General features: G+C 58.5%; 39 protein-coding genes (1 of these 39 running past the window's edge). 21 read left to right on the forward strand and 18 right to left on the reverse strand.

The features are described from left to right. Positions 1-33 precede the first annotated feature (33 nt). Entirely contained in the window at positions 34-615 is a 582-nt protein-coding gene (gene msuE, locus AC07X6_RS15285; RefSeq protein ID WP_494791521.1) for an FMN reductase, read from the reverse strand. 128 nt (positions 616-743) lie between these two features. Between msuE and AC07X6_RS15290 the strand changes: the two genes are divergently transcribed. Further along, positions 744-1649 carry a LysR family transcriptional regulator gene (locus tag AC07X6_RS15290; RefSeq protein WP_230540087.1) on the forward strand — a complete coding sequence of 302 codons (906 nt, stop codon included), beginning with the start codon at positions 744-746 and terminating at the stop codon, positions 1647-1649. Between the two features lie 27 nt (positions 1650-1676). On the opposite strand, the gene AC07X6_RS15295 is transcribed toward AC07X6_RS15290, so the two are convergent. Beyond that, complete coding sequence (locus AC07X6_RS15295; protein WP_494791522.1) at positions 1677-2795, reverse strand: serine hydrolase domain-containing protein; 1119 nt, start codon at positions 2793-2795, stop codon at positions 1677-1679. 386 nt (positions 2796-3181) lie between these two features. On the opposite strand from AC07X6_RS15295, the gene AC07X6_RS15300 reads away from it, so the two are divergent. Continuing rightward, on the forward strand, positions 3182-5029 hold the full coding sequence (locus AC07X6_RS15300) for a TnsD family Tn7-like transposition protein (protein ID WP_494791523.1): 1848 nt from the start codon (positions 3182-3184) through the stop codon (positions 5027-5029). Here AC07X6_RS15300 and AC07X6_RS15305 read toward each other — a convergent pair. The 4 genes from AC07X6_RS15305 to AC07X6_RS15320 are packed head-to-tail and all read right to left on the reverse strand — an operon-like array spanning position 5026 to position 11441. Beyond that, positions 5026-6885: a TnsD family Tn7-like transposition protein gene (locus AC07X6_RS15305; RefSeq protein ID WP_494791524.1), complete on the reverse strand. Its 1860-nt coding sequence runs from the start codon at positions 6883-6885 to the stop codon at positions 5026-5028. The genes AC07X6_RS15300 and AC07X6_RS15305 overlap by 4 nt on opposite strands. Next, positions 6851-8368 (reverse strand): ATP-binding protein, encoded by a 1518-nt coding sequence (locus AC07X6_RS15310; RefSeq protein WP_494791525.1) that lies wholly within the window; start codon positions 8366-8368, stop codon positions 6851-6853. Before AC07X6_RS15310 ends, AC07X6_RS15305 begins: the two co-directional genes overlap by 35 nt. Before the next feature lie 51 nt (positions 8369-8419). Next, positions 8420-10588, reverse strand: a complete 2169-nt coding sequence (locus tag AC07X6_RS15315) for a TnsB C-terminal domain-containing protein (protein WP_494791526.1) — start codon at positions 10586-10588, stop codon at positions 8420-8422. Further along, positions 10563-11441, reverse strand: a complete 879-nt coding sequence (locus AC07X6_RS15320; protein WP_494791527.1) for a TnsA endonuclease N-terminal domain-containing protein — start codon at positions 11439-11441, stop codon at positions 10563-10565. Before AC07X6_RS15320 ends, AC07X6_RS15315 begins: the two co-directional genes overlap by 26 nt. Positions 11442-11959: 518 nt before the next feature. On the opposite strand from AC07X6_RS15320, the gene AC07X6_RS15325 reads away from it, so the two are divergent. Continuing rightward, on the forward strand, positions 11960-13636 hold the full coding sequence (locus tag AC07X6_RS15325; protein WP_494791528.1) for an anti-phage dCTP deaminase: 1677 nt from the start codon (positions 11960-11962) through the stop codon (positions 13634-13636). Positions 13637-14479: 843 nt separating this feature from the next. Here AC07X6_RS15325 and AC07X6_RS15330 read toward each other — a convergent pair. The 6 genes from AC07X6_RS15330 to glmS form a co-directional block, all read right to left on the reverse strand. Then, positions 14480-17083 carry a GAP1-N1 domain-containing protein gene (locus AC07X6_RS15330; RefSeq protein ID WP_494791529.1) on the reverse strand — a complete coding sequence of 868 codons (2604 nt, stop codon included), beginning with the start codon at positions 17081-17083 and terminating at the stop codon, positions 14480-14482. A 4-nt stretch (positions 17084-17087) separates the two neighbouring features. After that, positions 17088-17930, reverse strand: coding sequence for a TRAFAC clade GTPase domain-containing protein (locus AC07X6_RS15335; RefSeq protein WP_494791530.1), 843 nt, complete (start codon positions 17928-17930; stop codon positions 17088-17090). Beyond that, positions 17927-18703 (reverse strand): TRAFAC clade GTPase domain-containing protein, encoded by a 777-nt coding sequence (locus AC07X6_RS15340; protein ID WP_494791561.1) that lies wholly within the window; start codon positions 18701-18703, stop codon positions 17927-17929. The genes AC07X6_RS15335 and AC07X6_RS15340 overlap by 4 nt, the downstream gene beginning before the upstream one ends. Positions 18704-18945: 242 nt before the next feature. Continuing rightward, positions 18946-19974, reverse strand: a complete 1029-nt coding sequence (locus AC07X6_RS15345) for a GTPase-associated system all-helical protein GASH (RefSeq protein ID WP_494791531.1) — start codon at positions 19972-19974, stop codon at positions 18946-18948. Continuing rightward, a complete protein-coding gene (locus AC07X6_RS15350; protein WP_494791532.1) occupies positions 19974-21338 on the reverse strand; it encodes a metallophosphoesterase in 1365 nt (454 codons plus the stop codon). Before AC07X6_RS15350 ends, AC07X6_RS15345 begins: the two co-directional genes overlap by 1 nt. Positions 21339-21997: 659 nt before the next feature. Next, positions 21998-23827, reverse strand: coding sequence for a glutamine--fructose-6-phosphate transaminase (isomerizing) (gene glmS, locus AC07X6_RS15355; RefSeq protein ID WP_474293800.1), 1830 nt, complete (start codon positions 23825-23827; stop codon positions 21998-22000). A gap of 161 nt (positions 23828-23988) precedes the next feature. On the opposite strand from glmS, the gene AC07X6_RS15360 reads away from it, so the two are divergent. After that, positions 23989-24462, forward strand: coding sequence for an Lrp/AsnC family transcriptional regulator (locus tag AC07X6_RS15360; protein ID WP_230540090.1), 474 nt, complete (start codon positions 23989-23991; stop codon positions 24460-24462). Between the two features lie 315 nt (positions 24463-24777). Here AC07X6_RS15360 and AC07X6_RS15365 read toward each other — a convergent pair whose 3' ends face one another. Beyond that, positions 24778-25482: a response regulator transcription factor gene (locus AC07X6_RS15365; protein WP_494791533.1), complete on the reverse strand. Its 705-nt coding sequence runs from the start codon at positions 25480-25482 to the stop codon at positions 24778-24780. A gap of 80 nt (positions 25483-25562) precedes the next feature. On the opposite strand from AC07X6_RS15365, the gene AC07X6_RS15370 reads away from it, so the two are divergent. From AC07X6_RS15370 to AC07X6_RS15380, 3 genes are all read left to right on the forward strand, one after another. Then, positions 25563-27569 (forward strand): sensor histidine kinase, encoded by a 2007-nt coding sequence (locus AC07X6_RS15370; RefSeq protein WP_494791534.1) that lies wholly within the window; start codon positions 25563-25565, stop codon positions 27567-27569. Positions 27570-27916: 347 nt separating this feature from the next. Beyond that, positions 27917-33808, forward strand: a complete 5892-nt coding sequence (locus tag AC07X6_RS15375) for a YDG domain-containing protein (protein WP_494791535.1) — start codon at positions 27917-27919, stop codon at positions 33806-33808. Between the two features lie 34 nt (positions 33809-33842). Further along, positions 33843-35513, forward strand: a complete 1671-nt coding sequence (locus tag AC07X6_RS15380; RefSeq protein WP_494791536.1) for a ShlB/FhaC/HecB family hemolysin secretion/activation protein — start codon at positions 33843-33845, stop codon at positions 35511-35513. Between the two features lie 432 nt (positions 35514-35945). Here AC07X6_RS15380 and glmU read toward each other — a convergent pair whose 3' ends face one another. Next, entirely contained in the window at positions 35946-37322 is a 1377-nt protein-coding gene (glmU, locus tag AC07X6_RS15385) for a bifunctional UDP-N-acetylglucosamine diphosphorylase/glucosamine-1-phosphate N-acetyltransferase GlmU (RefSeq protein ID WP_494791537.1), read from the reverse strand. A gap of 27 nt (positions 37323-37349) precedes the next feature. Here glmU and AC07X6_RS15390 point away from each other — a divergent pair, with 27 nt between their 5' ends. The 5 genes from AC07X6_RS15390 (at position 37350) to AC07X6_RS15410 (ending at position 40582) form a co-directional block, all read left to right on the forward strand. Next, positions 37350-38255, forward strand: coding sequence for a DUF6279 family lipoprotein (locus tag AC07X6_RS15390; protein WP_494791538.1), 906 nt, complete (start codon positions 37350-37352; stop codon positions 38253-38255). 69 nt (positions 38256-38324) lie between these two features. After that, complete coding sequence (rsmD, locus tag AC07X6_RS15395) at positions 38325-38984, forward strand: 16S rRNA (guanine(966)-N(2))-methyltransferase RsmD (protein WP_494791539.1); 660 nt, start codon at positions 38325-38327, stop codon at positions 38982-38984. A gap of 112 nt (positions 38985-39096) precedes the next feature. Further along, entirely contained in the window at positions 39097-39594 is a 498-nt protein-coding gene (gene coaD, locus AC07X6_RS15400) for a pantetheine-phosphate adenylyltransferase (RefSeq protein ID WP_034752633.1), read from the forward strand. Positions 39595-39608: 14 nt separating this feature from the next. After that, a complete protein-coding gene (locus tag AC07X6_RS15405) occupies positions 39609-39872 on the forward strand; it encodes a YfhL family 4Fe-4S dicluster ferredoxin (protein WP_035823425.1) in 264 nt (87 codons plus the stop codon). Between the two features lie 113 nt (positions 39873-39985). After that, positions 39986-40582 (forward strand): chalcone isomerase family protein, encoded by a 597-nt coding sequence (locus AC07X6_RS15410; protein WP_494791540.1) that lies wholly within the window; start codon positions 39986-39988, stop codon positions 40580-40582. 66 nt (positions 40583-40648) lie between these two features. Here the strand turns inward: AC07X6_RS15410 and AC07X6_RS15415 are convergent, their stop codons facing one another. Continuing rightward, positions 40649-40954, reverse strand: coding sequence for a hypothetical protein (locus AC07X6_RS15415; RefSeq protein WP_070218913.1), 306 nt, complete (start codon positions 40952-40954; stop codon positions 40649-40651). A 197-nt stretch (positions 40955-41151) separates the two neighbouring features. On the opposite strand from AC07X6_RS15415, the gene AC07X6_RS15420 reads away from it, so the two are divergent. Further along, positions 41152-42132: a LysR family transcriptional regulator gene (locus AC07X6_RS15420; RefSeq protein WP_034752642.1), complete on the forward strand. Its 981-nt coding sequence runs from the start codon at positions 41152-41154 to the stop codon at positions 42130-42132. 138 nt (positions 42133-42270) lie between these two features. Here AC07X6_RS15420 and AC07X6_RS15425 read toward each other — a convergent pair whose 3' ends face one another. Together AC07X6_RS15425 and AC07X6_RS15430 are read right to left on the reverse strand one after the other, a co-directional pair. Beyond that, positions 42271-43830, reverse strand: a complete 1560-nt coding sequence (locus AC07X6_RS15425) for a methyl-accepting chemotaxis protein (RefSeq protein WP_494791541.1) — start codon at positions 43828-43830, stop codon at positions 42271-42273. A 205-nt stretch (positions 43831-44035) separates the two neighbouring features. Continuing rightward, complete coding sequence (locus tag AC07X6_RS15430; protein ID WP_010393827.1) at positions 44036-44491, reverse strand: Lrp/AsnC ligand binding domain-containing protein; 456 nt, start codon at positions 44489-44491, stop codon at positions 44036-44038. A gap of 207 nt (positions 44492-44698) precedes the next feature. Here AC07X6_RS15430 and putA point away from each other — a divergent pair, with 207 nt between their 5' ends. Then, on the forward strand, positions 44699-48352 hold the full coding sequence (gene putA / locus AC07X6_RS15435) for a trifunctional transcriptional regulator/proline dehydrogenase/L-glutamate gamma-semialdehyde dehydrogenase (RefSeq protein WP_494791542.1): 3654 nt from the start codon (positions 44699-44701) through the stop codon (positions 48350-48352). Between the two features lie 166 nt (positions 48353-48518). Here the strand turns inward: putA and AC07X6_RS15440 are convergent, their stop codons facing one another. After that, positions 48519-49295, reverse strand: coding sequence for a 5'-methylthioadenosine/adenosylhomocysteine nucleosidase (locus AC07X6_RS15440; RefSeq protein ID WP_230540101.1), 777 nt, complete (start codon positions 49293-49295; stop codon positions 48519-48521). 1468 nt (positions 49296-50763) lie between these two features. Between AC07X6_RS15440 and AC07X6_RS15445 the strand changes: the two genes are divergently transcribed. The 7 genes from AC07X6_RS15445 to AC07X6_RS15475 all read left to right on the forward strand — a co-directional run. Beyond that, on the forward strand, positions 50764-52389 hold the full coding sequence (locus AC07X6_RS15445) for a GMC family oxidoreductase (RefSeq protein WP_494791543.1): 1626 nt from the start codon (positions 50764-50766) through the stop codon (positions 52387-52389). 133 nt (positions 52390-52522) lie between these two features. Next, positions 52523-53293, forward strand: a complete 771-nt coding sequence (locus AC07X6_RS15450; RefSeq protein ID WP_035823437.1) for an ABC transporter ATP-binding protein — start codon at positions 52523-52525, stop codon at positions 53291-53293. Continuing rightward, the gene (locus AC07X6_RS15455; RefSeq protein WP_474293825.1) at positions 53293-54015 is read left to right on the forward strand and encodes an ABC transporter ATP-binding protein; all 723 of its coding nucleotides are present in this window, start codon (positions 53293-53295) and stop codon (positions 54013-54015) included. Before AC07X6_RS15450 ends, AC07X6_RS15455 begins: the two co-directional genes overlap by 1 nt. A gap of 70 nt (positions 54016-54085) precedes the next feature. After that, positions 54086-55294, forward strand: coding sequence for an ABC transporter substrate-binding protein (locus AC07X6_RS15460; protein WP_230540104.1), 1209 nt, complete (start codon positions 54086-54088; stop codon positions 55292-55294). Between the two features lie 159 nt (positions 55295-55453). Beyond that, a complete protein-coding gene (locus AC07X6_RS15465) occupies positions 55454-56338 on the forward strand; it encodes a branched-chain amino acid ABC transporter permease (RefSeq protein ID WP_230540105.1) in 885 nt (294 codons plus the stop codon). A 31-nt stretch (positions 56339-56369) separates the two neighbouring features. After that, positions 56370-57350, forward strand: coding sequence for a branched-chain amino acid ABC transporter permease (locus AC07X6_RS15470; protein WP_230540106.1), 981 nt, complete (start codon positions 56370-56372; stop codon positions 57348-57350). Positions 57351-57432: 82 nt separating this feature from the next. Next, on the forward strand, positions 57433-57671 hold the 5' portion of the coding sequence (locus AC07X6_RS15475; protein ID WP_494791562.1) for a 3-hydroxybutyrate oligomer hydrolase family protein. Its footprint extends 1822 nt past the window's final position; 239 of the gene's 2061 nt are visible here — the first part of the coding sequence; it begins with the start codon at positions 57433-57435; the stop codon falls past the right edge of the window.

The raw sequence follows: 57671 nt of genomic DNA on the forward strand, positions 1-57671 counted from the left end.
GGGTTGATTGCCTGGCGACTGTGGCCATGCGTCTCAGGCGGCGGCCAGCTCTTGCGTCGTGGCCGGTCTCGCATGGCGCGTCAATCCGATCAAGGGCAAGGCCCGTTGCACCGCCAGTGCGGCCCGCTGGAGCAGGGCCTCGTCCTGCAGGCGGTAGTCGAGGAAATCCTTGTCGGTCGCGTAGACGCCCAGCGGCAAGGTGCGTGCCTGGAAGAAACTGAACAGCGGCCGCAACTGGTGGTCGATCATCAGGGCATGGCGCTCGCTGCCGCCGGTGGCCGCCAGCAGGACGGGCTTGTCGATCAAGGCGTCCTGATGAATAAAGTCGAAGAAGTGCTTGAACAGCCCCGTGTACGAGCCGCGATAGACCGGTGTGGTCACCACCACGATGTCGGCTTGCTCGACCGCCGCAAGTTCGCGCTCCACCGTCTCGGGCAGCTGCGAGCGCCAGACGGCGCCAGCCAGCTGCGGGGCGAGCTGGCCCAGTTCGACCAGGCGTTGCTCGCACAGCACTTCATCCGCGATCAGGTCCATCAGGTGCTCGGCCAGGGCTGCCGCCTTGGACGGGCGTTGCAGGCCGCCGGAGACGGCGACTATACGCAGTGGACGTGTCATGTTTGCTTTCATAGGGAGTGATGCGCGAGGGGCGGTAAATGCCGGCAACAGGGAAGTGGATGATAGCGGGAGGAATCGATGAAGTATAATGGTCATATTTCATACATCCATGAATATGGCTCATTCCAATGCTTGAACGCATCCACCTCAGCATCGTCCAGCAAGTCGAAAAACAGGGGTCGTTGACGGCCGCCGCAGGCGTGCTGCACCTGACCCAGTCGGCCCTGAGCCACAGCATGAAGAAGCTGGAACAGCAGCTGGGCACCGACGTCTGGCTGCGCGAAGGGAGAAATTTGCGCCTGACGCAGGCCGGCCAGTACCTGCTGGCGGTGGCGAACCGGGTGCTGCCGCAGCTGGACCTGGCCGAAGAGCGCCTGGGCCAGTTTGCGCAGGGCGAGCGCGGCGCGCTGCGCATCGGCATGGAATGCCACCCTTGCTACCAGTGGCTGCTCAAGATCGTGTCCCCGTATCTGACCGCATGGCCCGACGTGGATGTGGACGTCAAGCAAAAGTTCCAGTTCGGCGGCATCGGCGCGCTGTTCGGCTACGAGATCGACCTGCTGGTCACGCCCGATCCGCTGTACAAGCCGGGGCTGACCTTCGAACCCGTGTTCGACTACGAGCAGGTGCTCGTCGTGGCCAAGGGCCACGCCCTGGCGTCGGCGGCCCATGTGCAGCCGCAGCAACTGACCCGGGAAGTGCTCATCAGCTACCCCGTGGACATCGAGCGCCTGGATATTTACAATCAATTCCTCTTGCCGGCCGGTGTCACGCCGAAGCGCCACAAAGCCATCGAAACGACCGACATCATGCTGCAGATGGTGGCCAGCGGCCGCGGCGTGGCCGCCCTGCCGCGCTGGCTGGTCGAGGAATACGCGGCCAAGATGGACGTGGTGCCGGTGCGCCTGGGCGCGCGCGGCATCGCCAAGCAGATTTTCCTGGGCGCACGCGAGACGGACACCGCCATCGACTACGTGCGCGCCTTCATCGCACTGGCGCGCCAGCCGGCCATTGCGATTGCGCAAGGAAGCTAAGCACGCACGCCTGTTCGCTGAGGCCGGCTACCGCGGGCCTTCCATGGCTTCCACGGTGTCGAAAATATGCGCCAGCGCGCTTTCCATGGCGCCGGCCGTAGTGTCGCCGCTCTGGTTGGTGATGATGAAGACCCCAAGCTGATATTTGGGAACGACGTAGGCGTAGCTTTGCGCACGCGGCACGCCGCCATGGTGGACATAATGCGTGCCCAGCTGGCGATTGCTGCCGATGTTCCAGAAATAGCCGATGCTGAAGTCGTCCTGAAAGCGGACCAGCGGCTGGTGCGATTCGACGACGGCGGGATGGGCGCCCAATTGCAGGCGCAGGTATTTCGCCATGTCCGGCATCGTCGACTTCAGGTTGCCCGCCGCCCCCCAGGGCAGTTGCGGCATCGGCGTGGTGACGACGGGATTGTCGCTGTGGTAGCCGGGCGCCAGCCGGCCGGCATCCTGGGCGGTGATGCTCAGCCTGGTATCCTGCATGCTCGCTTCGCGCGCGAGCCATTGCGTGAGCAGGACTTCATAGGGCATGCCATAGATTGTTTCGAGCGTGTGCGCAACGAGTTCCGTACCGGCGCTGGAATAGGCGTAGTCCTTGCCGAGCGGCCCCTTGATGCTAACTGTGTGCAAGTCCCGCCAGAATTGCCGTTGTCCGTAGCCGGCGTAGGCCGCATTGAGCTTTGCCGGCGTGGCGTGTGCCGTGAAATCCTGCAAGACGGCGTTCACCTGCAATGGCAGCATGCCCGGCATATTGCTCGTGTGCGTGATCAAATGGCGCAAGCGAATGGGCTCTCCCTGCGCCTGCAGGTTCGGGTAGGCGGCCGGCAGGTACTTTTGTATGGGATCGTCGAGCGCGGCCTTGCCATCGAGCACGGCGTTCGCCAGCAGCAGGCCAGCAAAAGTCTTGCTGACCGAACCGATTTCATACAGCGTTGTGTCGTCCGGCGGATTGGCTTTGCCGGTCTCCAGCTCGCCTTGATGCAGCATGAATTGCTTGCCCCGATACACGACGGCAATCGAGGTCGCGTGCAGCAATGGCGACTGCAGCAGGGTGGTCGCGGTCTGGCGCATGGCCGCAGGAATGTCGTGCGCAGGTGCCGTGGCTGCGGGCTTGCAAGCTGCCAGCACGAGTGTCATTCCAGTCATGATTGCGGCGAGTTTGGTCATCATGCGCACCATCGAAGGGGGACGGGCATTCTCGCACAATGGCTTCGGCGGCGGCAGAAAAAAGTCACGCGCATGGTTTTTCCAGACTAAAAGAAAACGCCACCCGGAGGTGGCGTTTTCTTTCTATTCCCGGCGGCCCTGAATAATCAATATTGAGTGTGTCACACGCAGCCTTGTAAAATCAAGTACTTACAACCTATAGCCGATAGGCAATGTTTGTCACATTGAGCTTATCTGACGCTCGCAAAAAACTTTGACGTAAATTGTGTTTGTCACACGGTTGCCGCGCTTGCTAGATCGAGCAAGACTTCCTAAAGTGTACTGATGTAGTCCATGCCACGGGTGGTTTGACTCGACTGTAAACTATGACACAAGCCTCTCACCGCGAGGTATTGCCCTCCACGACTGTCCGCAAACCGGCCAGCGAGGTAGCCGGCGAGTCCTACGGGCCTCCTTCCTCATCAATAAAGCACGCATGCCTGTGTGCCCCATATCTTCCAGACGAGGTTTTAATTTCAGAAATCGGCCGTTATCACATCACAAGCGCAAACCGAACTACGACGGAAATCTATCGAGAGCTATTTCAATGCATGCCGTTCAACCTTAATACTAGCATTCCTTCTCATATTTCCATCCTCGCCAACATGATCGAAGGGAATGTAGTAATCAATACTAAACACTTTCTTCAGACCAAGACGCTATTTCCGTTGTTTGAAACATTCACCGCTCTGGAATTCAAGCAATCTCCACGCAAGGGAAAAATGGCTGTTGCCAATCCGGATAATTTGCCGCAACGGCCGCGACAAGCTCAACGAGATCCAGTGTTGGCGCCAAAGCGAAACGTGGGTGACAAGACACGACTTTGCTTGCAATGCGTACATGAAGACATTCGACGCTTCGGGGTGCCGTTCATCCATCTGTCTCACCAAGTGCCGGGAGTGTGCGTTTGCGCAAAGCACGCGGCAGAGTTGATTTATAAATGCCCCTATTGCGAATGCCCGTTCAACCGACAAAAGGAACTGGTACTCAGCTTGTGGAAACCTTGCAGATGCAGTCGATATTTGATTGATTTCGCGTCCGCTGAAGAAAAAACGGATGATGCTGTTGCGCTGTCGTATGCCAGATTTACAGCTCGTCTTCTGGACTTAAGCATCGGTCCGCTTCAACCGATTATGCTCATCACATGCTATAAGAAGCGCGCACACGAACTGGGCTACACTCGGGGCGAGAATATTCATCGGGTGCGACTTTTCGAAGAAATTGAAAAATTCTACGGCGCGATTTTCCTCTCCAGCATCGACTCTGCTTATAAAAAGAAGCGCCTCACAGGTTGGTTTAATCTGATCAATGAAAGATATGTCACCGAAGTTCCGTTAAGCCGCCACCTTCTTGTTGCTCATTTCCTATTTCGTGATGCAGAGTCTTTTGCTCAGAACGCTATGCAAGTTCGTGCCGGGTTGTTGGGCGACAATGTCAGTCATGAGAAGATTCGCTCAAAAACAGGTCGGCGTGCAAACACATCCCAACCGCCCGAGCAAACGCATGCCAAACGAACGCAAGAATTGATGCGGGAAATGCTACGCGCAGCTCAAGGTACGCCAGAATGTTCACTCGAAATATTATGGCGCACCAATTATGGAAAAATGAAGCTGCTGACCAAGCTCAATCCAGATGCAATAGTTCAACTAAAAAGCCGTCTCGCAAAGCTTAAACCTCGTCAAACCGCTCCCAAAAAAACCGCATTGACCCCTCATCCAAAAGACGAAGAGCGCGCGAAAAGAGTCGACGAAGCAGCGCAACGGTTATATGCCTCAGTCGAGAAGCCAAGCCGAGTTAGCCGAAACCGGCTGGAACGGGCTATCGAATGGCGCCCAGGCGGCGAAGCTACGAACCATCCGTCAACCTGCCGAATGATGAAAGAGTGTCTTGAATCGAATTGGCATTTTTATGCACGCCGCATGGTGTGGGCTATCCTTCATCACAGACAAGCGTCGCCAAGTGTCATCAAGGCGGCATCTGGGGTGGAATACCATCGCTCAATAGAGCTCTACAATTTTTTTCAGACCCTCGACGCGTCCACGGTGCTTACTGAAGGAACGATCATGGCGACTTTAGCGAGGTATGGTATCGATCGAAACTGGCAAGGGCCGTGTCCTGAGCGACAATTTTTTTCCGCCGGGCGCGGTTTTTACAAACACCGTTCGCCATCCTAAAGGTGGCGCACACCAGCAGCGCGAGCAATTTTCCAATCTGCCACAGGCTCATACGGACTACGAGTTGCCAGTTCACGTGACCACCACCGAAGTCGTCGGTCCCGGAACGCCTCTGGCGATTCGATGACGGCGTGCAAAACAGCTTTCGTTGATGGTAGTTTAGTCAAGTGCTTATCGAGCCAAGAGGGTTGGGCTGTGCGCCGGCCAATTTCATTGCGCGTCACTCGTATAGGCTTGCCTGGCGCATGCAAAATTTCAGCAGCAGCCTCCTCAACCTGCCTGCTCGTGCGCAGATCGCGTTCCAGCCAATCAATGAGGTTTTTTTTATTGGGCCTAGCTCTTGCGTGTGGTTGCAAGCGATCCTCAAGCCATTCGTGGTCATTGCGATACAGCCAAGAGAAATCCGCTGAAACGCTTGCCCGTACCGCATTGAAGCCAGCAGCAGGGTTCTCCAGCAGCACCGCATTTACGCTTTCCCTTGCCTGCTGTTGTCGGCGTCTGCGCAATTGAACCACGCGTTCCTGGTGCGTTGCCCGATCACCACCCAACAGACGATGGACAGAGGCTGCCGAAAGATTCGCGGCATGCATGATTCCAGTAATCGACTCACCTGTTGCCAACATGCGTCGAACCTGTACGCGAAGACCGGCATCAATTTTCTTTGGTCTACGCTTTATCAGTGCACCTGCTTTTTCCGCTTTCACGAGTAGTGTATTCGTAGACCAGTTCAACACGCTGGCTACCTGCCTCACCGAGGTACCATGCTCAAGCAGTTCCACAATTTTACAATCGCTCAGCTCAGTTTTTTTCATACGCAAAGTACCGGCAAGAATAGGTAGCCGTCGCATAGATGTTCCGAAGAATGAGGCTGCGTCCTTGGCGAGGAAACCGATCAAAAGTATATGTTTCAAAGGATGATGAGTACACCTTGGTTTTCTGCAAAGCCCCACTAGCCAGGACTCGTCTTGGTCGCAGCCGGCCAGAAGGCTAGAAAACGGCGATATATCCTTCAAACTGCTCCAGAACGCAGCAAATTCCCTACTTAACTCCGCCCGGCGCATTCTCGACGGTGATGAGGCGAGGCCTCGATCAACCAACCGAGCAGCATATTCGTTTCGCAGCCCAATAGCATTGAAAGGCCTGTCGTCAAGTGAAAGAATTTGTGCACTGAGCCCTGCCACCAACTGAAGGCTACGGATCGCCGCAACACCTGCTGCGCCAATACAGCAACGGGCAAATCCTTGCCCACCCAGGGCCGGCAGAAATAATTGCTGACGCATGAGCCTCTGGGCCAAGCAGAAGCTCTCGTTCAGTAGCTCTCCATGGTAAGGACAAATGAGCACTCCGGGCAACTGGTGGACGCGGTACCATGTCGCTACGCCGATTGTTTCCAGGTCCGCCTCCACACACGCAGGGCAGTAACGAAGTATGTCCTGTGCACCAACCCGGCTGGCCAGAAGCCCCAATGAAATCTTGGCATTTCCGGCAAAACCATCAGCAACTTTCTGTGTAATTTGACGGTAATGCAGCGTCTGGGTGAATGACCGGAAATAGGGAAGAATCGTATGATGCTCGATGATATCCTGGATTGAATCGCCTGGGAGCGCAAGACGCCGGCACATCACCTGCAAGCCGCTTGGAAACGCAGTATTCAAGCTCACGTTTCGTTTACCCAATAGTTCAATCAATGTGGCTCCAGCGGCCTGGTGTCCGGTAAGCACGTGGTATCTGGAGGCGATCCCGAAAACGCTCTCCTCGGGTACGGCAGTCGCGCCGGGCACTCCTGGCAGTTTATGGAGCGCAATGAACGCTGGATCACAATTATCGCGCGCGGCTCTCAAAATTGAGCAGGTCATTGCTAATCACCTCCTTATCCACCAGTTCCTGATATGGGTCATCTGCGTTAGCAACCGACCGCATATCGACGTAATCAGGCGGCTGCACCGTAATAGCAGGTGCAACTGGCTGCCCATCATCGTGAGCATCTACTGTCACCGCATCACCAACGACGCCGTCAGGGGGCATTGTCTGGCTATTCGATGGGATCGCCGTAGGGAATAGTTTTTCCATATAGTTGTCTACAACAGTGATATGTTTTGGCAGCTCCAGCAATTTAAGCAAGGCCTCTTCCACCGGAAGCAAATCCTCATACTGAGATAGTGACTTCACTGTGTTTTCACGAAGAGCGTTAATCGGTGGATGCAGCAAGGTAAGGCTCTCGTCGTATGTGTGACGCAAAAGCGCGGGCGTCAGCGATTCGGTACCATCGAGCATGGCACGTTGCTGGGCTAGCTTAAACAACAAAACGATAAAATCGGGAATGCTTTGACTCAAATCGAAGACTGTGTCGAGCATTTTTTCATCTGGTTCTTGCGGATTACGAATCCACTGATACGTCCATATGCGACGCACAAAGTCATCCCACTCCTTGACGCGTTTTGAAGGACGTTCGAATTGGATGAGCCCGCTTTCGGACGCACGCCGACCGTCCTTCATCTCAGCGGTAAACAGTTTCGCTGCCTTATTGGTTCCAATTTCCACCACTGGTACACGCAGCATAGTCCGAAGGTCCTGGAAAAAGTGCAATAACGGTGCCGTGCCACCAGTCTTGGCAAGGCTGAGACGCTGTATTTCGTCAATGATCAGAATACCCAGAAAGTGGGTTGCGGCGATCTGGCGCATTGAACCCTCAAGCATGTCTTCTGTCAGCTTCGATTTGGAGAACAGTTTTTCATACTTGCCATCCGTCTTTAATGCTAGGTCGACCTGGCGAGCGAATTCCCGGCAGAAGCTCGATATTGAGCCATTTTTCGGACAAGTAACTTTCAACCAGACCAGTTGGGTAATAGGCACTTGCCGGCCGTGCCAGACGCTGTGATGAATGACCTGCTGCGGATAGGTGCGCAGGATAGCGTCGGCACAGGTTGTCTTCCCTGAACCGCTCAAACCAACCATCAACATCTGGGACTCAGACGAGATGAGCTGTGGATCTATTTTCATCAATTGGGCCGAATCTTGCGCGGCATACACTGTGCGCCACGTTCCCGCTGCAAGGGGACTGCGAACGACATATCCAGAGCGAATCAAACGCGAGATGGTGCGCTCTACGTCGTAAAAAATCATCCGGGGCACGACGACATGTTTAAGACGTGCCAAGAGGTGCCAGCGCTCTTCAGTTGGTAGATTGCGTTCCTCCGGCTGAAAAGACGGCCGCAGTAACATTGCTTTCGCCGCAGCCTTTTCGCTCAGAATCGGAGGAAGCGCCTCAATGAGAGGGTTGTCCCGGTATTCTGCAATATTCTGATCGATATACGATGGCGAAAAACTATTTGAGCTCATTGCTATCTCCAGCAGCGGGCAAAGCGCTTTAGCCTATGCGAACCTTTAACCTCACGACAAGTCCCACACGTCATCGAGCGGATTATGCTTCAGCATGTCTTGTCGTAGCGGGATCACATTGCTACGTGCGGCCTCACTGCAATACGATTGTGCCGCCTCGCGGGCATGTTCCACGCGCTCGGCAATTTTTTCAAAAGCTCGATTATCGTCAATGTTCGCGGTCTTCTCGGTCTTGGTCAGACCACGCTTAGCATTGGCTGCCGCGTTCTTCGCAGACTTGGTAATGGCATCGCACTGCGCATCGAACGCCGCAAAGGCCTGACCTACTTCAGATGCCTTGCGATCGGCCTCCATACCCAGTAACTTTGCGCGATCAAGCATTTCTTCGACACGCGCCAAACGATATTGTTCATCCCGATCCAACAACTCACACGGCTCCCACTCACGCGACTGTTCATTGAGAATCCATATGTATCCAGGCGAGTAAGGAACAAAGCGAATCTCGATTGGAACAACTTTCCCCCGAGTTCTTGATCGCGCAAACCATTCCTCGCGCAACGCACGCTCGCTGGCGTAATGCCGGCCTTGAAAATAGATGCCATCGCGGCGTATGGATGCCATGGCGCTGGGTAAAAGCTTCGTCCATACTCTCTGCTTCTCGATAGCATTGCCACTACCTGTCAAGTTTTCCATTCCCCAGTTCCAGACAGACAACGGAGTCGCGTCCGTCATATTTGCACCGAGCATTTCCTGAGGTAACGCATGCGCTTGATAGGAAGACAGGTTGTACTTGATCAGGCGACGAATCAATATTTGCGTTAGGTCTCGGATTGTCAGGCACGCGTCAAGGAGGCAGTGGCGCCTTTGAACGTCATCAAGCCGTGGATTGAGGGCACCTGGTTCAAAATGGATCGTATGATTGTTCACAAGGTTGAACTGTTGCTCAACGTTGGATTTCCAATCTGCCCTCCGGACTGCAGCATTTTGAACGGTGATCCCCAAGCTCTTGGGCAGGTTATCAGAAGCTTTGGACTTCATTTCACCGTTGTCGCCAAGAACCTTGTGAGGCAGATGATGACAAGGCCACAGTTGGTCACTAATGTCGAGGCCGAACTGGCGGCAAAACTCAACCTTATCTGAAAATGCATTGAACAACGCCAGCCGTGCCCCCTCCCAGCTTGGCCCTTCCAGTCCAAGATAAAATCCAACCACCATCCGGGAAAATGTGTCGATGACCACATACAGAACTGGGCGCCCAATAATCCATGCCCGATTGAACACAGACACCAGATATACGTCCACAATTGTTGCATCGATCTCAAATCGGGCTGCTGGTCCGAATACACGGTGTCGAGAGGTGCCCAGGACGCCGCGATGTTTCAGGTACCACGTTGACGCGCTCATGTTTTTTCGGGTCAGCGAAAGGTCCCAGTCCAGTGCTTTGACGACGTTACAAAACTGAAAAAGCGAGGGAGCTTCATGCGCTTCCGGCGGCACTGGAATCAACAATTTTCCTTGGACGATATCTCCCTTCTTGAAATATTTTTTCTTAGTATCCTCCCATGCTTTTTTCTTCGTCACGCCAGGCTTGAGAAACTCAGCAATACCCGCCTCGATCTTCTTGCGCACGTCGGCAGTCGATGGGCCAAGGAGCGACGTGTCATGGTTATTGAATTTGACCCTGTCGGGCAGGCGGCCGCGCTTTCGTGTCTGAGGTTGCTGGACCGTTCCCGCACCACCGCTCAGGTCGTAGCAGCCAATCAGCGCATCGATGCAGCTTCCATGAGCCCAGTATCGGTACAAAGGGCGATATACCTGCTTTCGATGGAGCCCCAGTTGCGCAGCACGTCTTGCAATTAATATTCCCCGAGTCTGCGGTAAGTAGATGTCTGGGATATGCTCATCGCTGACAAGTGGCGCGATGATTTTCCATGCATGATCTCGGATATCCAAACTCCTGCGCAAGATTGATTTTTCAGCTTGAAACACATACGGCCTGAGTTTGATCTCAGTCCGATGCAACCTCCCTTTTTCAAGAAGTTCCATGATTTCGTGAAGGGAGTAAGTCATCGGCTTTTTCAGATTTTTCTCCACGCCAATGACAATCAGGAGGTCCTCCTGAGGCGCGACCCATAGCACTCGTTGCGGACAGGTGAAGCCCGTCGGAGCACCTTCAGGCACTTGCTCGAACACCTCAACTGGCTGAAGGAGTTCCATCATTGCACTCTCGTCGCGAAGCTACCGTCGGGACTGTTTTTACCGAAAAAAACGAAGGAATCCTCTGCAATCCAACCGGCACGCGAAGATCCAGTTCAATCAAATGATGCCAAACACCGTGACGAAACATTTTGGTGGCCAACTTCTGAGTCATATCGGTTCCAAGGGCACCAGCGCATGCATGCAACAGCTCTTTAAGGATCAAGCCTTGCGATGAAAAACTAGCGAAACTGCTCAAAAATGAGGGCAGTAACCGTATGATCACTGCATCGTCTATATCGTCCTCAACGTTCAAATAACTTAGCCAGTCGAGATTGTCGATCACTATCTGATCGAACTCATTGGTGGTAAATAGTCTCCACGGCACACCCCGCTCAAGCCAGTACCGCCTCTCAATCTCTAGCTTAGCCAGCACACTTCGTCGATTTCTGCCGCGCAACTCCTCTGGACTCTTGATACTCCATGCAACGTATGAACGCACGCCGGAAGAGCTGACAACAGTAAGGAGAAAGTCAGTCGTCATCACAATTGGAGTCGCGCTGTGTGGATACTTTGGATGCTGAATTCCTAGAGCCGACGCTATTGCTTGAGTACGCCTTTCGGGGAGCAACGGAAATTGCTCGCGGATATCCACAACCGGAATGGCGTAATCCGCCATCAGAAAAAAGTAACTTTCGTTATCGGAAAATAGATGATGAACCCGGCTAGTTGTCACACTTGGAGGACGACACATGCGTCCCTTGGACGAAAAGCATCGAACATCAATCCAAGGCTTGTAGGCTGCACCCTCTCCTAGTCCCAAGCCTTGACTCTTCCATCGACAAATATCATCGACTGTAATTGGTGCGCGCCTCATCGTTCCAGTCCTACTTGGATAGTGCCGCCTCAGTCAATATCCTGTATTGATCTAACAGTCTAGTTGCGAAAACTGGCTCGTCAAGCTGAAGCACAATACCGAAAAAAACGACTTGTGACTGCCTTATATTTTGAATAGTTCGCTGATGAATTTCCTCTAGCGCTCGTTACGTTCAGTGTAAAGACCAGTAAGGCATGCTCACCTTAGAATGCTCTAACCTCTGCCGGACAACGCCGCACGGCTCTAGTCGAGCAAAAGCAACGCAGATAGTCCGAATTTTCTAGCAAGCGGTAGGTCAGCGTTTGATCGCTCCTGACTGCTCAAAGATCGGTGATCACATAAGTCGTACGAGCTGGGCCATAGAAAAATACGCGGTCTGAAAAAACGATTTTATACAATCAATGCCACGAAAACGCTGCAATTACTAATAATTAGAAATTACGGTAAAATAATTTTATTTTCTAATAATTAATAAAATCCCGACATAATTGTCATCGTAGAATTTTCTTGAGAAATTGATGAGCGCACAGATTAAAGAACCCCCTATGAAAACGAGCGGCAAGGCGAGCGGATCCATTGTGGGTCTTCTGGAAAGCCGTGCGTCAAAGGAGTTTGTGATTGGAGTGATGGGCGCTGTAGGTTGTGGCTTAGCGCGCATTGTCACTGAGTTCGAAGTACAGCTGATCAAGCTCGGATACCAAGTCGTCCGTGTAAAGATGAGTACTTTCATAGCCTCTCAGATCCAAAATCAGACGGTGACAGTACCTGCATCGGACATGGAAAATCGGTATCTCAAGTACCAGAGTGGCGGAAACGAATTGCGCAGACTCTACGGACATGAAATTATGGCCAAGTACGCTATCAATCAGATTGGTCGAAATCGCCTTGCGATTGACCCAGATTTGAAAGATTTAACAAAAGAGCCGCCAAGGATTGCCTACATTATCGATCAAATTAAACATCCCGATGAGGTTGTATTACTCCGTACGGTCTACCGGAATAATTTTTACTTGGTTGGGGTTATGAGTTTGGAGGCCAACCGGAAGACGCGTCTAGAGGACGAAGGTCTGACTCCTGAGTTGATCGAACACGTCGTCAATCGTGACCGTAAGGAGGGACACAAATTTGGCCAACAACTGGAGAAGGCGTTTAAGCTTGCCGATTACTTTATTCACCACCCATTAGGAGTGGAAAAAGCGGTTCCAGATCAGGTCGAACGTTTCATACATTTGACACATGGCGACAACGCGATTACCCCTACTAAGCATGAGCATGCCATGTACGTCGCCTACTCAACAGCCATGAAATCCAGTTGTCTATCTCGGCAGGTTGGTGCTTCGATTACAGATATTGCCGGCAGGCTGATCGCGGTGGGTACCAATGACGTTCCGCAGTACAAAGGTGGGCTTTATAGTTCTGAAAATCCTACGGATGATCGGTGTTTCAAGACACACAAGATTTGCGAAAACAACGCGGAAAAAAAGCGTAGATTCGCAAAAATAAGGCTCGGGATTGAAACTAAGTTTGCTGAGGTTTTCAAAGACCCGGAGATGGCAACGATTGCAGATGCGAACGTCGAGGCCATTGCTAACTTCGTCTACGAGCAATCTGGCATTCCCGATCTAATCGAGTTCTCGCGCGCAGTGCACGCCGAGATGGATGCACTTATATCGTTGACCCGGGGCGGTGGCGGCTCGACGGTAGGGGGAAGTCTGTACGCAACAACGTTTCCTTGTCATAACTGCGCTCGACATATCATCGCTGCTGGAATAGATAAAGTTTTCTATATCGAACCTTACGAAAAAAGCCTCGCTCCCGAAGCGCATAAAGATGCAATTGAGGTTTTAGATCACGACAATGACTCCGCCACGAATCCACCGGTCCAGCATACAAGACTAAGATTTGTTCATTTTTCTGGCGTAGGACCGCGCATGTACACTGATTTTTTTCAACGAGAGACGCGGAAAAATGACTACGGTGACTTCGTGCCGAACAGGACAATCAGTGGCGAATATCCTATTAAAATTATTCACGAATACATCGACCCACATCGCGTTTTCGAAGTAAAGGTCGCTACGCTTTTCGACGAGGAATTTCCGGCAACGACGCCCGGCCCAGTTGTTGTCGCAGTAGCCGCACCTGTCGTGGCGTCAAGCGTTGGTGGAACAACTTCTGGTGCTGCGAACGAGTCTTAAAGAAGCTGACTCTGGACAACCTTGTTGCGTAGTTTGTAATTTTTTTCGTAACGAACGAGCATGAATTTAGCATTCTGCTAAACTGAAGTTCAGTGCCTAAGTCATGTATAATTTATGACTTTTATAAATTTGTGCAGGTAAGTGTGCTTACACAACGGAGCTTACATGTTCAACAGCATTCAAGACAGCAAGCAACTATCACTGAACTTCGAATTCAGTCAAGCGGAAGCGTCGTCGGCACAGACAATCTCGGTCCCTACAGTGATGTCGGCCCGTTCGCATTTAGAGTTGGTTGTAAACAACCGCACTAACGGTTCCCGCCTTTCTCCTGATTCGGTTGAGATTACTCGCATTTTGGCTGGGCAAGCTAAGATGCTAGGTTGGTAGCTTAAAGGTGGCTGCGGATAAACTAACTTAGCCTATCCGCGCACGCTTCTCAGACTGAGAAGCCCCGCTCCCCGCGGGGCAGAGAGTTTCCCAAGACACCGACTGACAACGTGTCAGTCCTGAAGTCCTCTGCTGCTTTGAAGAAGCTCACATCTCGTCTTTTCCAAATCACGGCATGCCAGCGAGGACGATTTGGACATGAGACGGCCACGCTCTAACATCCGACGAATCTATGTATGTCGATTACTAGGTCCTATAGCTCCGTAAGTCTGGAAAGTGGCACTCGCGTAAGGCGTCACCAAGCGCATTTTATGATCGCGTATCCAAGTCATCAGCCTTATTTTGCATCGTCATCCTCTGGATACTTGCCAATGAGATTTTCCAGTTAGTTGAGTTGGATCCGAAGTTCGACCGATGAGAAGCTGCGGTTCAAAGATCAAACTGGTAGGATCTGCCTTAGCGGATTTCAGCAATCGTACGTTTGACCAAACGTTGACTGTTCTCGCCCAGACGTCCCAGGTCATTCGCTATCCGCTCAAGGTACTCCTTGCCACCATAAGACCACGCCACCCGTTTGAGGACCTTGGCAACATCATCACATCGACATGCAGTCAGAGCTAGATCACCTGGCCTCCAAGAAGACGACATGAATGCTTCGACCAGCTCATGACGCGCAATCTTGCTGCGATCCCAATCGAGAAGGGGTACGAACCTCAAAAAATCAGATACGTCATTGGCCTTGGCCAATTCTAGATAGACTATAGGAAACAAGGCCGCGATCATAAGCGAGACTGGTTTATGACGAGCACGAAGCAGTGATGGTGTGAGCCAGCCAGCTGCGTCGACTAAAGCTTTGCGCGATGTCTTCTCCGCATCGAACATAAGAGAAGCGCAGGCGTTGCTAGCGATCTCAGTCAGATCGATAGCGCGTCGCCCATGCAGAGCGCGGGCAATTTCATCAACAGCCTCAACGATACGTCTACGGGCGGCCGGTGGAGCCTTATCAAAGGCGATAAGGTTCCGACTCGCAATCTCGTCATCAATGCCACGCTCCAACCCCGTCCTGGCTGCCCATCCTCCGTCAAGTCTAGCACCGAGAATACCGAGCAGCATGGACAGAAGCGATACTTCGTGATCATCGAACCGGTGGCGCAGGCACCTTCCTATCACCCGTCCCGCGATATCGAACTTCAGCGCATCGTCGACCTTCGGGATTACAGATCGGATAACATGGATATACACGCTCAAGGAGAGACTGTCTTGTTCCAATGCTCGCACCAGCAGGTCGATGGCGTCTGCTGGCAAGCGCTCAACCACACACTCTCCGATCACCCGGTTGGAAAGTAGAGCCGAGAACTGCGCATTGTCAGCGCGCTGAAGCGTACTTGCAAGCATCGTACTGGATTCCGTTTTGGAAAGGCGCTTTTCGTCCAGAATCCAAAGCATGTCCTCTTCGATGGGCTCAACTGTTCGTGCTAGCAAACCATCTCTTCGTGCCGAGGCGCCAAACGAAAGTAGGACATCCCGAACAGCCGGCAAGCTCCCGATTCCGCGCGCCCGGTCAATGAGCACGGCGCTAAGTTGTTTCGCCTGGAAGTCGTTGGCGTCCCCCAGCCTACGCAGTTCTGCAGCGATGCCCTGTTGATCGAGCCTGCCGAAGATTGGCAGTGCGGCGGACAGCTGATGATCATCGATTAGAAAGGGAAGCAGCATCAACCCGGCCCTGTCTGCAAGGTCTCGGTCGACTTCAACTAGGACAATTCCCATCCTTTCGATGAGCCCGTCATCCACAGCGACACGACGAGTCAATGCTCCACCTTGTGAAACAAGGCGAGCAACGATGTCCATCGGCGCCCGCGCAAGCATTTGCTCGACGTACGGCGCCGATCCGTTGCCGAGACCTATTGCGATGCTCTGAATCAAGCCGTCGATCGCTCCTTTGGGGTCGGGCTGTCGCAACAGGGTAACCGCGCTATCTGGCGAACGCTCAGCGAGACGTTCTGCCAACTGCTCGACCGCCTTCCGGCCCTCTGGCATGTCATATCCCTGCATCTTCCGCGCAATTGCGCCAACAAAGTCCCACGCGTCATCAAGGGAAAGACTGCTCGCTGCCTCGCGTGTAGCTTGGGCCAATCGAGGTTCCAGTGATTTCACCGCCACCGCGTTGCTCACCATCCCCGAGTTTGCAATGTCCAACAGCCCCAAGGCAGCGGTTGGCATTCGATTCAGCTTCTCAAGTAGCTCGTCCCACAACAGCGCTACGCGAAGGGCAGCAGCGCTGTCTGCGTCACGCTCGCCCAGCAGGTCGATCTCACGATCAGATAGCAGCTTCGGTACAGTATCCTCGAAAACACGACGCATGATCGTCCCTGTCCACCTATGCCGATCACTCTGCGACGAGCGACCGTCTACACGCCGCCCTGGCCAGTCAGAGAACTTGGCCTTGGCATTTGACGGCGCGAAGACGAGATCAAGGTCGCGGCCTCCGACCTTTCGAGGTGACAGGGCGAATGTCGAAAGTGCGAACCGCCGCCGGATGTCTGGCCACAACGCGGTAAGTAGACGCAAGGCGATCAGCTCGGGATCAGGTGCGTCAAACACCACCACTGGCCTCGGCTCTTCGAGAAAAAGCGCCTCAAGCAGCTCGCTTGCTCTGAAGTGGGGAACAGAAGGCAGTGGTTCGTCACGCGTCTCCTCCAATTCCATTGAAATCGCCTCCGATTCAGTCGGCAGTTCGACCGAACTGAGTAAACGGAGGATGGAGATAAGCGGAGGACTGCGGGACCAGGCTAGAGTATTGATCAGCACGCTCTTGGTCCGGACACAGCCGGCCCGAGGAACGCCTAGATCCTGCCATGTCCTGGCAACGACGTAGTGAGTTCCACTCGGCAGTGGATACGCAGACAGGTAGGGGACGAATTGCTCCTTTGGACGTAAAGGGCCAGCCACATCGGAGAGGCGATCCACAACCGCCTGATCGTCCTTGGGTAGTACGATGGAGGACGCAAGAAGCTGGTGCCCCTTGCGATAGCCGTGGATCTGTACATCGGCGGTGATCATAGTTTCAAAGCCCCACTGCCCAGGCAATCGGGAGGGTGACGTCGGCATCCTTCCGCCACTTATCTCCATCACACACGGCAACCCATCCTTGACCGTCAAGACCCACCTCTAGAAAAGCCTGTCGATATGCAAGATCATGCTTCAGATCGCCACCGACGATACTAAGGCCGAATATCTGAACGTCTAGATCCTCCAGGTTGGCCAACTTGCCAGCGACGAGTGGATATTCGCGCTCGAGATAGGCCACGGGACCTTGCTCGAACTTGCCCGCATCGACCCTATCCCATGCGGCGACTACAACTGAGAGGCGTGGAAGCCCACCGTCCTCCCGGTCGGCAAGTGAGTCTTCGAGATAGCGTATCAGCTCACACAACATCACCTGCGTTGGAAGACCCTGATCTTCCTCGTCACCGATCTTCTCCAGCATATTGCGTGACGTCACCCAGTCGAGAGGCCGGACGTCTTGGTCAGAATCAACGCGTACGAAGAGTAGCGCCGCGTCCGCCCGTCGCAGTTCGTCCATCCAGTCTGGGGCAATTTCGTTGTCGATGACGGCATTGCGCCAAAGCTCCCCCGACATGTCGGGCACGATAACCCGTGATCGAGGTCCGTCCCTCTTCGCTGCGACAACGACTTCGAAGTCGCGACGCGTGTCGCTGTGTTCAGAGCGAGGTGCGAATCCTCCTTGGAAGAGGTGATCAGTGACCTCGAGTACAAATTTGATGTCTTCAGGCTGTTCTGCCGCATGCAGTGCCCCCGTCCCATCCTCCAAGGCACGCCATAGACGACCGATATAGTTGGTCTTTCCCGAGTCAGGCCCGCCAAGTAGTATGATTGATCGGCTCATCGGTCTCTCCTGTAGCTCAGATAAGCGCGGTCGCTCTCAGTTGGCTCGGTCGATTGCCAGAAGGTTGGTCGCTCCGTCGGTTTCCCTACGGTCATATCAATCAATTCGGCGATACCGAATCCTGCCGGTACTAAGTCTTGTTGGTCAGAGAACGGGGCGATACCCACTATCTCAGCCTTCGCACCGCGTCGGATAAATTCCTTCTGCAGGCGACTTGACACGTCGTCTCCAACAATATGCAAATCACGATGGGTCACCACAATCAGCAATCGTGGTACGCGACCGTCCAACATAGTATTCAAACGTCCTACAAGCTGCCCCACACGAGCGATGAGTCCTTGACGCTTCTCGATGTCGGCAAGAGTGCGGCCATCAAGCACAATCCAAATTACCTCAGCTGACTTTATAAAATCTAACCTATCAGATCGCGCAGTAGTAACAAGCTCCTGTGTCCATTCTCCCGGCACGTCAGGTAGCGCCAGATCGACACGCCTCCCATCCGAAAGCCTGATAAGCCTGAGGTGAAGGAAACCCGGGCTACGATCGTCCGCCAACTCAGTGTGGACGGTCATCTGTTCCGGCGCTTGACCGTCGTTCCAATCGCGAGCACCACCCGCGATCTCCTCAAAAGCTGCGAGGCTCCTGCTGTCCGCGAAGGACCACCCGTCCAACATCGCATGCGATACGAGCAGGTAGAGACTGGCCAAACATGCCGTTTTTCCCGATTCGGGATCGCCCAGGATACCAACCACATTGACGTATCTGGTACTCATCAAGCTATTTAGATCCTCTAATCCGAGTGATCGGCTAGAAGCAAACGCGCTCATACGCACTGGCTGAACAAGTACAGGGGAACCCAGCCGATCGGAGGACTGTGATGTTACTTCGCTATATTCGGAGGCATCTGCAGATACTGCGTTAGAGGGAACACGGTTAGCGCAGGTTAACGGATCGCGCTCGAGTGCGCAACTCCTGGTTTCATCAACTGTACATCCTTCGAATCGGCAAGATCCGCTCATATCTTGCCCGCGCCCTGCGACATCAATCTGGTGAATGTTGCTTCCAGTAACGCCCGTTCCCCCCACTCCGAAACACTTCGCTTCAAAGACGCCCCAGATTCGTCCAATTCGCCAGTGGCCAACGCATGGAGGAGCGGAAATACGGTGGGATGAGCAAGGACATTGGCGTTGATAAATGCCGTGCTGAGTACGGCACGGTCTTCACCGATGATGGCAAGTAGCTCCGCCAGATTGAGTTCTGGATTCTGGTCTAACGTACGAAGAACGATCTCGCGATGCACATCGCAGGGAAGGCGGCGAAGCATGCTTGCACCTTCGATACCGGCGGCAATGATCCGTGTCGGCTCGGCAATCTCGGATAGCTGTTTTTTGAGCAACCGGCTGCGTCCCAACTGTACCCACCACAGGAAGTCAAGCTCCTCACGATCAAGTGCGGCGTTGCTACGCAGCGCGTCAACCGTATTGGCTATCACTTCCTTGAAGTCATTGGTCGCCATATTCTCGGCGTCAATAATAATCTCTACATCGGATGGATCGGGGACAGCCATCCGCGTTCTTGCTTTATCGGCCGATGTGGCGCTCCTGCCGGCCGCCGCGCTAAGAACTTCACGACGCAGATTCTCACGCCTTTCGGTCTCCAGTACCGGTTGATACGCGAGTGCAGACCAAAGTGCAGCCGCATATACATCGGCATTACCCCATCCCGTAACACCCGGAACGGCGCTTAGGATGGAAACCATCGCCATGCCAGCACAAACGCCAACGTCTAGAGGACGCTCTTCATACAGAAATGAGGGCGACTTCTTCTGAATGGCTGCCTGAACCTTATCACCTAACTCTTGAGAAGGAATACCTTCACCACCAAGAGCCGCAGCAATATCAGCGGCCTTAGTAACGATGCTCGTAACAGTTTTTTCCTTCCCAAAACTGGTTGCGAGGCTAGTCGCCGCCGCGCGTCGGGACTCCACATCGCTATCGTTTATAGCGACGGCGCAAATCCGCATGTGAACCGCAATATTGTTCATTACCTTGTCTCGTCCTTCCGCTCGCCAATTAATTGATCGATCATTTTTTCAATCTCATGCAACTTTTCATTCCGGACAAGCATGTCAAACAACTTACGCTCCAGTCCTTGCGACATCCGCTCATTAAAGTTCTCCGGAAGCGCATCCAGCTCAACGAGAATACGGAGGCGCTCCCCTTCGAACAGGTCACGGAAGAACCGGAGTCGAGCAGTCTCATAACCTTCCACCTTCGGTTGCATAGGCTGCGGCCCTCCTTCCAAAGACTCCACCGGGACCATCTCGATGGTCGGCGCCATGGACGATGTACTCCCTTCGGCAATTGGTGCATCTGCAGGCTGGTCGTTAGTTGACGCATCTGGACGGCCCGCCTTACGAAAGAACGGGGATGCCAACCGGAAGTTGGGATCCTTCCCGCCCAGACGTTTTTCATCTGCCTCAAAACAGGTTCGCTGTGCATTCCACGCCCTAGGGTGCATGGTCACTGACAATCCATCGAGTTCTTCATCCCAGTCGAATTCGATAATGTTATAGGTGAAGGTGAAGATTGCGTCGGACTTATAGGGGACAGTAGCGCCGGCGGAGAGCATCATCAAGTCACAGCCCGCCTCGACATTGTCGACCGACACCTTTGGGTCGTGTTCATGGCCCGATATAAAAACCCGAGCACGACTACGAATGTATTCCCGCACTTGATCTTGATCTTTGTACCAGTTCAAGGGGTGATGAACAAGGACAATATTTTCCACACCATTTGTGCGAGGGATGATGAACTGACGCGCACCTATCATTAACTCGGGGTGCTCATCTCGCTCTTTACCATGGCAAAGCAAGGAAGAATTGAACCTAATGAAGCGTATCGCCCGCCCAGGCGCAAGGTTCACCTCCATCTCGGACGCAAAGGCACCTTCGTTGTTGAGGGGACAGTTGTAGCCGAAGCTGAAGCGGCCATAGTCCTCGAACCGAGCGAAGAGCGCTGCACGGTCCGTTGAATTGTTAAGGATATCCTCGTATTCTTTGGTGCCGCCCACACGAATATGGTCGAGAATCTGCTTTCCAGAAAACGACAGCTTTGATCGGTCAAGATCATGGTTGCCCGGCACCATCTGAACACGGTGGATCTCCACATCGATACTCGCCGCTAGTTCATCAAGCCATTTGCCTGCGTCCTCATATTCCGCCCATGTTCCAGACTGGGCGATATCGCCAGTGACCAATATGCCGTGAGCAACCCCGCCAGCTATACTCGAAACGACCTCCTTAGCATCGGAGATCAACTGTTTTTTTACGTCAGCATGGATGTGAACTCGATCATCCATTTCCTGGCCAAAATGGATATCAGAAACGTGAACGAAAACTGCCGGCATATGCCCCCTAATCTGCAGCCTATGAGGCTATCAATATCGCATGATACCAGATGAGCAATTTTTATTATCTGCAATTGCTTCTTAATATGAAGCGGCAGCCAAGATGTAATGCGAGGACTAGGTATTTAGCGCGCATGACTTTTTGCCCCAGACGACCAGTCTTGGCTAAACTAGTTAAAAACCTAAGAATCGTTGTTGCATGCCATCTAGCCTATGGCCAATGTGGCTCAGCTAAAAATCGACGTTGTAGGTCAATTTAACGTAAGCGCAAACAATATGATCAGTGTCGACGCACGCTAACGTACTGACAGTCACACAATTTTCGACTTGGGCTTTAATGGCTCTTTTACGATTTATGAGCAAGAATACCTCGTAGCATCTTACGGGTAACAACGAGCACACCAGTAAAGCACGATCACATCCACGCAAGCCGCATCTCCGTCAAGGGGACAACCTGTGTTCCCCCCTTGAATTTTAGCTGCTCTCAGCGACTTTAAATATGAAGAAGTGGCGGCGCCACTTAACGAATCGACGGCAGCTGTGCGTTTACTAAACTAGAAAAGCCGTGTGACAAACATAATTTAGCGTGTGACAGACATAATTTAATCTGTGACAAACATAATTTGAACTACTCAGGCCCGGGGCGGCCCCCGCCAGGCTTACTCCACCGTCACCGACTTCGCCAGATTCCTCGGCTTGTCCACATCCGTGCCGCGCGCCAGGGCCGTGTGGTACGCCAGCAATTGCAGTGCGACCACGTGCAGAATCGGCGACAAATCGCCGTAGTGCTCGGGCAGGCGGATGACGTGCAGGCCTTCGCCGGAGCTGATGCGCGAATCGACGTCGGCAAAGACGTACAGCTGGCCGCCGCGGGCGCGCACTTCCTGCATGTTCGATTTGAGCTTTTCGATCAGGGCGTCGTTCGGCGCGATGGTGACGACCGGCATTTCATTCGTCACCAGAGCCAGCGGGCCGTGTTTCAGTTCGCCGGCCGGATACGCTTCGGCGTGGATGTACGAGATTTCCTTCAGTTTCAAGGCTCCTTCCAGGGCGATCGGATAGTGCATGCCGCGGCCCAGGAAGAGGGCGTTTTCCTTGCGCGCGAATTCCTCGGACCAGGCGATGATCTGCGGTTCCAGCGCCAGCACGGAAGCGATGGCGACGGGCAGGTGGCGCATGGCTTTCAGGTGCGCCGCTTCCTGCTCTTCGCTCAAGCGGCCGTTGACTTGCGCCAGGCACAGGGTCAGCAGGAACAGACCCGCCAGCTGCGTCGTGAACGCCTTGGTCGACGCCACGCCCACTTCCACGCCGGCGCGCGTGATGTAGGCCAAGGCGCATTCGCGCACCATGGCGCTGGTGGCCACGTTGCAGATGGTCAGGGTGTGCTGCATGCCCAGGCTGCGCGCATGTTTCAGGGCGGCCAGGGTGTCGGCCGTCTCGCCGCTTTGCGAAATGGTCACCACCAGCGTGTTCGGGTGCGGCACGCTGTCGCGGTAGCGGTATTCGCTGGCCACTTCCACGCTGACGGGCACCTTGGCAATCGCTTCGATCCAGTACTTGGCCGTCATGCCCGCATACGAGCTGGTGCCGCAGGCGAGGATCAGCACGCGGTCGATCTGCTTGAAGATTTTATACGCGCCGTCGCCGAACAGTTCCGGCATGATGGCCGTCACGCCTTCGAGCGTGTCGCCGATGGCGCGTGGCTGTTCAAAAATTTCCTTCTGCATGTAGTGGCGGTACGGGCCCAGCTCGGCCGCGCCCGTGTGCGCGTGCACGGTTTTGACTTCGCGCTCGACCGGCTTGCCATCGACGTCGACGATCCAGCAGCGCGACAGTTGCAGGTCGACCACGTCGCCTTCTTCCAGGTAGATGATCTGGTCGGTCGTGCCGGCCAGCGCCATGGCGTCCGACGCGACAAAGTTTTCACCATTGCCCAGGCCGACGATCAGGGGCGAGCCCTGGCGCGCGGCCACCACGCGGTGCGGTTCGTCGCGGCAGAAGACGGCGATCGCGTACGCGCCGTCCAGGCGTTTGACGGCCTGCTGCACGGTTTCAAATAGATCGCCGTTGTACATGTGCTCGACCAGGTGGGCGATCACTTCCGTGTCCGTCTGGCTCTGGAAGACGTAACCCAAGGCCGTCAGTTCGGCGCGCAGTTCATCGTGGTTTTCGATGATGCCGTTGTGCACCAGCGCCACGCGGGCGTTTTCTTCCGTTGGAGAAAAGTGCGGGTGGGCATTGAAGGAAACAGGGGCGCCATGCGTGGCCCAGCGCGTGTGGGCGATGCCCGTAAAACCGCTCAAGCCTTCTTCGCCGATCTGCTTTTCCAGCTCAGCCACGCGCGAGGTGGAGCGCGAACGCTGCAAGCGGCCATCCGCGTGCAGGGCGATGCCGCAGGAATCGTAGCCGCGGTATTCCAGGCGCTTCAAGCCTTCGAGCAGGATGGGAGTGATATTACGCTGCGCTACCGCGCCGACGATGCCGCACATGGAAACCTCTGTCTAAAATTTAATCAATGCAAGCATGCTAATGCAGAGTGCGCGAAATATGCTTTCTAAATCTGTATGTTTTTGACTAAATATTTCATGACCATTTTACGATGAAATATTATTTCATTTAAACTCAATATATTTCACAATTCATCAAAATCATGAGCGAACACAATATTGCCCTCGACGAAATCGATCGTCGCATTCTGAACGCATTGCAACTTGATGCATCGCAAACCAACAGCGAGCTGGCACAAGCGGTGCACGTCTCGGCGCCCACCTGTTTGCGCAGGGTCAAGCATTTAAGGGAAAGCGGCGTCATCGAACGGCAAGTGGCCATCGTCGCGCCGCAACTGGTGGGCGCGCGCCTGACGGCCATCGTGGAAATCACGCTCGACGTGCAGGCGGCGGAACGCATGGCGGAATTCGAGCAGCTCGTGGCGGACGAGCCCGCCGTGCTGCAGTGCTACCGCGTCTCGCCCGGGCCCGACTTCGTGCTGATGGTGCAAGTGGCCGACATGCCCGCCTACCACGCACTGGCGCACCGCCTGTTTGCCGCGCACGCGAACGTGCGCAACGTGAAAAGCTATTTTTCCACGTTTCGCAGCAAGTTCGAGACCCGTATCGCCGTTTGATTTCCTTGGCCTCATTTGTCCACGGCTTGCCCACCGCTTGCCCACAGACTTATACGGCGCTTTTCCACCGCTTATGCTGCACTTGCCCACAGGCTTATGCACAAGCATGACGCGGGCAAGCCATGGCAGCAGAGCAAGGGATGCGCGGGGAAGCAGTGCCAGGCGGCCCGCGACGGCGCCGCACCGGCATGGAAAAAGTGTACAAGCTACTGCCAGGTCAACTTGTACACCGGCTGCGCACAGCTTGCCAACAAGTTAGCAGCCCACTTATCGACAGGCTTATCCACAGCCATTGTGCGATGGCAGGCGGCATACTCAGGGGCGCACTTCGGCGTCGGCATAGAAGCGGTAGCCCGCGTTGCGGGCGGTATTGATGGGCAAGGCCAGGCCCGCGGCCTGTTCGGCCTTGCGGCGCAAGCGGCTGATCTGGGTGTCCAGGCGGCGCTGGTCGTAGCTGAGAAAATCCTCGCCCAGCGATTGCACGATCTGCTGGCGGCTGACGATGCGTTCCGGCTCGGCCATCAGTACGTGCAGCACGGTGACGTCCTGTTGCGACAGCGCAATGGCGCCGCAGCCGGGCGGCAACAGGCGGCGCGGTCCCAGTTCCAGCACCCAGGCCGTGGCGGGCGGCGGCGCGGCGGCGGCGGCCAGCGGCGCGCCGAGGCGCCGGGCCAGCGCGCCCAAGGTGGCGGCCAGCTCGTCCAGGTCGGCGCTCTTGGGCAGGTAGTAATCGGCACCACCGCCCAGTCCGTTGACCTTGTCCTGCGTGGCCCCGCGCGCCGTAAACACGACGATGCCGATGGGATGCCCCTGCGCGCGCAAGGCGCGCACCAGCACCATGCCTTCGCCATCGGGCAAGCCGAGGTCGATGATGGCAATGCGGTGCAGTGCCGGCGTGTAGCAGGCGTGGAAGGCGGCCAGGTCGGCCACGGCGCTGACGCGGTAGCCGCAATCGCCGAGAAACTCCGTCAGCTCGTGGCGCAGCACGGCTTCGTCTTCAAGCAGGATGAGGTTCAACATGGCGCAAGGATAACCGATCGCCGTGGGGCCGGGAAGTTGTCTTTTTGACTGCCAAGATGGCCGTGGTAAGCTCCTGCGCCATGAAAATCCTGCTCGCCATTTGCCTGTTGCTTACCGCCCTGTGCTGCCGGACTGCGGCAGCGGCGCCCGTCCCTGCGCCGCTGCTGCTGCCTGCCAGCGGGCAACCCGTCTCAGCCAGCGGCCACCTGCGGATGCTGCGCGACGCCACCGGCCGGCTGGGGCCCGATGCAGCATTGGCGGCCCCCGGCTGGCGCACCTTGCCCGGTGCCGTCAGCGCCGGCTACACGCAGGACGCCGTCTGGCTGTGCCTGGACGTGACGCGCGCGGCAGCCGCCCCCGACGAATGGGTCCTGCGTTTCAGCAACGCCGTGCTCGACGATGTGCGGCTGTACCGCCGGGACGCGGCGGGCCACTGGAACGTGCAGGAGGCGGGCGCCGACGTGGCGCGCGGCAACTGGCCCATCGATGCGCGCCAGGTGGTGTTTCCGCTGCGCCTGCAAGCCGATACGCCGCAGCGCTGGCTGGTGCGCCTGCACAGCAAAAAGGCCATGTCCACCGAACTGACCTTGTTGCCCAGCGCCAGCTTCGACGACGTTTCGCGCCGCGAATACCTGTATTACGGCTTGCAGTTCGGCAGCTATTTGCTATTGATCCTGTTCCACATCTTTTTCTGGCGCATGACGCGCGAAGCCCACAGCGGCTGGTATCTGCTGTACGTGCTGACGAATGCCACGACGGAAGCGCTGACGATCGCCATTCCCCAGCAAATTTTTGTCATGCCGAACTGGCTGTCCGATCCCATGCTGGGCGTATCGATGGCGATGTCCATCGCCGTCGGTGCCCGTTTTTCCACTTTGCAACTGGAACTGCCCGCCCTGTTTCCCCGTTTCAGCCGCGCCGTGGTGGGCGTGACGGCCGCTGCCGCGCTGTGCGGTGCGCTGCTGGTGCTGCGTGGCAACTATGCCGCTGGCGTACTCGTCGTGCAAATGACGGCCTTGCCCTTGATCGTGCTGTTCATCACCCTGGCCAGCTGGCTGGCGCTGCGCGGGCATCGTCCGGCGCACGCCTTCCTGTTTATCTTCGGCATCTTTTACGCGGGCGTGGTGGTCAGCTTCCTGCGCAACATGGCGATCGTGCCGCCGAATTTCTGGACCAACCATGCGGCCACCCTGGGCGCCTTCGTGCACATGATGCTGATGAGTTTGCGCCTCAACCGCCGTTACGCCGAATTGCGCCGCGCCAAGGATCGGGCGCAGGCCGAGGCCGTCAGCGCCGTGCGCGCCCTGAACGAGCGCCTGGAAGAGCAGGTGGCGCTGCGCACGGCAGCATTGCGGCAGGAAATCGGCCGGCGCGCCGCGCTCGAAGGCGAATTGCGCGCCGCGCTGGAAGTGGAAACCCGCACGCGCGAAGAGCAGCAGGATTTCGTTGCCATGGTGTCGCATGAATTCCACACGCCACTGGCCATCATCAATACCACGGCCCAGCAAATTGCCCGCAACACAGAGGCGCCGCGGGAAAAGACCCTGCAGCGCTGCCAGAACCTGCGCGAAGCCAGCGGCCGCATGACGGCGCTGGTGGATGAATACCTGAGCGCCGACCGCATGGAAACGAGCGCGGCGACCTTCCGGCCCCTGCCATGCGACTTGCGCGCGCTGCTGACGGCCGTGCTGGCCGAGTGGCCGCCCGGCCGCGTCGATGCCAGCGTGCAGGCGCTGCCCGACAGCATCGTGGCCGATGCCAGCCTGCTGCGCGTGGCCCTGCGCAACCTGCTCAGCAATGCCGACCGGCACGCGCCGCAGACCCAGGCGATCCGCATGCAGGCCGCCACGCTGGGGGACGGCCGCGTGCAGATCGTCGTCAGCAACGAGGGCGAGCCGCTGCCCGCCGATGAAATCCCGCGCCTGTTCCAGAAATACTTCCGTGGCCGCATCGCCCAGCACAAGCCTGGCGCCGGACTGGGCCTGTACCTGGTGCAGCGCATCGCCGAACTGCACGGCGGCCAGGTCACGCTGGCCAGCGCCGGCGCCAACGGCACCATCAGTTTCGCCCTGCACCTGCCCGCCTGATCGCTCCCGCATTCCCGACTGAAACAGTCGGGAATCGCTCAGGTTTGCTCAATTTCAAATGCTTCCATTCTGCTATATTTCCCGTCGGAAATCTTTGTAGCTTTTTATAACAAGACTGTTTAAAAAAGCAACAAAATAGATGCCTTCGGGGAAGCGCACGCCTTTCCTGTCGGCCATCGGCGCCAACACCTACCGCACAGGAAAAACATGCATCGCTCTTCATTCTTCATCCGCAGTCTTGGCCACGCCTATTCCCGGCCGCATTCCTGAGCGATTTTCATCCCCATTCTGCCCACGCCAGCCTGGCGCTGGAGCATACCTTTTTCACATCAACAAGGATCGACCCTATGCATCGTCATGGATCATTGAATCACGTCTACCGCCTCGTCTGGAGCCACGTCCTGAACGCCTGGGTCGCCGTCGCGGAAACCTCGCGCGGACGCGGCAAGGGCAGCCGCCGCAAACTGGCCGCAGCGGCGGCCGCCATGACGGCGCTGGCGCTGGGAGGATCGGCGCTGGCCGCTCCCACGGGCGGGCAGGTGGTGGCAGGCACGGCCAGCATCAGCCAGCAGGGCAACAGCACGACGATCAGGCAATCGAGCCAGCAGGCGGCGCTGAACTGGAACAGTTTTAACGTGGGCGCCAATGAAAGCGTCACCTTCGTCCAGCCCTCGGCCCGCGCGCTGGCCCTCAACCGCATCTTCGACAGCAACGGCACGCAGATCCTCGGCAGGCTCAACGCGAATGGCCAGGTATACCTGATCAACCCGAACGGCGTGCTGTTCGGCCGCGGCGCGCAAGTCAATGTGGGCGGCCTGGTGGCCTCGACGCTCGACGTCGACAACGCCAGCCTGGGCGGCTCGAAGCACGCCTTCGCCGGCAAGGGCAGCGGCAGCGTCATCAACGAAGGCACGCTGCGCGCGGCCGACGGCGGCTATGTCGCCTTGCTGGGCAACAAGGTCGGCAACCAGGGCGCCATCTCGGCCCGTCTGGGCACGGTCGCGCTGGGTGCCGGCAGTGCCGCTACCCTGAGCTTTGACGGTGCGCGCCTGCTGCAACTGCGCATCGAGCAAAGCACCCTGAACAACCTGGCCGAGAACGGCGGCCTGATCCGCGCCGATGGCGGCCAGGTGCTGATGAGCGCTGGCGCCCGCGACTCGCTGCTGGCCAGCGTCGTCAACAACACGGGCGTCATCGAGGCGCGCAGCGTGGAACAGCGCGATGGCAGCATCGTCTTGCTCGGCGGCATGAGCGCCGGCACCACCCATGTGGCCGGCACCCTGGACGCCAGCGCCCCGAACGGCGGCAATGGCGGCTTCATCGAAACGAGCGCCGCCCACGTGAAAATCGCCAACGACGTTCGCATCAGCACGGCCGCCGCCCAGGGCCGCGCTGGCACCTGGCTGATCGACCCGGTCGACTTCACCATCGCCGCCAGCGGCGGCGACATCAGCGGCGCCGCCCTGTCGGCCAACCTGCGCAATGGCAATGTGGTGATCCAGAGCACGCAAGGCAGCGCCGGCACGGCCGGCGACGTGCACGTCAACGACAAGGTGAACTGGTCGGCCAACCGGCTGACCCTGAACGCCCAGCGCAACATCAATATCAACGCCACCCTGAACGGTTCCGGCACAGCCAGCCTGGCGCTGGAATATGGCCAGGCCGCCGCCGCCGCCGGCAATACGGCCGTGTATCAGCTGGGCAGCGGCGCGCAGGTGCATCTGCCCGCCGGGCAAAACTTCAGCACCAAACTGGGCGCGGACGGCGTGCGCACCGACTATACGGTCATTACCGCCCTGGGCGCTTACCGCAGCGTCACGGGCACCGACTTGCAAGGCATTAATGGCAAGCTGAACGGCAATTTTGTGCTCGGTGCCGACATCGACGCCTCGGCCACCGCCTCGGCCGCCTGGAACCCCGTTTGGTGGGATGCGGGCTTCATGCCGCTGGGCAGGGATACGGGCTTTAGCGGCATCTTCGACGGCCTCGGTCATTCCATCAATCAGCTCAGCATGATGTCGGGTTCCGGCGGCGGCAGCGGCTTGTTTTCCATCACCACCAAGGATGCCCTGATCCAGAACGTGGGTTTGAATGGCGGCCACATCAAGACCCATTATTACGCGGGCGGCCTGGTGGGTGACAACAAGGGCATGATCAGGAATAGCTATGCGGCGCTCGATGTCACCGCCGATGGCTTCATCAGCGGCGGCCTGGTGGCGCGCAATAGTGGCAGCATCATCAACAGCTACGCCTCGGGGGCCGTCAGCGGCAACTCCCTGAGCGGTGGCCTGGCCGGCATCAACCTGGGAACGATCAGCAACAGCTATGCCACGGGCAGCGTGGCGGGCAAGAGCGACATTGGCGGCCTGATTGGCACCAACTCGGGATCGGTCGATACCAGTTTCGCCACGGGGCGCCTGCTCATCGCCGACGGCGGCAGCAACTTCGGCGGTTTGATCGGCAGCAATGGTGCACCGCAAAAAATCATCAACAGTTTCTGGTCCATCGACGGCACGGGCCAGGCCACGTCCAAGGGCGGCACCGGGCTGACGGACGCGCAGATGCGCACGGCCAGCAGTTTCACGGGCTTTAACTTCACCACCACGCCTGGCGCGCCGGGCAACAACTGGGTGCTGGTCAACGTGGACGGCGGTTTGAATAATGCCGGCGGAGCGGCGGGCGCCACCTATCCGATGCTGGCGTCCGAATATGCGACGACGATCCACAATGCGCACCAGCTGCAATTGATGGCCATGGCGCCGGGCGCCGCGTATGTGCTGGGCGCGAATATCGACGCCAGCGGCACGGCAGGCGGCAAGGGCGTCTGGGGCGAGACCGGCTTCATTCCCGTCGGCACGCGCGACAACGCATTCACGGGTAGCCTGGATGGCCAGGGCCATACCATCAGCGGCCTGTATATCGACCTGCCTGATACCAGGAATGTCGGACTGATCGGCTACTCGGAGGCAGGTTCCGTCATCCGCCATGTCGGCATGCTCGGCGGCAGCATCAAAGGAGAGGACAGTGTTGGCGGCCTGGTAGGGTCGAATGGCGGCCTGGTCAGCGATAGCTACGCCACCGGGACGGTCAGCGGCGACGACTATGTTGGCGGTCTGGTAGGGGAGAATGGCGGTCGGGTTACCGATAGCTACGCCACCGGGACGGTCAGCGGTGACGACAGCATCGGCGGCCTGATGGGCCTGAACTACAAGGGCACCGTCAATGACAGCCACGCCAGCGGCAATGTCAGCGGCAGCGGCAGGATCGGCGGCCTGATCGGTGAAATTGACCATGGCACCGTCAGCGGCAGCTACGCCAGCGGGACGGTCGTCGGCGTGGATAACCGCGTGGGTGGCCTGGTGGGCGATAACTACAAAGGCACCATCACTGGCAGTTATGCCACCGGTAACGCCAGCGGATTTCGCAATGTAGGCGGCCTGGTCGGAAGCAATACTGGCGACGATGGCATCAGCGCCACGGTGCGCGGCAGTTACGCCACAGGCAACGCCACCGCCGTCAAGGACAATGCGGGCGGCCTGGTCGGCTACAACCTGGAAGGCAGCATTGCCGACAGCTACGCTACTGGCGTGGCCAGTGGCGACTATGACGTCGGTGGCTTGCTCGGTTTTAACAGCAACCCGGGTGACAGCGTGAGCAACAGCTACGCAACGGGCGCCGTGCACGGCAATGCGACGACCGGCGCCTTGGTCGGCAACAACTTCGGCATCGTGCGCGACAGCTTCTGGAGCGGCGCGGCCACAGCGCCTGGCATCGCTGGAAATGAAGGCACACTGAGCAATGTGCGCGGCCTGAGCGATGCAGAGCTGCGCTCGCCATCGAGCTTCGCCGGCTGGGACATGGCCACCAGCGGCGGCAGCCACGCCGTCTGGCGTATCTACGCAGGCCAGACGGCGCCGCTGCTGCGCAGCTTCCTGACGGCCCTGACCGTCAATGCCGATGCCACCAGCAAGACCTACGATGGCAGGAACTACTCTGGCGGCCTGGTCAATGCCCGCTATTCGCTGGCCGGCGCCGCCGAATCCGGGAATATTCTCTACAGCAACAATGGCGTGTATGGCGCCATGCGCGATGCCGGCAGCTATCACGCCATAGACAGCTATCTGTATTCCGGCCAGCAAGGTTATGACATCGACCTGGTGGCAGGGGCGCTGACGATCAACCGGGCCGTCATTACTCTCGACGGCATGCGCACCTACGACGGCGGCAACGGCATGGCTGCGGGCCAGTTGACCATGTACGGGCTGGTCAACGGCGAAAGTCTGTTCCTGTTCGGGAATGGCAGCCTCGACAATAAAAACGTCGGTGTAGACAAGTACCTCAACAGCGCTAGCTTGATGCTGGCGGACGGCCAGGGTGGCCGGGCGGACAATTACACGCTGGAAGGTGGCCAGCACCGCGCCACCATCACCCGCGCCACCTTGTATGTGCAAGATGCGGGGGTGGCAAATAAAGTGTATGACGCCACCAACCAGGCCACCCTGACGGGCACGGCCAAGGTGCTGGCGCTGGGCGACGACCAGCTCAGCTTGACGGGCGGCAATGCGCATTTTGCCGACAAGCACGCCGGCACAGGGAAAACCGTCACCCTCGGCGGCTTCAGCCTGCAGGGCGCGGACGCGGACAACTATGAGCTCGTGCAACCAGGCAACGTCACGGCCGACATCGCCAAGGCCAGCGTGGCCGTCACGGGCGTGGGCGCGGCGAATAAAGTCTATGACGCGACGACGGGCGCCACCCTGACGGGCACGGCCACGGTGCTGGCGCTGGGCGACGACCAGCTCGGCGTGACGGGCGGCAACGCAGCGTTTGCCGACAAGCACGCCGGTAACGGTAAAAAGGTCACTGTCAGCGGCTTCAGTTTGCAGGGCGCGGACGCAGCCAACTATGAGCTCGTGCAACCGGGCAAGGTCACGGCCGATATCGCCAAGGCCAGCGTGGTCGTCACCGGCGTGGGCGCGGCCAACAAAGTCTACGACGCGACCAATCAAGCCACCCTGACGGGCACGGCCACGGTGCTGGCGCTGGGCGACGACGACTTGCGCGTGGCGGGCGGCAACGCCCACTTTGCCGACAAGCATGCCGGTAACCGTAAAACCGTCACCCTCGGCGGCTTCAGCCTGCAGGGCGCGGACGCGGCCAACTATGCACTTGTGCAGCCAGGCAATGTCACGGCCGACATCGCCAAGGCCAGCGTGATGGTGACGGGCGTGGGCGCGGCGAATAAAGTCTACGACGCGACGACGGGCGCCACCCTGACGGGCACGGCCACGGTGCTGGCGCTGGGCGACGACCAGCTCGGCGTGACGGGCGGCAACGCAGCGTTTGCCGACAAGCACGCCGGTAACGGTAAAAAGGTCACTGTCAGCGGCTTCAGTTTGCAAGGCGCGGACGCAGCCAACTATGCACTCGTGCAGCCAGGCAACGTCACGGCCGATATCGCCAAGGCCAGCGTGATGGTGACGGGCGTGGGCGCGGCGAATAAAGTCTACGACGCGACGACGGGCGCCACCCTGACGGGCACGGCCAAGGTACAGGTGCTGGGCGACGACGACTTGCGCGTGGCGGGCGGCACGGCAGCGTTTGCCGACAAGCATGCCGGCAACCGTAAAACCGTGCTCGTCGGCGGCTACACCTTGCAGGGCGCGGACGCGGCCAACTATGCACTCGTGCAGCCAGGCAATATCACGGCCGACATCGCCAAGGCCAGCTTGCTCTACACGGCCGCGCCCGTGACCTTGACGGGTGGCCGCACGCCCGATGGCTTGAGCGGCAAGGTCAGCGGCTTGCTGGGCAGCGACACCCTGGCGGATGCCACCAGCGGCATCCTGGCCTGGACCAGCCCGGCCACGGCCAGCAGCCCGGCCGGCAACTACGCCATCACCGCCAGCGGCCTGAGCTCGACCGACTATGCCTTCGTGCAAGCCGGGGGCAATGCCAGCGCGCTGACGTTGCAGTCGGCGACCCTGCCGCCGCCGGCCCAGGCAGCCGTGGTGCAATTGCAGGCGCAAGTGCTGGGCAGCTTTGCCGACACGCGTCCCGGCACCTTGGCCGCCGCGCCGACCATCACCATCACGCAGACGGATGCCCCGGCCGCCAATGCTGGCGCCAGCAATGCCTTGCCGAACACCACCGTGCAGATCGGCAGCCGCGGCCCGGCCCTGCAAGTCGTCCTGGGCGGCGTCAAGCTGCCCGCCAACATGCTTAACGTAAATCAATAACACCATGACTTATTCATCGATTCCGCGACACCTGATGCAACAACCGTTGCTGTCCCTGCTGCTGCTGGCCTTTGCGCCATGCGCCGCCGCCCAAACCACCCCGGTGGTGCCCGACGCGGGCGCCATCCTGCGCCAGATGCAGCCGGCCACGCCCGCCAATGCGCCCGCCAGTGCGCCAGCGCTGCGCATCGAACAGAAAGAGGGCGCGCCGCTGCCCGCCAGCGCGCCATTTCTCGTCACGCGCATCGACATCGCCGGCAACGGCGCGTTCGATACGGCCACCTTGCAAGCGCTGGTGGCCGATGCCCGCGGCACCACGCTGACCTTGGAGCAGCTGGGCGAACTGGCCGCCCGCATCACCAGCTACTACCGCGTCAACGGCTATCCGCTGGCGCGCGCCATCGTGCCCGCCCAGACCATCCGCCAGGGCACCGTGCGCATCGAAGTACTCGAGGCGCGCTATGGCCAGGTCGGCATCGACAACCGCAGCGATGTCAGCGACGCCTTGCTGAACGCCACTCTGGCGCCCTTGCAAACGGGCCAGACCATCGGCCAGGCGGAACTCGACCGCAGCTTGCTGTTGCTGTCCGACATCCCGAATGTCGCCATCACGGCCACGCTCAAGCCCGGCGCCGAGGTCGGCAGCTCCGACCTGCTGGTCGATGCCTGGTCCGGTCCTGGCGTGGCCGGCAATGCTTTCCTCGACAACAATGGCAACCGTTACACGGGCCGCGCCCGCCTTGGTGCCACCGTGTACCTGTACAACCCGCTGCACCAGGGCGACGTGGCCAGCGCCAGCGTGCTCAGCTCGGGCAAGGGCATGTCGTATGCGCGTCTCGGCTATGATTTGCTGCTGAACGGCGCCGGCACGCGCGCCGGGGTGGCCATGTCCGCCTTGCGCTACCGCCTGGAAGGCGCCATGCGCCCGCTGGAAGCGCATGGCACGGCCCAGGTCGCCAGTGGCTGGCTGCGCCATCCGCTGCTGCGCAGCCGCGATGCGAATATGTATCTGCAGCTGCAATATGACCAGGTGCACTTGCGCGACCGCATCGACACCAGTGCCATGCGCAGCGACCGCCGCCTGGATAACCTGGGCGCGACCCTCGGCGGCGACGTGCGCGATGCGACCCTGGCTGGCGCCATCACCAGTTGGAGCGTGGCCGCCACCGCTGGCAAGCTCGACATCAGCGACCCGCTGGCGCGCCTGAACGACGCCTACAGCGCGCGCAGCCATGGCACTTACGCAAAATGGAACGTCAACCTGTCGCGCCTGCAAAACCTGGACCAGCGCAATGCCGTGTACCTGGCCATCGCCGGGCAGTGGGCCGATAGCAACCTCGATTCGTCCGAAAAGATGAGCGTGGGCGGGCCCTACACGGTGCGCGCCTATGACGTGGGCGTGGCTGCTGGCGACCTCGGCTACTTCGGCAGCGCGGAATGGCGGCATGACCTCGATACCGGCAGCGCCGGGCAATGGCAAGCCGTGGCCTTCCTCGACAGCGCGCGTGTGACGGTCAACCAGCAGCGCTGGTCGGCAGGCCCGAACAGCGCGCGCCTGCACGGCGCCGGGCTGGGCGTGAACTGGGCGGACGGACAGCAGTGGAATGCCCGCGCGTATGTCGCCAAGCCCATCGGCGGCACGCCGGTCCTGCTGGCTTCGCGCAACTCCGCCCGCCTGTGGGTCGAGCTGAATCGCCGTTTCTGATGCGGCAGCAACAGCCGGAAGCCTGGCTTCCGGCTGTTGCTTGATCCAACGCAATACTTACCCACCAGCTTTCCACCGCCTATGCACGGCTTTTCCACAGGCTTACCCACAGAGCAAGCTCAGGCCGATGACAGGCACGACTGCTTATCCCCACTTATGCAAAGGCTATGCAGTGCTTATCCGCAGGCTTACACACAGACTTATCCACAATTGACGGGTAAACCGGCTTACACGACCGCAAAATGACGGAAATCGGAGGGAAGGGGGAGGACAGGCGCATGACAGGCGAAGCCACCCATCTTGCGCACAGCTTGTACGCAGGCTTGCCCACATGCTTATCCCATACTTGCTGATGGGCTTACCCACATAGTTATCCACAAATAAAAAAGGCAGGCCGCAAGGCCTGCCCGTGTGCCAGCGCCGACGCCAGCCTTACTTCTTGATCTTGACGGGACGCGTCCAGCCGTCGATGGTCACTTGCCGCGCACGCGACACCGTCAGCTTGCCCGCCGGCGCATCCTTCGACAAGGTCGTGCCGGCGCCCAGAGTGGCGCCCTTGCCGACGGTGACGGGGGCGATCAGCTGGCTGTCGCTGCCGATAAAGGCATCGTCTTCAATCACCGTGCGGAACTTGTTCACGCCATCGTAGTTGCAGGTGATCGTGCCGGCGCCGATGTTGACCCTGGAACCGATGGTGGCGTCGCCGATGTAGGCCAGGTGGTTGGCCTTGCTGTGCGCGGCGATCTGGCTGTTTTTCACTTCGACGAAGTTACCGACGTGCACATCTTCCGCCAGGACCGTGCCCGGACGCAGGCGCGCGTAGGGGCCGATGATGGAAGCGGCGCCGACGACGGCATCCTCGATATGGCAGAAGGGCTTGATGTGCGCGCCGGCGGCCACCGTGGCATTGATGATGACGTTGTTGGCGCCCACGCGCACGCCGTCGCCCAGTTCCACGCGGCCTTCGAACACGCAGCCGACGTCGATGGTGACGTCGCGGCCGCAAATGAGTTCGCCGCGCACGTCGATGCGGGCCGGGTCCAGCAGGGTCACGCCGCGCTCGAGCAGGGCTTGCGCGATATTGTTCTGGTGGATGCGCTCCAGCTGGGCCAGCTGCACCTTGCTGTTGACGCCCGCCACTTCCCACACGGCGGCCGGGTGGGCCGAGGTGACGGCCACGCCGTCGGCGACGGCCTGGGCAACGATATCGGTCAGATAGTATTCCCCTTGAGCATTATTGTTCGACAGGGACGACAGCCATTGCTTCAGGGGCACGGTGGGCGCGACCATGATGCCGCTGTTGATTTCGCGGATGGCGCGCTCTTCTGGCGTGGCATCCTTTTCCTCGACGATGCGCACGATGGCGCCATGCTCGCGCACGATGCGGCCCAGGCCGAAGGGATCGTCCTGTTCCACGGTCAAAATAGCCAGCTTGTCCTTGCCGGCCGCCTGCACCAGCTGCTGCAGGGAAGCGGCGCTGGTCAGCGGCACGTCGCCGTACAGGATCAGGGTCGGTACGCTGTCATCGAGCAAAGCCACGGCTTGCTGCACCGCATGGCCGGTGCCCAGCTGCTGCGTTTGCTCGGCCGCGTCGACCGCCAGGCCTTGGCTGGTCTTGTAGCCGTCAAGCAACTTCAGCACCGCAGCGCCCCCATGCCCGTAAATCACGCATAATCGGGACGGCGCCAGACTGCGCGCCGTATCGATCACATGCGACAGCAGCGGCTTGCCAGCCAGCGGGTGCAGTACTTTTGGCAGCGCCGACTGCATGCGTTTCCCCATACCGGCGGCGAGAATGACAACGTTCATAGACCGTAATTTTTATAAGTTAAGAATATGAAAAAGTTTAACACGCAGGCCCCGTCTTCCACGCCCTTCCAGCGGTTTACTTATGCCGTGCTGGCCCTCATGCTGGTCGTCATGGCCGGCTGCAGCGGCTTGCGCCTGGCCTACAACAATGGCGATACCGTGCTGTACTGGTGGCTGAACGCGTATGTCGACCTGGACCGCGACCAGAAGGGCTGGGTGCGCGAGGATATCGACAAGCTGTTCGACTGGCACCGCAAGACGCAGTTGAAGGATTACGTGGATATCCTGCGCACGGGCCAGAAACAGTTACAGGGCAATATCACGCAGGCGGACCTGATGGCCGACTACGGCGAAATCAAGCAGCGCACCCAGACGCTGCTGCTGAAGGCGGCGCCGGAACTGGCCGACCTGGCCCGTTCGCTCAAGCCCGAGCAAATTGCGCAGATGGAAAAGAAGTTCAAATCGAACAATGATGATTATCGCAAGAAATACCTGAGCGGCGACCAGGAGAAGCGCCAGAAACTGCGCTACAAGAAAGCCATGGAGCAATTCGAACTGTGGTTCGGCAGCTTCAGCAGCGAGCAGGAAGCCCTCATCCGCAAGGCGTCCGACGCGCGTCCGCTGAACAATGAGATCTGGCTCGACGAACGCATGCGGCGCCAGCAGAACGTATTGAACCTGGTCAAGAAAGTCCACCAGGAAAAGCTCGGCAAGGACGCCACCGTGAGCCTGATCAACACCCTGATCAAGGACAGTTTCGAGCGCCTCGAACACTCCGAGCGCAAGGCCTTTTTTGATGCCTACGAAAGCAGCACGGCGCAGATGGTCTTGACGGTGATCAAGATCGCCACGCCGGCGCAAAAAGCCCACGCCGTCAAGCGCATGCAGGGCTGGATCGACGATTTCAATTCCCTGGCCACGCAAGCCAAATAGCCAGGCAGCGCCAGCAGGGGGGAGGGGGCCATATGCTATAGTGGCCGCCACCGAATTGAAGAAATGCCCATGCAAAAGAAAATTAAAAAACCCGCCAAAGTCCCCGTCCACCACGCGCCGCCACCGAACCAGGTGCGCATCATCGGCGGCCAGTGGAAGCGCTCCGTGCTGCCTGTTTTGCAGGCACTGGGCTTGCGCCCGACGCCGGACCGCGTGCGCGAAACCGTCTTTAACTGGATCAATCACTTGCGCGACGGCGACTGGGCCAACGCCCAGGTGCTGGACCTGTTCGCCGGCAGCGGCGCGCTGGGCTTCGAAGCGGCCAGCCGCGGCGCGGCGTCCGTCACCATGGTCGATACGCACACGCCCGTGATCCGCCAGCTGGAAGAAAACAAGACAAAATTGCGCGCCGACAATGTGCAACTGCTGCGCGGCGACGCCTTGCTGACGGCGCAAGGCCTGGCGTCGCGCGGCCAGCGTTTCGACCTGATCTTCCTCGACCCGCCCTACCAGCAGGATTTCCTGGCGAAAGTGTTGCCCTTGTGCGCCAACCTGCTCAGGGAAGGCGGCATGGTGTATGCGGAATCGGGCTTGCCGCTCGTCTTCGATGACACCAGCGCACTCGAAAAACCCGAGTGGATGGCGCCATGGGAAGTCATCCGCGCCGACAAGGCGGGCACCGTTTATTATCATTTGCTAACTTACAACAAAGTGCTGGCAACTGCCTGAATCTGCCTATAAATGAGGCAAAAAAGCTCCCTGGCCCGAGGCGCGGCACCAAGGTGGTCACCAATTTCAGGCATAATGCGCGTCTATATTGGTGCATCATCAGGGAGCCGCAATGGTTGTAGCCGTTTATCCAGGAACATTCGATCCGCTCACGCGCGGTCATGAAGATTTGGTGCGCCGCGCATCGGGCCTGTTTGACAAGCTGATCGTCGGTGTGGCCGACAGCAAGAACAAGCAACCGTTTTTCTCGCTCGACGAACGCCTGGAAATCGCCAACGAAGTGCTCGGCCACTATCCGAACGTGCAAGTGGAAAGCTTTTCCGGCCTGCTCAAGGATTTCGTGCGCAAGCACGAGGCGCGCGTCATCGTGCGCGGCCTGCGCGCCGTTTCCGACTTCGAATACGAATTCCAGATGGCGGGCATGAACCGCTACCTGCTGCCCGATGTCGAAACCATGTTCCTGACGCCGTCCGACCAGTACCAATTCATTTCGGGCACCATCGTGCGCGAAATCGCGGCGCTGGGCGGCGACGTCTCCAAGTTTGTCTTCCCCTCGGTGAACCGCTGGCTGCAAAACAAGATTGCCGCCAACGCTGCCTCATCGCAATAAGTAAGAGTGAAATCATGGCATTACTGATCACCGACGAATGCATCAATTGCGACATTTGCGAGCCCGAGTGCCCGAATGACGCGATCTACATGGGCGCGGAAATCTACGAAATCGATCCCAACAAGTGCACCGAATGCGTGGGCCACTTTGACGAGCCGCAATGCCAGCAAGTGTGCCCCGTCAGCTGCATCCCCTTCAATCCCGCCTGGCGCGAAAGCCCGGAGCAATTGATGGCCAAGTACGAACGCCTGCAGGCGGAACTTCCCGCCAAGACTTAAGCTTTTCTTCCGCGCCACTTCCGGGCCACGTCTGCGTGGCGCCAGCTTCTGCCAACTGTTCTACACTGTGTGCTGACTTATCCACAGCCCATGTTTCTCCACGGAGGCAGAAGATGCAAATAAGCACATCCCGTTTGGGCCGCTCCCTGGCTTGTGCCTGCCTGTGCGCCGTCTTGGCACAACCGGCGCTGGCCGTCGAGGTGGGCGGCGTCAAGCTGGACGAGACGGTGCAGCTGGCCAGCCGCGAGTTGAAACTCAACGGTGCCGGCGTGCGCTACAAGGTCATCTTCAAGGTCTACACGATCGCGCTGTACCTGCCGGAAAAGAAAACCCAGCTGGAAGATATCCTGGCGCTGCCCGGGCCGCGCCGTCTGGAAATCGTCATGCTGCGCAATATCACCTCCGACGAGCTGGGACAGGCGTTCATGCAGGGCTTGAAGCGCAGTTCCGACCAGGCCGACCGCACGCGCCTGCTGAGCCAAACGATGCAATTCGGCGCCATGTTCGCCATGGTGCCCGGCCTGAAGAAGGGCGACATTCTCACCGTGGACTGGCTGCCGGAAGAGGGCACCTTGTGCAAGCTGAACGGCAAACAGGTGGGCGACACGGTGCTGGACCTGGCTTTTTATAATGCACTGCTGAAAATCTGGATCGGCGCCCATCCGGCCGACACGCTATTGCGCGCGCATTTGCTGGGCGACATGGCGTAATCGGCTGGCGGCAGGCGTAAAAAAAGCCGGCGCAGGCCGGCTTGTCATTTTGCAACAGTTGCTCGCTCAGGCACGCGTCGACAGGGCGCGCAATTCGGCGGCATTGCTTGGCGACACGCCATCCATCTTGCCCAGAGTGCGTTGCAAGGCTTGCGCTTCACGCATCTGCTGGCGCGCCAAACGCTCTTCGCGGCTCAGCTTGGGACGCACCACCAGCACCATGGCGCGGGCGATGCCCACCAGCAAAGGCTTGAACAGCAGGGCGAAGGCGCCCACGGCGACGATCACCAGCACGAGTTGCAGGGCGTTCAGCAGGGAAATCTCCAGCACGGGTGCGGATACTGCGTACAGGGCGGAGGCGAAGGTAGACATACTGTTCCAGTGCATTATAGAATTTGCCAGTACTATAGTGCAGTGCAACATATAAATCTAATTCCATTTCTTGATACCAATTATATGAATCGTGAATGGAAAACTGTAATATTTTTTGACGAGTGAAAATATTCGTGCCCGGCGCGGTTTACACTCTTAACTAAATATCTGAATTCAACTTTTATCTTGGGCTTTCCATGAGTTTTCTGACGCTGGATCTGAACTTGCTGCGTGTTTTCGACGCCGTCATGACGGAACAAAACCTGACGCGCGCAGCGGGCCACCTGGCGATGACGCAGCCGGCGGTATCGAACGCCATCAAACGCCTGCGCGAAAGCCTCGGTGACGAATTGCTGATCCGCACGGCATATGGCGTGAAACCCACGCCCCGTGCCGAAGCGCTGTGGCCGTCCGTGCGCTCAGCCCTGGCCAGCCTGGAAGCGGCCGTCACGCCGGAAACCTTCGACGTGTCGAAAACCCACGCCACCTTCCGCATGGCCATGGCCGATGCGACGGCCGCCTTCTGGCTGCCCTCCCTGATGCGCTCGATCGAACGGGAAGCGCCGGGCGTCAACGTGCGCATGATGCCGCTGACCACGCGCGAACCGCGTCCGATGTTGCTGCGCGGCGACATCGACCTGGCCGTGGGCTTCTTTCCCGGCGTGGCGGCGCAATTGTCGAGCGAAACGGGTTCGCCCATCCGCCACGAGCGCCTGTATTCCGGCAAATATGTATGCGTGATGCGGCGCGGCCATCCGTTGGCCGACAAGGAATTGACCCTGGATAACTATTGCGCGGCGAACCATTTATTGGTGAGCTTTTCCGGCCGCGCGCATGGCTTGATCGACGAAGCGCTGTCGCAGATCCACCGCGAACGGCGCATCTTGCTGACGGTCAACCAGTTCTTCACGGCCGGGCGAGTCGTCGCCAATTCCGACCTGATCACCGTCTTGCCGCGCCATCTGATCGCCTCGACGGGCATGACGGAATCCCTGCTGTACAAGGATTTGCCGTTGACCTTGCCGGCCGTCCACCTGGACATGCTGTGGCACGAGCGCGACGCCCGCAGCCCCGCCCACAAGTGGCTGCGCAACCACCTGGAAAGCATGAACACGCCCACGTTACGGACGGCCACGGCGGCCGGCGGCGGCGTGGCGCCGAAGCCCCATATCGAGTGAAAAAATTAGCGGCACGAACGTCTGAGAAAATCGTAGCGAGCGGAAGTAAGTTGTGGCCGAGAAGCGGAACTGTGCTCTAGCACAGTGAGCATCGCAGGCCGCAAATGACGACGCGCAGTAGATTTAATCAGATGTTCATCATGCATGGCTGCTGGAGCGATAACCAATTCTAAAACCGCCCCAGTGCTTGCCCTCGACGTGGATGGGCACGGATAAATCGTGCATGACTTCGCCCGTATCGCGTTTATAGGTTTGCAACAGGAAGGGCTTGGTGTTGCTGCCGCAGCGCTTGCCCGTACGGTCACTGAAGATGCGCTTGGTGCGGTTATTCACCATATCGGTGGCGTAATCTCCCGTCAGCGGCTGGGAAAACTTCTTGTTGTGCGTTGGAAAATATCCATTGTTGTCGACGGCGCCCGCATACGCCAGGTGAGGTAATGCGGCCAGCACGCCTTCCTGCAGGTCCGGCAGCACCTTGTCCGTAAATGCATCGAACTTCGTGTTGTGCTTGGGCGGATTGGTATTCGGGATGGGCCGGTAATGGCGGTCGAACAGGGCTTCGCGCGTGATGCGGCCCGACGCGATCGCTTGCTCGAACAGTTTGCCCACCTCGCGCGCGGCGCGCTGGGCCGCCTCGCGGATCTCGTCGTGCGGCGTGGCCACGCTCGATTCGCCCAGGGCGCCGGCGATCGCTTCGGCCCGCTCGGCCAGGGCCATGGCCGACTGCGTGGCGCGCGGCAATTCGGCATTCGTCGACAGCATGCTGTCGCGGATTTGCAGGATGGCATCGGCAATCAGCTGCGTCGTATCGACGTGTTCGCGCGAGGCGCGGGCGATCTGCCCGATCTCGTCCTCGGATTCGCCCGATGACTGCTCGATATGGCTGAGTGAGGCATGCACGCTTTCCACATTGCGCGCCGCTTCCGTGACACCGGTCGCGAGCGAACTCATGCCGCGCGCGGCTTTTTCCGCCTGTTCATTGATTTCGCGCACCATCACGCTGATTTCATCGGAGGCTTCCTTGGTACGCTGCGCCAATTGCCGCACTTCGCCGGCCACCACGGCAAAACCGCGCCCGTGTTCGCCGGCGCGCGCCGCTTCGATGGCGGCGTTCAGCGCCAGCAAATTGGTGCGCGCGGAAATATCGGAAATGGCTTCCGTAAAGCCCGTGATGCGTTTGGATTTTTCCTGCAGGCTCAGCATGTTGCTGGACGCGCCTTGCGCTTCCTCGCGCGCGCTATTGATGCGGCGCAAGCCCTGGTCCACTTCGGCGCGCGCCGCCACGCTTTCCACGCGCACGCCGGCGGCCACCTTGGCGGCCCGTTCCGCATTGGCGGCGATCTTTTCCGTCATCGCGGCGTTCTGTCCGGAACTGTCGGCGATGTCGCTGGCCGTGCGCACGTCGAGTTCCACCTTCTGTTTGACGGAATCGACAAAATACGAGGTTTCCGCCGCGCCGATCATGATGGCATCGATGGCGTTGCCCACCGTGTCGGCAAACTGGTGCAAGCCCGGCTCGCCGCGCGGACGGCCGGCAAACGCCAGCAGCGCGGCGCCGATGGCGGCCGCCACGCAGGCAATCAGATACGGATGGTCGCCGCCCGACAGCAGCAGCAGATAGGCCAGGCAACAGGCGACGGCCATGGCCAGGATCGTGAATACAAAGAAACGCACCAGCTGATGCTGCAACTGCTTCATTTGTCCCCCGCTGCGCGAACCCGTCACGTCCCCGCCGAGGGGACGTGCTGTAACCGTATGCGGATGGGCACGATTGCCCACTGTGCACCCTGAAGTTACCGTCTGCGCGGCGTTTCAGGCGGCTACCGGATAGCAGAATTGTAGTTCTACCCTACAACATTTGTTCCGATAGCTCAATCAGAAAAGTGGGGCGGCTACACCGAGGTCACTTAATCGGCAATTTGGTGGTGTTTTTGACCTCTTCCATGACGGCATAAGTGTGGGTTTCCCGCACACCTTTCTGCAACAGCGTCTTGCCCAGGAATTCGCGGTAGGCAGCCATGTCCTTGACGCGCGCCTTGACCAGGTAATCGAAACCGCCGGCGACCATATGACATTCCAGTACCTCTGGAATGATTTGTACGCTATGCTTGAAGGCGTCGAACACTTCCGGCGTCGTGCGATCGAGCACCACTTCGATGAACACCAGCAGCGACACGTCGAGCAGCTGCGGGTTCAACTGGGCCGTATAGCCCATGATGTAACCGGATTCGTGCAACTTGCGCACGCGCTCCAGGCAGGCGGCCGGCGACAGGTTCACGCGCGCGGCCAGCTCCACATTGCTGATGCGTCCATCGCTCTGCAATTCCATCAAGATTTTCTTACTGATCTTGTCCAGCATTACCATCACCCCCAAATTAATATTATTTGGTTAAATTGTCGCATCAAAAACTATCTATTGCTAGTCCCCTGTATTACCAGAATTAATCCATAAGAATCCCCTTTACAATCGAATCATCTTAACGTCCGACTTTCTGTATTTTTTTGCACCAAAAAAGAGCAAGAATTACGTCAGTTTTCGTCCCCTTTTTCCTTGTAAAGAGCACTTATGCACCCTGCAGGCCCCTCGGCTTTTACCCCGATTCCTTTTGCTGCGTTCCAGGCAGAAATCCTGCCCGAAGCGACACCCCAACGCGCCGCCATCACTGCCGCCTATAGGCGCGACGAGGTTTCCGCCGTGCAGTGGCTGTTGCAACAGGTACGCCCCAGCAGCACCGAAACGACGGCCGAAGGACAAGCGCTGGCGCACCGCCTGGTGTCGAACGTGCGCCAAAAACGCACACGCGCGTCCGGCGTCGATGCACTGATGCACGAGTTCTCGCTATCGTCGGAAGAGGGTGTTGCATTGATGTGTCTGGCTGAAGCGCTGTTGCGTATACCCGACAGTCAAACGGCCGACCGTCTGATCGCCGACAAAATCAGCAAGGGCGACTGGAAGAAGCACCTGGGTGAATCGCCGTCGCTGTTCGTCAACGCGGCCACCTGGGGTTTGCTGATTACGGGCAAACTGGTCAGTACCAGCAGCGAATCGGGCCTCGGTTCGGCGATGACCAAGCTCATCGCCAAAGGCGGCGAACCGCTGATCCGCAAGGGCGTCGACCTGGCCATGCGCATGCTGGGCAACCAGTTCGTCACGGGCCAGACCATCGAAGAAGCGCTGAAAAACAGCCGCGAGAATGAAACCCGCGGCTACCGCTACTCGTACGACATGCTGGGCGAGGCGGCCCTGACGCAAGCCGACGCGGCCAATTACTACGCCTCGTACGAAACGGCGATCCACGCGATCGGCAAGGCCTCGAACGGGCGCGGCATCCGCAACGGCCCCGGCATTTCCGTGAAACTGTCGGCCCTGCACGCTCGCTACAGCCGCGCCCAGCGCGCCCGCGTCATGGAAGAATTGTTGCCAAAGGTCAAAGCGCTGCTGTTGCTGGCAAAACAGTACAACATCGGCTTCAACATCGATGCGGAAGAAACGGACCGCCTGGAACTGTCGCTCGACCTGATGGAAGCACTGGCTTTCGATACAGATTTGGCCGGCTTCGACGGCATCGGCTATGTGGTGCAGGCGTATCAGAAGCGCTGCCCGTTTGCCATCGATTACCTGATCGACCTGGCGCGCCGCAGCGGCCGCAAGTTCATGGTGCGCCTGGTGAAGGGCGCGTATTGGGATGCGGAAGTCAAACGCGCGCAAGTCGATGGCCAGGAAGGCTATCCCGTCTACACGCGCAAGGTCTACACGGACGTGTCTTACCTCGTGTGTGCGCAAAAACTGCTGGCGGCGAGCAGCCTGATCTACCCGCAATTTGCCACGCACAACGCGCAAACCCTGTCGACCATCTACACCTGGGCGAAACGCGACGGCATCACCGACTACGAATTCCAGTGCCTGCACGGCATGGGCGAGACCCTGTACGACCAGGTCGTCGGCCCCGACAACCTCGACAAGCCGTGCCGTATCTACGCCCCCGTCGGCTCGCATGAAACCCTGCTGGCCTACCTGGTGCGCCGCCTGCTGGAAAACGGCGCCAACTCGTCGTTCGTCAACCAGATCGTCGACGAAAGCGTGGCCATCGATAGCCTGATCCGCGATCCCCTCGAGCAGGCGCGCTTGCAGGGCGGCTTGCCGCACCCGTCGATTCCGTTGCCGCTGGACATGTTTGGCAGCGAGCGCAGGAACTCGGCCGGCCTGGACCTGTCGAATGAAGACACCTTGCGCACCCTGGCCACCGGCCTGGCCCAGCAGCAACAATGGCAGGCAGCGCCGCTGATCGATGGCGCCGTCAGCCTGAACGGCCCCACGCACATGCTGCACAACCCGGCCCAGCACGACGATGTCGTGGGCAAGGTCATGGAAGCCGGTCCGGCCGACGTGGAAACGGCGCTGGCCAGCGCCAGCGCGTATGCCATGGATTGGCAAACCACGGAACCATCGCTGCGCGCGCAAGCGTTGCAACGCGCGGCCGACCTGTTCGAAGAACACCATATCGAGCTGATGGCCCTGGCCGTGCGCGAAGCGGGCAAGTCGCTGCCGAACGCGATCGCGGAAATCCGCGAAGCCGTCGACTTCCTGCGCTACTACGCGGCGCAGGTGGAACACGCGCCGAACACCCTGGCGCTCGGTCCCGTCACCTGCATCAGCCCGTGGAATTTCCCGCTGGCCATCTTTACGGGCCAACTGGCCGCCGCCCTGGCCGCCGGCAACGTGGTGCTGGCCAAGCCGGCCGAGCAAACGCCGCTGATCGCCCACCGCGCCGTGCAATTGCTGCATGCGGCTGGCGTGCCGCGCGGTGCGCTGCAATTCTTGCCCGGCAGCGGAGAAGTCGTCGGCGCCGGCCTGTGCAATGACGCGCGCGTCAAAGGCGTGATTTTCACGGGTTCGACGGAAGTGGCGCAATTGATCAACCGCAACCTGGCCGCGCGCGCCGTAGCCGAAGGCATCGACCTTCCCCTGATCGCCGAAACGGGTGGCCAGAATGCCCTGATCGTCGATTCGTCCGCCTTGCCGGAGCAAGTGGTGCAGGACGTGATGTCATCCGCTTTCGACAGCGCCGGCCAGCGCTGCTCGGCCTTGCGCGTGCTGTTCCTGCAAGCGGAAATCGCCGACAAGACTATCCACATGCTGAAAGGTGCCATGCAGGAATTGCGCGTTGGCAATCCTGACCGCCTGGCCACCGATATCGGTCCCGTCATCGATGCGGAAGCGCAAAGTAACTTGCTGGCCCACATCAACAAGATGAAAACCATGGCCATCGACCATTATTCGCTCGATTTGCCGACCGTCAAAGGCACGTTCGTCGCCCCGACCGTGCTGGAAATCAAGTCGCTGGCGCAATTGACGCAGGAAGTCTTCGGCCCCGTGCTGCACGTGATCCGCTACAAGCGGGCCGAACTGCCGCAACTGGTGCAATCGATCAACGACAGCGGTTACGGCTTGACCCTGGGCATCCATACGCGCATCGATGAAACCATCGATTTCATCACCCAGCGCGCGCATGTGGGCAATATTTATGTCAACCGCAACATCGTCGGCGCCGTCGTCGGCGTGCAGCCGTTCGGCGGCGAAGGCAAATCGGGCACCGGTCCGAAGGCGGGCGGGCCCCTGTACCTGAAACGCCTGCAGCGCAATGCGCCGGCCGGCGCGCAGCACCAGCGCCAGGCGCCGCCGGCGCTTGATGCGCTGACCGTGTGGGCCAAGATGCATGGCCACGACAAGGTCGAGCAACTGGCGCAGGAATACGCGCGCACCACCTTGCTGGGCAGCACCACCGTCTTGCCAGGCCCGACGGGCGAGCGCAACACCCTGAGCTTTGCCGCACGGGGCACGATCCTGTGCGCGGCGGCCACCTCCGGCACCCTGATGAACCAGTTGGCGGCCGTGCTGGCCACCGGTAACCAGGCCCTGGTGCTGGCGCAAACGCCGGAGTTGATCCCGGCCGACTTGCCGGCGGCGCTGAAAGACCGCATTCAGATCGTCAGCAGCCTGGAGTCGGTCAAGCAGGATTTCCAGATCGCCATGATCGAGCCGAGTCTCGATGGCCAGCTCAAACCGCTGCTGGCGGCGCGGGAAGGGGCCCTGGTGAGCACCATTGCCACCACGCAGGACGGTGCCATCCCCCTGTGGCGCCTCGTCGCTGAGCGGGCGCTGTGCGTGAATACGACGGCAGCGGGTGGTAACGCGAGTTTAATGATGCTCAGTGTCTAAAGGAACCTGAGAAAAAGTCCATGGCGTTGTTGCCTTGCCTGGCCGTACATTCGTACTGCCTGCAGCAAGGCGCCTAGCCCTGAACATTTTTCAGGCTCCTTTGTTTTTAAATACAAAGGGCAGAACCAGTGGTTCTGCCCTTTTTTTATGCACGCTAGCTGAAAAATCAGCCGGCCAGGCGCTGGCACAATTGCTGAATCACCGTCAACGCGTACGGCGAGGCGACGGATTGCACGAAACGCATGAAGTCGACGGCGGCCTCCTCATTCGCGTTGTCGGAAATGGTGCGCATGACCGTAAACGGCACACCGAGTTCAAAACACACTTGCGCCACGGCGGCGCCTTCCATTTCGACGGCCAGCAAGTCCGGGATATCCGCTTTCAGCTGCTTGATATGCGCGGCGCTGCTGATGAACTGGTCGCCGCTGGCGATCAGGCCGCGGTGCACCTGCGCGTGCTGCAAGCCGAATTCCACGATATCGGCCGCCTTGAGCACGCTGGAAACATCGTCGCGCAGGAAATCTTCCGCGGCGCCAGCCAGTTGCGTGCTCAGTTCCAGATCCGTGGCGAAGCGCTGCAAGCCCGTCAGCGGCACTTCGAAGCGGGGAAACAGAGGGCGGGCGTCCATATCGTGTTGCAGCAACGATTCCGCCACGACGATATCGCCGACTTTCACGTGTTTATCCCCACTGCCGGCCACGCCGGTGAAGACGATGTGGGTAACTCCGTACTTTTCCACAAGGATAGAAGCTGTCATGGCAGCGGCAACCTTGCCCAGACGCGACAGGACGCACACAGCGTCGATATTCCACAGGGTTCCCAGGGTGTAGTCGCGCATGCCGTGCGAACGCCTCTGGGGGCCTTGCATGGCTTCTACCAGCCCCTGCTGTTCTTCGTGCAAGGCACTGATGATGCCTAAACGCATTTTTTTGTGTGAATTCATGCTGTTTTTACAGGTTTTTTGCATTGCAAGACGGTTTACAGGGTGAAAACAGCCGTTCAGGCGACTTTTCCACCGTGCGCGTTTGTCTCTGTGTTTTAAATAAAGATGTATACATAAAAATAGTAGTGATAGTAAACGGCCATTTTTTTGTGGATAAGTCGGTATACCGTCTAAAAATCATCGACTTAGCGCACAAAAAAGTAGGCGCACAAGCATTGTATCTACGGAGGACTTGTTTGGGATAAAAATTGGCTTGTGGACAAAGATCGACTTTTCCCACATCTCATCCTGTGGATATGCAGGCACTTATCCACAGTGGCAAGCAAAAATCACGGGTTTTCTTGCTGCAGTGACATGTTTGACGGGATTTGCGTGTACGGATCCCTGTCTGGCAATGCATGTTGAGCGATCACGAACGCTGTTCTTTCGCGAACATTGGCGTCCAGGTGATTCCTGGTAGACGGTTTGGCAGTGGGTCGCGCTGTCGCCGTTGGCTTTTTTTTTGATGCTTTTTGCATGCTTTTTGGAAATATCCCCGGACTTCCGCTTTTTTTGTCGGTTTACAATAGATCTATATATAAAAATAGTAGTAATAGTAAACGCGTTTTTTTCTGTGGATAAGTCACTTTTTTTCAACAGGATCAACCGTTTACGTGCAAAATAAAGCGTGAATAATCGCTGTATCACGCGAGGAGCAAAATTGTATAAAATGCGGTCCTGCGCATAACTTCGTGTTTACTCACAAGTCATCCTGTGGATATCAAGTGACTTATCCACAATCGCTTCAAATCCCCCCTCTTTTCGACATCGAATGGCTTGCTGGCACTGTGTCTGCTCAAGCCGGTTGACGTTTCTATTTTGCAAAACGGTTTGGCAGTGCTGTGCGCGTGATGCCGGCCGCGCCGGTTTTCGTTGCTCAGTTGTTGGCTGGATTTTTTTTTTGTCAGCCAAAGCAGTTCGGCGGTTTTTTTTGAAGACAGGCTTGCGAACCTTCCCGAAGGCGAAGGGCAGGCAAAGCGGGCGTTGTCGGGTTTACCTTAACAAGTTCGTATACAAGAATAGTAATAGTAGTTAACGGCGGCATCTTCTGTGGATAAGTCCCGATTTATCCTTGTAAACAATTGCTTGGCGTGCGGATAAGCGCTGAGTAAGCGTTGTATCTGCCCGGGATGGTTTTGGGATAAAAAAAAGTCATCCAAAAAAAATTTCGTTTACTCACATATCGTACCTGTGGATATCCATACGGTTATCCACAGCTCGCTGCCCCTGTTTTGCCCGGTTTTTTGGGCTTGCCTGGATGCTTTTTCCTATCGCTTGCCACGATTAATGTCGCCCTGGCCCGGCACTGGTGGTAATCTCAATACGGCTCAGCAGCCATGCATGCATGAAGAAAGACAGACTCTGGTAGCGGAACGGGGCGGGGAGACACGCCGCGCGACAGCTTGATGGCATACCGAAAGGAGCTTCATTGGAATCGGCAGGCGAATACGACTACATCATCGTGGGCGGCGGCACGGCAGGTTGCGTGCTGGCCAACCGGCTCACGCGCGACAAGGACGCCAATGTTTTACTCGTGGAAGCGGGCGGCAAGGACGATTACGTGTGGATCCACATCCCCGTCGGCTATCTGCATTGCATCGGTAATCCGCGCACGGACTGGCTGTATTCCACGCAGGCGGACGAGGGCCTGGGCGGACGCAGCCTGATGTATCCGCGCGGCAAAGTGCTGGGCGGCAGCTCGTCCATCAACGGCATGATCTATATGCGCGGCCAGGCCGGCGATTACGATCACTGGGCCGACCTGACGGATGACGCTTCCTGGCGCTGGGACAAAGTCTTGCCGCTATTTAAACAAAGCGAGGATTATTACGGCGGCGCCTCGGAAAACCATGGCGCGGGCGGCGAATGGCGCGTGGAAAAACAGCGGCTGTCGTGGGATATTTTGAATGCTTTCCGCGATGCGGCGCAGCAGGTCGGCATCCCGAAAACCAGCGATTTTAATGGCGGAGATAATAGCGGCAGCGCGTATTTCGACGTCAACCAGCGCCGCGGCATCCGCTGGAATACCTCGAAAGCGTTTTTGAAACCGGCATCGCGGCGCCCGAATCTGACCATCATGACGGGTTGCCACGTGGAACGCTTATTACTGGAAACGACGGAAACGGGGCCGCGCTGCACGGGCATCGTGTTGACGGGCGGCGGCACGCAGTGGCAGGCGACGGCCCGGCGTGAAACTTTATTGACGGCGGGCGCCATCGGTTCACCCCAATTGCTGCAATTGTCCGGCATCGGCCCGGCCGCCTTGCTGCGCGAACACGGTATCACGCCCGTGCTGGATTCTCCTGGCGTGGGCGGCAATTTGCAGGACCACCTGCAGCTGCGCATGGTCTTTAAAGTCCAGGGCGTGAAGACCTTGAACGTGATGGCCAGCAATATCGTGGGAAAAATGCAGATCGGCTTGCAATATGCGCTATTCCAGAGCGGGCCCATGTCGATGGCGCCGTCCCAGCTGGGGGCGTTTGCCAAGTCCGACCCGCAGCAAGCCACGCCAAACCTGCAATATCACGTGCAGCCCTTGTCCTTGGACAAATTCGGCGAACCCTTGCACGCGTTTCCCGCGTTTACGGCCAGCGTCTGCAATCTGCGCCCGACGTCGCGCGGCCACGTGCAGATCGCGTCGGCCGACAGTTATGCGGCGCCAAAGATCGTGCCCAATTACCTGAGTACCGAACAGGACCGCAAGGTGGCGGCCGATGCCTTGCGCCTGACGCGGGCCATCGCCGCCGCGCCGGCCCTGAAAAAATTTGCGCCGCAGGAATACAAGCCTGGCGTGCAATTCCAGAGCCAGGAAGAGCTGGCGCAGGCGGCCAGCCAGATCGGCACCACCATCTTTCATCCCGTGGGCACCTGCCGCATGGGCGTGGCAGGCGATGCGGCGAGCGTGGTCGACAGCCAGCTGCGCGTGATCGGCGTGGCCGGTTTGCGCGTCGTCGATGCCTCCATCATGCCCTACATTACTTCTGGTAATACGAACTCGCCCACCGTGATGATCGCGGAAAAAGCGGCGCAAATGATACACGCGGCCTGGAAATAGCCGGGCAAGCGTGCGAGTTTGCGCCATTCGGACTGGCGAAAAATCCCCGTAGTTATACTGTATTGTGCGTTAAATTTAAGTTGTGTATTATAAAAATGACTAAGTAGTACAAAAAGTACAACTAGGAGACACGATGTCAAACGTAATCTTGGAAACAAGAAATTTGACCAAGGAATTCAAGGGTTTCACCGCCGTGAGCGAAGTGAACCTGAAGGTAGAGCGGGGCCATATCCACGCCTTGATCGGTCCTAACGGCGCCGGCAAGACCACGTGTTTCAACTTGCTCACCAAATTCCTGGTCCCCACATCCGGACAGATCCTGTTCAATGGGAAAGATATTACGGCCGCCAAACCGGCCCAGATCGCGCGCATGGGCGTGATCCGTTCTTTCCAGATTTCCGCCGTCTTCCCGCATTTGTCCGTGCTGCAGAATGTACGCATCGGCTTGCAGCGCCAGCTCGGCACCTCGTTCCACTTCTGGCAAAGCGAACGCGCCTTGAACCAGCTCAACGACCGCGCCATGGCCTTGCTGGCCGAGGTCGACCTGACGGAATTTGCCGACACCATCACGGTCGACATGCCCTACGGACGCAAGCGGGCGCTGGAAATTGCCACCACCCTGGCGATGGAACCGGAAATGATGCTGCTCGACGAACCGACGCAAGGCATGGGCCACGAAGACGTGCACCGCGTCACCGAGCTGATCAAAAAAGTGTCGGCTGGCCGCACGATTTTGATGGTGGAACACAATATGAGCGTGGTTTCCGGCATCTGCGACAAGATTTCCGTCCTGCAGCGCGGCGCCATGCTGGCCGAGGGCAGTTACGCGGAAGTGTCGCGCAATCCGCAAGTGATGGAAGCGTATATGGGCACCACCCACGCCGAACTGGAAGGGGCACATTGATGACCGCTAGCAACAAGGCACCCGCGCTGGAAATTACGCAACTGCACACCTGGTATGGCGAATCGCACATCCTGCACGACGTGAACCTGAAAGTGGAGCAGGGCGAAGTGGTGACTTTGCTGGGCCGCAACGGCGCCGGCCGCACGACCACCTTGCGCGCCATCATGGGGCTGACGGGCGCGCGCACGGGTTCCATCAAAGTCAACGGCGCCGAAGCGATAGGTTTGGCCACGCACAAAATCGCCCACCTGGGCATCGGCTATTGTCCTGAAGAGCGCGGTATTTTCTCGTCGCTGTCGACCGAGGAAAACCTGCTGCTGCCGCCGACCCTGGCCAGCGGCGAGAAGGGCATGTCGGTGGAGGAAATCTACGCCATGTTCCCGAATTTGCAGGAGCGCCGCCACAGCCAGGGCACGCGATTGTCGGGCGGGGAGCAGCAGATGCTGGCCGTGGCGCGCATCCTGCGCACGGGCGCGCGACTGCTGCTGCTCGATGAAATTTCCGAAGGCCTGGCGCCCGTCATCGTGCAGGGCCTGGCGCGCATGATCACCACCTTGAAAGCGAAGGGATACACCATCGTCATGGTGGAACAGAATTTCCGGTTTGCCGCGCCGCTGGCGGACCGGTTTTATGTGATGGAGCACGGTCAGATCGTCGAGACCTTTGCTGCATCCGAACTGGAAGCCAAGATGCCGGTATTGACCGAGCTGCTTGGCGTGTAATGCCCATGTAGTTCCGTATCGTCGTCGAGCAATCGTTTAAATAGCAAACAATAATCCCAACGGAGACACTATGAAACGTAACGCTATCGCCATTGCCACCGCCACTCTTTGCGCACTGGGCTTTTCCGCTGCCGCGCATGCCCAGGTATCGGGCGACACCATCAAGATCGGCTTTATTTCCGACATGTCGGGCGTGTATTCCGACGTCGACGGCTTAGGGGGCGCGGAAGCCATCAAGATGGCGATCGCCGATGCCGGCGTGGTACTGGCCGGCAAGAAGGTGGAATTCATTTCCGCCGACCATCAAAACAAGGCCGACATCGCCGCCTCGAAGGCGCGCGAATGGTTCGACCAGCAGGGCGTCGACATGCTGATCGGCGGCACCAATTCCGGCGCCAGCCTGGCCATGGCCAAGGTCGCGGCGGAAAAGAAGAAAATCTTCATTGCCATCGGCGCAGGCTCCTCGCGCCTGACGAATGAAGAGTGCACGCCGTACACCGTGCATTACGCCTACGATACGGTGGCGCTGGCGCGCGGTACGGGCGGCACCATCGTCAAGCAGGGCGGCAAGAACTGGTATTTCATGACGGCCGACTATGCATTTGGCCACTCGCTGGAAAAGGACACGGCCGAAGTCGTCAAGGCGGCCGGCGGCAAGGTGCTGGGCAGCGTCAAGCATCCGCTGGGCGCCTCGGATTTCTCGTCCTTCCTGCTGCAGGCGCAAGCGGCAAAGCCGCAGATCCTGGGCCTGGCCAATGCGGGTGGCGACGCCATCAACAGCATCAAGGCGGCCAATGAGTTCGGCCTGACGAAGTCGATGAAACTGGCCGGCTTGTTGATCTTCATCAACGACATCCATTCGCTGGGCTTGAACCTGACGCAGGGCATGTACCTGACGGACGGCTGGTACTGGGACTTGAATGCGGACACGCGCGCCTGGTCGAAACGCTATTTCGCCAAGATGAAGAAGGAACCGTCGATGCTGCAGGCAGCCGATTACTCGGCCGCGGCGAACTACCTGAAAGCCGTCAAGGCGATCGGCACGGATGACACCGAGAAAGTCATGGCGTATCTGAAGAAGACCAAGATCAACGACATGTTCACCCAGAATGGCGAAGTGCGTCCCGATGGCCGCATGGTGCACGATATGTATCTGATGGAAGTCAAGAAGCCGTCCGAATCGAAATATCCATGGGATTACTACAAGGTGGTCGCCACCGTGCCCGGTGCGCAAGCGTATGTGACCAAGGCTGAATCGAAGTGTTCGTTGTGGAAGTAATGCTGTAGCCACACCCGCGAAACGCCCGCTTGTGCGCGGGCGGTTCGTCCTGCACGCTTCGCCCGCAGGGTTCGCCTTGCGCCGCCGCACTTGTTTGCGGTGGCGCGTTTCCCTTGATACCACACCGCTATCCGGCGGTGCTTTTTATACTGTGATGCCATGGAAATTTTCGGCGTTCCAATACAAGCGATGATGAGCCAGTTGCTGCTGGGTCTTGTCAACGGCTCGTTCTATGCCATGTTGTCCCTCGGTCTGGCCGTCATCTTCGGCTTGCTCAACGTTATTAATTTCTCGCACGGCGCCATGTACATGATGGGCGCCTTCCTGGCCTGGATGGGCCTCAGCTATTTCGACATCAGTTACTGGGCCATGCTGGTCATCGCCCCGATCCTCGTCGGCCTGGTCGGCATCCTGATCGAAAAGACCATGCTGCGCTGGCTGTATAAACTCGACCACCTGTATGGCTTGCTGCTGACCTTTGGCATTACCCTGATCATGGAAGGCGTGTTTCGCTCCTTTTATGGCGTCTCGGGCCAGCCGTATGCCGTGCCCGAAGCGCTGGCCGGCGCGACGGATCTGGGTTTCATGATCTTGCCGAACTACCGCGCCTGGGTGGTGATCGCTTCGCTCTCCGTCTGCCTGGCCACCTGGTTCGTCATCGAAAAAACCAAGCTGGGCGCCTACCTGCGGGCCGGCACGGAAAACCCGAAACTGGTGGAAGCGTTCGGCATCAACGTGCCGCTGATGGTGACCTTGACCTTCGGCTTCGGCGTGGCGCTGGCCGGTTTTGCCGGCGTGCTGGCGGCGCCGATCATCCAGGTCTCGCCGCTGATGGGCTCGAACCTGATCATCGTCGTGTTTGCCGTGGTGGTAATCGGCGGCATGGGTTCCATCATGGGCTCCATCCTGACGGGCCTGGGCCTGGGCGTGATCGAGGGCCTGACCCGCGTGTTCTACCCGGAAGGCTCGGCCACAGTGGTGTTCGTGGTGATGGTCATCGTGCTGCTGCTGCGTCCCGCCGGCCTGTTCGGCAAAGAAAAGTAATCCTCATCAGTCATGTATTGGAGCTACCACGATGAATAAGAATGTAGGCTACGCCATTGCCCTGCTGCTGGCACTGGCGGCCCCGTTTTACGGCTATCCCGTCTTCCTGATGAAGTTGCTGTGCTTTGCCCTGTTTGCCTGTGCTTTTAATTTGCTGATCGGCTACACCGGTTTGCTGTCGTTCGGCCATGCGGCCTTTTTCGGCGGCGCTGGCTATGTCACCGGCTACGCGCTGCGCACCTGGGGCTGGCCGACGGAACTGGGCTTGCTGGCCGGCGTCGCCACGGGCGCCTTGCTGGGCCTGGTGATCGGCGGGCTGGCGATCCGCCGCCAGGGCATCTACTTTACGATGATCACGCTGGCGCTGGCGCAGATGGTGTACTTTCTGGCCTTGCGTTTGCCGTTCACGGGCGGCGAGGATGGCTTGCAGGGTGTTCCACGTGGAACCTTGCTGGGCACGATAGACCTGGGCAATGACACGGTGCTGTATTACGTCGTGCTGGCCATTTTTGTCGCCGGCTTCGCCCTGATCGTGCGCACCATCCATTCGCCGTTCGGCCAGGTGCTCAAGGCGATCAAGGAAAACGAACCGCGCGCCATCTCGCTGGGCTACGACGTCAACAAGTACAAGCTGATGGCCATCGTCCTGTCGGCTTCGCTCGCCGCCCTGGCCGGCGCCACCAAGACCCTGGTGCTGGGCTTTGAGACCTTGACCGACGTGTACTGGGGCATGTCGGGCCTGGTCGTGCTGATGACCCTGGTGGGCGGCATGGGTACCTTGTCCGGCCCCATCCTCGGCGCCGTGCTGATCATCGCGCTGGAAAACAAGCTGGGCGATGTCGGCACCTACCTGGCCACGCACACGGGCATCGAGTGGTTCGGCACCCTGGGCGAATCGGTGGGCATGGTCACGGGCGTGATCTTCGTCATCTGCGTGCTGCTGTTCCGGCGCGGCATCGTCGGCGAAGCCATCGCGCGCTTCGGCGGCAGGGCGGCCAAAGCAGCTGTCTGATTTTCAAGCAACGCCGGACGGATCGTCCGGCGTTTTTCATTGTGCGTCCACTGTTACTTCAACGGAGAGAACCACCATGCAAATGACGATCACGCGCGCGGGCACCGGCATGAGCCTGTGCACCCTGCTGGCATTGGCAGGCTGCGGCAGCAACCATGCGCCGGAAGAACTGAACCAGATGCCCGGCTACCTGGGGACGATTGCGCGCGCCGACTACGACGGCAAGACGAACGATTTGCTGACGGCCGGCCTGGGCAAGACGGGGCTGGCGGGCGCCACGCCCTTGTATGCGAATGCCGAACAGCCGACGCCGGTCGAACT

Source organism: Janthinobacterium sp. GW460-12-1-14-LB5, assembly GCF_059423585.1.

Excerpts from the sequence above, each read along its gene's own strand:
- AC07X6_RS15390 (WP_494791538.1), top strand. The coding sequence starts at position 37,350 with ATGAAAAAGTTTAACACGCAGGCCCCGTCTTCCACGCCCTTCCAGCGG.
- AC07X6_RS15460 (WP_230540104.1), top strand. The coding sequence starts at position 54,086 with ATGAAACGTAACGCTATCGCCATTGCCACCGCCACTCTTTGCGCACTG.
- glmU (WP_494791537.1), bottom strand. The coding sequence starts at position 37,322 with ATGAACGTTGTCATTCTCGCCGCCGGTATGGGGAAACGCATGCAGTCG.
- AC07X6_RS15360 (WP_230540090.1), top strand. The coding sequence starts at position 23,989 with ATGAGCGAACACAATATTGCCCTCGACGAAATCGATCGTCGCATTCTG.
- AC07X6_RS15365 (WP_494791533.1), bottom strand. The coding sequence starts at position 25,482 with ATGTTGAACCTCATCCTGCTTGAAGACGAAGCCGTGCTGCGCCACGAG.
- putA (WP_494791542.1), top strand. The coding sequence starts at position 44,699 with ATGCACCCTGCAGGCCCCTCGGCTTTTACCCCGATTCCTTTTGCTGCG.
- AC07X6_RS15420 (WP_034752642.1), top strand. The coding sequence starts at position 41,152 with ATGAGTTTTCTGACGCTGGATCTGAACTTGCTGCGTGTTTTCGACGCC.
- AC07X6_RS15320 (WP_494791527.1), bottom strand. The coding sequence starts at position 11,441 with ATGAGGCGCGCACCAATTACAGTCGATGATATTTGTCGATGGAAGAGT.
- AC07X6_RS15470 (WP_230540106.1), top strand. The coding sequence starts at position 56,370 with ATGAATAAGAATGTAGGCTACGCCATTGCCCTGCTGCTGGCACTGGCG.
- coaD (WP_034752633.1), top strand. The coding sequence starts at position 39,097 with ATGGTTGTAGCCGTTTATCCAGGAACATTCGATCCGCTCACGCGCGGT.
- AC07X6_RS15340 (WP_494791561.1), bottom strand. The coding sequence starts at position 18,703 with ATGAGTACCAGATACGTCAATGTGGTTGGTATCCTGGGCGATCCCGAA.
- rsmD (WP_494791539.1), top strand. The coding sequence starts at position 38,325 with ATGCAAAAGAAAATTAAAAAACCCGCCAAAGTCCCCGTCCACCACGCG.
- AC07X6_RS15350 (WP_494791532.1), bottom strand. The coding sequence starts at position 21,338 with ATGCCGGCAGTTTTCGTTCACGTTTCTGATATCCATTTTGGCCAGGAA.
- msuE (WP_494791521.1), bottom strand. The coding sequence starts at position 615 with ATGACACGTCCACTGCGTATAGTCGCCGTCTCCGGCGGCCTGCAACGC.
- AC07X6_RS15330 (WP_494791529.1), bottom strand. The coding sequence starts at position 17,083 with ATGATCACCGCCGATGTACAGATCCACGGCTATCGCAAGGGGCACCAG.
- AC07X6_RS15305 (WP_494791524.1), bottom strand. The coding sequence starts at position 6,885 with ATGACCTGCTCAATTTTGAGAGCCGCGCGCGATAATTGTGATCCAGCG.
- AC07X6_RS15405 (WP_035823425.1), top strand. The coding sequence starts at position 39,609 with ATGGCATTACTGATCACCGACGAATGCATCAATTGCGACATTTGCGAG.
- AC07X6_RS15300 (WP_494791523.1), top strand. The coding sequence starts at position 3,182 with ATGACACAAGCCTCTCACCGCGAGGTATTGCCCTCCACGACTGTCCGC.
- glmS (WP_474293800.1), bottom strand. The coding sequence starts at position 23,827 with ATGTGCGGCATCGTCGGCGCGGTAGCGCAGCGTAATATCACTCCCATC.
- AC07X6_RS15415 (WP_070218913.1), bottom strand. The coding sequence starts at position 40,954 with ATGTCTACCTTCGCCTCCGCCCTGTACGCAGTATCCGCACCCGTGCTG.
- AC07X6_RS15440 (WP_230540101.1), bottom strand. The coding sequence starts at position 49,295 with ATGAATTCACACAAAAAAATGCGTTTAGGCATCATCAGTGCCTTGCAC.
- AC07X6_RS15410 (WP_494791540.1), top strand. The coding sequence starts at position 39,986 with ATGCAAATAAGCACATCCCGTTTGGGCCGCTCCCTGGCTTGTGCCTGC.
- AC07X6_RS15325 (WP_494791528.1), top strand. The coding sequence starts at position 11,960 with ATGAGCGCACAGATTAAAGAACCCCCTATGAAAACGAGCGGCAAGGCG.
- AC07X6_RS15335 (WP_494791530.1), bottom strand. The coding sequence starts at position 17,930 with ATGAGCCGATCAATCATACTACTTGGCGGGCCTGACTCGGGAAAGACC.
- AC07X6_RS15290 (WP_230540087.1), top strand. The coding sequence starts at position 744 with ATGCTTGAACGCATCCACCTCAGCATCGTCCAGCAAGTCGAAAAACAG.
- AC07X6_RS15310 (WP_494791525.1), bottom strand. The coding sequence starts at position 8,368 with ATGAGCTCAAATAGTTTTTCGCCATCGTATATCGATCAGAATATTGCA.
- AC07X6_RS15465 (WP_230540105.1), top strand. The coding sequence starts at position 55,454 with ATGGAAATTTTCGGCGTTCCAATACAAGCGATGATGAGCCAGTTGCTG.
- AC07X6_RS15425 (WP_494791541.1), bottom strand. The coding sequence starts at position 43,830 with ATGAAGCAGTTGCAGCATCAGCTGGTGCGTTTCTTTGTATTCACGATC.
- AC07X6_RS15345 (WP_494791531.1), bottom strand. The coding sequence starts at position 19,974 with ATGAACAATATTGCGGTTCACATGCGGATTTGCGCCGTCGCTATAAAC.
- AC07X6_RS15375 (WP_494791535.1), top strand. The coding sequence starts at position 27,917 with ATGCATCGTCATGGATCATTGAATCACGTCTACCGCCTCGTCTGGAGC.
- AC07X6_RS15455 (WP_474293825.1), top strand. The coding sequence starts at position 53,293 with ATGACCGCTAGCAACAAGGCACCCGCGCTGGAAATTACGCAACTGCAC.
- AC07X6_RS15430 (WP_010393827.1), bottom strand. The coding sequence starts at position 44,491 with ATGCTGGACAAGATCAGTAAGAAAATCTTGATGGAATTGCAGAGCGAT.
- AC07X6_RS15380 (WP_494791536.1), top strand. The coding sequence starts at position 33,843 with ATGCAACAACCGTTGCTGTCCCTGCTGCTGCTGGCCTTTGCGCCATGC.
- AC07X6_RS15370 (WP_494791534.1), top strand. The coding sequence starts at position 25,563 with ATGAAAATCCTGCTCGCCATTTGCCTGTTGCTTACCGCCCTGTGCTGC.
- AC07X6_RS15295 (WP_494791522.1), bottom strand. The coding sequence starts at position 2,795 with ATGACTGGAATGACACTCGTGCTGGCAGCTTGCAAGCCCGCAGCCACG.
- AC07X6_RS15450 (WP_035823437.1), top strand. The coding sequence starts at position 52,523 with ATGTCAAACGTAATCTTGGAAACAAGAAATTTGACCAAGGAATTCAAG.
- AC07X6_RS15315 (WP_494791526.1), bottom strand. The coding sequence starts at position 10,588 with ATGATGGAACTCCTTCAGCCAGTTGAGGTGTTCGAGCAAGTGCCTGAA.